This window comes from Oryzophilus luti (assembly GCF_059726245.1).
Genome location: NZ_AP040874.1, coordinates 3,344,196 through 3,401,315, shown reverse-complemented (window position 1 = coordinate 3,401,315; position 57,120 = coordinate 3,344,196). Strand labels below are relative to the sequence as shown.

The 57,120-nt window shown below is 63.1% G+C and carries 54 protein-coding genes and 1 pseudogene (2 of these 55 running past the window's edge); 23 read left to right on the top strand and 32 right to left on the bottom strand.

Features of this window, described 5'->3' with window-relative positions:
* Positions 1–701 carry the 5' portion of a hypothetical protein gene (locus AC6IZO_RS14515; protein WP_497805871.1) on the bottom strand. It extends 490 nt beyond the left edge of the window, so only the first 701 of its 1,191 coding nucleotides appear in the window; it begins with the start codon at positions 699–701; its stop codon lies off the left edge, out of view.
* A 37-nt stretch (positions 702–738) separates the two neighbouring features.
* On the opposite strand from AC6IZO_RS14515, the gene AC6IZO_RS14510 reads away from it, so the two are divergent.
* From AC6IZO_RS14510 to AC6IZO_RS14410, 21 genes and pseudogenes are all read left to right on the top strand, one after another.
* Entirely contained in the window at positions 739–2,013 is a 1,275-nt protein-coding gene (locus AC6IZO_RS14510) for a POTRA domain-containing protein (RefSeq protein ID WP_497805869.1), read from the top strand.
* Between the two features lie 2 nt (positions 2,014–2,015).
* Positions 2,016–2,405 carry a nuclear transport factor 2 family protein gene (locus tag AC6IZO_RS14505; protein ID WP_497805867.1) on the top strand — a complete coding sequence of 130 codons (390 nt, stop codon included), beginning with the start codon at positions 2,016–2,018 and terminating at the stop codon, positions 2,403–2,405.
* A 154-nt stretch (positions 2,406–2,559) separates the two neighbouring features.
* Complete coding sequence (gene gyrA / locus AC6IZO_RS14500; protein ID WP_497805865.1) at positions 2,560–5,220, top strand: DNA gyrase subunit A; 2,661 nt, start codon at positions 2,560–2,562, stop codon at positions 5,218–5,220.
* A 175-nt stretch (positions 5,221–5,395) separates the two neighbouring features.
* Entirely contained in the window at positions 5,396–5,782 is a 387-nt protein-coding gene (locus tag AC6IZO_RS14495; RefSeq protein ID WP_497805863.1) for a cupin domain-containing protein, read from the top strand.
* A gap of 93 nt (positions 5,783–5,875) precedes the next feature.
* Positions 5,876–6,451: a hypothetical protein gene (locus AC6IZO_RS14490; RefSeq protein WP_497805861.1), complete on the top strand. Its 576-nt coding sequence runs from the start codon at positions 5,876–5,878 to the stop codon at positions 6,449–6,451.
* Positions 6,452–6,555: 104 nt separating this feature from the next.
* Positions 6,556–7,050 (top strand): GNAT family N-acetyltransferase, encoded by a 495-nt coding sequence (locus AC6IZO_RS14485; RefSeq protein WP_497805859.1) that lies wholly within the window; start codon positions 6,556–6,558, stop codon positions 7,048–7,050.
* A gap of 59 nt (positions 7,051–7,109) precedes the next feature.
* Positions 7,110–7,886 (top strand): sulfite exporter TauE/SafE family protein, encoded by a 777-nt coding sequence (locus tag AC6IZO_RS14480; RefSeq protein ID WP_497805857.1) that lies wholly within the window; start codon positions 7,110–7,112, stop codon positions 7,884–7,886.
* 106 nt (positions 7,887–7,992) lie between these two features.
* Positions 7,993–8,448: a hypothetical protein gene (locus AC6IZO_RS14475; RefSeq protein ID WP_497805855.1), complete on the top strand. Its 456-nt coding sequence runs from the start codon at positions 7,993–7,995 to the stop codon at positions 8,446–8,448.
* Positions 8,449–8,637: 189 nt separating this feature from the next.
* Entirely contained in the window at positions 8,638–8,922 is a 285-nt protein-coding gene (locus AC6IZO_RS14470) for a SemiSWEET family sugar transporter (protein WP_497805853.1), read from the top strand.
* A 314-nt stretch (positions 8,923–9,236) separates the two neighbouring features.
* On the top strand, positions 9,237–9,671 hold the full coding sequence (gene rplU / locus AC6IZO_RS14465; RefSeq protein WP_497805851.1) for a 50S ribosomal protein L21: 435 nt from the start codon (positions 9,237–9,239) through the stop codon (positions 9,669–9,671).
* A 95-nt stretch (positions 9,672–9,766) separates the two neighbouring features.
* The gene (gene rpmA, locus AC6IZO_RS14460) at positions 9,767–10,027 is read left to right on the top strand and encodes a 50S ribosomal protein L27 (RefSeq protein WP_497805849.1); all 261 of its coding nucleotides are present in this window, start codon (positions 9,767–9,769) and stop codon (positions 10,025–10,027) included.
* A gap of 115 nt (positions 10,028–10,142) precedes the next feature.
* A pseudogene (gene obgE, locus AC6IZO_RS14455) lies at positions 10,143–11,162 on the top strand (GTPase ObgE); the annotation flags it as partial.
* Between the two features lie 485 nt (positions 11,163–11,647).
* Positions 11,648–12,418, top strand: coding sequence for a nicotinate-nucleotide adenylyltransferase (nadD, locus tag AC6IZO_RS14450; protein WP_497805847.1), 771 nt, complete (start codon positions 11,648–11,650; stop codon positions 12,416–12,418).
* A gap of 36 nt (positions 12,419–12,454) precedes the next feature.
* Positions 12,455–13,030 (top strand): ribosome silencing factor, encoded by a 576-nt coding sequence (gene rsfS / locus AC6IZO_RS14445; protein ID WP_497805845.1) that lies wholly within the window; start codon positions 12,455–12,457, stop codon positions 13,028–13,030.
* A gap of 72 nt (positions 13,031–13,102) precedes the next feature.
* Positions 13,103–13,543, top strand: coding sequence for a 23S rRNA (pseudouridine(1915)-N(3))-methyltransferase RlmH (locus AC6IZO_RS14440; protein ID WP_497805843.1), 441 nt, complete (start codon positions 13,103–13,105; stop codon positions 13,541–13,543).
* A gap of 173 nt (positions 13,544–13,716) precedes the next feature.
* Complete coding sequence (gene cobO / locus AC6IZO_RS14435; protein ID WP_497805841.1) at positions 13,717–14,253, top strand: cob(I)yrinic acid a,c-diamide adenosyltransferase; 537 nt, start codon at positions 13,717–13,719, stop codon at positions 14,251–14,253.
* Positions 14,254–14,360: 107 nt separating this feature from the next.
* A complete protein-coding gene (accD, locus tag AC6IZO_RS14430; RefSeq protein WP_497805839.1) occupies positions 14,361–15,215 on the top strand; it encodes an acetyl-CoA carboxylase, carboxyltransferase subunit beta in 855 nt (284 codons plus the stop codon).
* Positions 15,216–15,512: 297 nt separating this feature from the next.
* Positions 15,513–16,073, top strand: a complete 561-nt coding sequence (locus tag AC6IZO_RS14425; RefSeq protein WP_497805837.1) for a rubrerythrin family protein — start codon at positions 15,513–15,515, stop codon at positions 16,071–16,073.
* Between the two features lie 104 nt (positions 16,074–16,177).
* On the top strand, positions 16,178–17,530 hold the full coding sequence (locus AC6IZO_RS14420; protein ID WP_497805835.1) for a bifunctional folylpolyglutamate synthase/dihydrofolate synthase: 1,353 nt from the start codon (positions 16,178–16,180) through the stop codon (positions 17,528–17,530).
* A gap of 140 nt (positions 17,531–17,670) precedes the next feature.
* Positions 17,671–18,471 carry a lysophospholipid acyltransferase family protein gene (locus tag AC6IZO_RS14415; protein WP_497805833.1) on the top strand — a complete coding sequence of 267 codons (801 nt, stop codon included), beginning with the start codon at positions 17,671–17,673 and terminating at the stop codon, positions 18,469–18,471.
* Positions 18,472–18,515: 44 nt separating this feature from the next.
* On the top strand, positions 18,516–19,298 hold the full coding sequence (locus tag AC6IZO_RS14410; RefSeq protein WP_497805831.1) for a gamma-glutamyl-gamma-aminobutyrate hydrolase family protein: 783 nt from the start codon (positions 18,516–18,518) through the stop codon (positions 19,296–19,298).
* Between the two features lie 96 nt (positions 19,299–19,394).
* Here AC6IZO_RS14410 and AC6IZO_RS14405 read toward each other — a convergent pair whose 3' ends face one another.
* The 13 genes from AC6IZO_RS14405 to AC6IZO_RS14345 form a co-directional block, all read right to left on the bottom strand.
* Complete coding sequence (locus tag AC6IZO_RS14405) at positions 19,395–20,132, bottom strand: DsbA family protein (protein ID WP_497805829.1); 738 nt, start codon at positions 20,130–20,132, stop codon at positions 19,395–19,397.
* 79 nt (positions 20,133–20,211) lie between these two features.
* The gene (locus tag AC6IZO_RS14400) at positions 20,212–20,814 is read right to left on the bottom strand and encodes a DsbA family protein (protein ID WP_497805827.1); all 603 of its coding nucleotides are present in this window, start codon (positions 20,812–20,814) and stop codon (positions 20,212–20,214) included.
* An 87-nt stretch (positions 20,815–20,901) separates the two neighbouring features.
* Positions 20,902–21,420, bottom strand: coding sequence for a hypothetical protein (locus AC6IZO_RS14395; RefSeq protein WP_497805825.1), 519 nt, complete (start codon positions 21,418–21,420; stop codon positions 20,902–20,904).
* An 88-nt stretch (positions 21,421–21,508) separates the two neighbouring features.
* Positions 21,509–23,017, bottom strand: a complete 1,509-nt coding sequence (locus AC6IZO_RS14390; protein WP_497805823.1) for a glycosyltransferase family 39 protein — start codon at positions 23,015–23,017, stop codon at positions 21,509–21,511.
* A gap of 510 nt (positions 23,018–23,527) precedes the next feature.
* Positions 23,528–24,391 (bottom strand): hypothetical protein, encoded by an 864-nt coding sequence (locus AC6IZO_RS14385; RefSeq protein WP_497805821.1) that lies wholly within the window; start codon positions 24,389–24,391, stop codon positions 23,528–23,530.
* A gap of 164 nt (positions 24,392–24,555) precedes the next feature.
* A complete protein-coding gene (locus AC6IZO_RS14380; protein WP_497805819.1) occupies positions 24,556–24,876 on the bottom strand; it encodes a hypothetical protein in 321 nt (106 codons plus the stop codon).
* 67 nt (positions 24,877–24,943) lie between these two features.
* Positions 24,944–25,711 (bottom strand): SDR family NAD(P)-dependent oxidoreductase, encoded by a 768-nt coding sequence (locus tag AC6IZO_RS14375; protein WP_497805817.1) that lies wholly within the window; start codon positions 25,709–25,711, stop codon positions 24,944–24,946.
* 166 nt (positions 25,712–25,877) lie between these two features.
* Entirely contained in the window at positions 25,878–26,387 is a 510-nt protein-coding gene (locus tag AC6IZO_RS14370) for a redoxin domain-containing protein (RefSeq protein WP_497805815.1), read from the bottom strand.
* 150 nt (positions 26,388–26,537) lie between these two features.
* Positions 26,538–29,198, bottom strand: coding sequence for an aconitate hydratase AcnA (gene acnA, locus AC6IZO_RS14365; protein WP_497805813.1), 2,661 nt, complete (start codon positions 29,196–29,198; stop codon positions 26,538–26,540).
* Positions 29,199–29,401: 203 nt separating this feature from the next.
* Positions 29,402–30,040 carry a hypothetical protein gene (locus tag AC6IZO_RS14360; protein WP_497805811.1) on the bottom strand — a complete coding sequence of 213 codons (639 nt, stop codon included), beginning with the start codon at positions 30,038–30,040 and terminating at the stop codon, positions 29,402–29,404.
* A 69-nt stretch (positions 30,041–30,109) separates the two neighbouring features.
* Positions 30,110–31,069 (bottom strand): GNAT family N-acetyltransferase, encoded by a 960-nt coding sequence (locus tag AC6IZO_RS14355; protein ID WP_497805809.1) that lies wholly within the window; start codon positions 31,067–31,069, stop codon positions 30,110–30,112.
* 216 nt (positions 31,070–31,285) lie between these two features.
* A complete protein-coding gene (locus AC6IZO_RS14350; protein WP_497805807.1) occupies positions 31,286–32,179 on the bottom strand; it encodes a CAP domain-containing protein in 894 nt (297 codons plus the stop codon).
* A 274-nt stretch (positions 32,180–32,453) separates the two neighbouring features.
* Positions 32,454–34,013: an exosortase C-terminal domain/associated protein EpsI gene (locus AC6IZO_RS14345; RefSeq protein WP_497805805.1), complete on the bottom strand. Its 1,560-nt coding sequence runs from the start codon at positions 34,011–34,013 to the stop codon at positions 32,454–32,456.
* Positions 34,014–34,176: 163 nt separating this feature from the next.
* Between AC6IZO_RS14345 and AC6IZO_RS14340 the strand changes: the two genes are divergently transcribed.
* Together AC6IZO_RS14340 and AC6IZO_RS14335 are read left to right on the top strand one after the other, a co-directional pair.
* A complete protein-coding gene (locus tag AC6IZO_RS14340; RefSeq protein WP_497805803.1) occupies positions 34,177–36,462 on the top strand; it encodes an Ig domain-containing protein in 2,286 nt (761 codons plus the stop codon).
* Positions 36,449–37,399, top strand: coding sequence for a glycosyltransferase family 2 protein (locus AC6IZO_RS14335; RefSeq protein WP_497805801.1), 951 nt, complete (start codon positions 36,449–36,451; stop codon positions 37,397–37,399). The genes AC6IZO_RS14340 and AC6IZO_RS14335 overlap by 14 nt, the downstream gene beginning before the upstream one ends.
* A 66-nt stretch (positions 37,400–37,465) precedes the next feature.
* Here AC6IZO_RS14335 and AC6IZO_RS14330 read toward each other — a convergent pair whose 3' ends face one another.
* The 18 genes from AC6IZO_RS14330 to AC6IZO_RS14245 all read right to left on the bottom strand — a co-directional run.
* The gene (locus AC6IZO_RS14330; protein WP_497805799.1) at positions 37,466–39,010 is read right to left on the bottom strand and encodes a lipopolysaccharide biosynthesis protein; all 1,545 of its coding nucleotides are present in this window, start codon (positions 39,008–39,010) and stop codon (positions 37,466–37,468) included.
* Complete coding sequence (locus tag AC6IZO_RS14325) at positions 39,007–40,017, bottom strand: glycosyltransferase (protein ID WP_497805797.1); 1,011 nt, start codon at positions 40,015–40,017, stop codon at positions 39,007–39,009. The genes AC6IZO_RS14330 and AC6IZO_RS14325 overlap by 4 nt, the downstream gene beginning before the upstream one ends.
* A 102-nt stretch (positions 40,018–40,119) precedes the next feature.
* Positions 40,120–41,466 (bottom strand): O-antigen ligase family protein, encoded by a 1,347-nt coding sequence (locus AC6IZO_RS14320; RefSeq protein ID WP_497805795.1) that lies wholly within the window; start codon positions 41,464–41,466, stop codon positions 40,120–40,122.
* Positions 41,463–42,674 carry a glycosyltransferase family 4 protein gene (locus AC6IZO_RS14315; RefSeq protein WP_497805793.1) on the bottom strand — a complete coding sequence of 404 codons (1,212 nt, stop codon included), beginning with the start codon at positions 42,672–42,674 and terminating at the stop codon, positions 41,463–41,465. The genes AC6IZO_RS14320 and AC6IZO_RS14315 overlap by 4 nt, the downstream gene beginning before the upstream one ends.
* Before the next feature lie 37 nt (positions 42,675–42,711).
* Positions 42,712–43,695 (bottom strand): DUF362 domain-containing protein, encoded by a 984-nt coding sequence (locus AC6IZO_RS14310; RefSeq protein ID WP_497805791.1) that lies wholly within the window; start codon positions 43,693–43,695, stop codon positions 42,712–42,714.
* The gene (locus AC6IZO_RS14305) at positions 43,692–44,573 is read right to left on the bottom strand and encodes a class I SAM-dependent methyltransferase (protein WP_497805789.1); all 882 of its coding nucleotides are present in this window, start codon (positions 44,571–44,573) and stop codon (positions 43,692–43,694) included. Before AC6IZO_RS14305 ends, AC6IZO_RS14310 begins: the two co-directional genes overlap by 4 nt.
* Positions 44,570–45,706, bottom strand: a complete 1,137-nt coding sequence (locus AC6IZO_RS14300) for a hypothetical protein (RefSeq protein ID WP_497805787.1) — start codon at positions 45,704–45,706, stop codon at positions 44,570–44,572. The genes AC6IZO_RS14305 and AC6IZO_RS14300 overlap by 4 nt, the downstream gene beginning before the upstream one ends.
* The gene (locus AC6IZO_RS14295; RefSeq protein WP_497805785.1) at positions 45,703–46,884 is read right to left on the bottom strand and encodes a glycosyltransferase family 4 protein; all 1,182 of its coding nucleotides are present in this window, start codon (positions 46,882–46,884) and stop codon (positions 45,703–45,705) included. The genes AC6IZO_RS14300 and AC6IZO_RS14295 overlap by 4 nt, the downstream gene beginning before the upstream one ends.
* Complete coding sequence (locus tag AC6IZO_RS14290; protein ID WP_497805783.1) at positions 46,881–48,029, bottom strand: alkaline phosphatase family protein; 1,149 nt, start codon at positions 48,027–48,029, stop codon at positions 46,881–46,883. Before AC6IZO_RS14290 ends, AC6IZO_RS14295 begins: the two co-directional genes overlap by 4 nt.
* A complete protein-coding gene (locus tag AC6IZO_RS14285) occupies positions 48,026–48,802 on the bottom strand; it encodes a polysaccharide deacetylase family protein (protein ID WP_497805781.1) in 777 nt (258 codons plus the stop codon). The genes AC6IZO_RS14290 and AC6IZO_RS14285 overlap by 4 nt, the downstream gene beginning before the upstream one ends.
* A complete protein-coding gene (locus tag AC6IZO_RS14280) occupies positions 48,784–49,962 on the bottom strand; it encodes a glycosyltransferase family 2 protein (RefSeq protein WP_497805779.1) in 1,179 nt (392 codons plus the stop codon). The genes AC6IZO_RS14285 and AC6IZO_RS14280 overlap by 19 nt, the downstream gene beginning before the upstream one ends.
* The gene (locus tag AC6IZO_RS14275) at positions 49,962–51,266 is read right to left on the bottom strand and encodes a sugar transferase (protein WP_497805777.1); all 1,305 of its coding nucleotides are present in this window, start codon (positions 51,264–51,266) and stop codon (positions 49,962–49,964) included. Before AC6IZO_RS14275 ends, AC6IZO_RS14280 begins: the two co-directional genes overlap by 1 nt.
* A gap of 62 nt (positions 51,267–51,328) precedes the next feature.
* Positions 51,329–52,411, bottom strand: coding sequence for a CpsD/CapB family tyrosine-protein kinase (locus tag AC6IZO_RS14270; protein WP_497805775.1), 1,083 nt, complete (start codon positions 52,409–52,411; stop codon positions 51,329–51,331).
* Positions 52,408–53,391 carry an ExeA family protein gene (locus AC6IZO_RS14265; RefSeq protein ID WP_497805773.1) on the bottom strand — a complete coding sequence of 328 codons (984 nt, stop codon included), beginning with the start codon at positions 53,389–53,391 and terminating at the stop codon, positions 52,408–52,410. Before AC6IZO_RS14265 ends, AC6IZO_RS14270 begins: the two co-directional genes overlap by 4 nt.
* Positions 53,392–53,395: 4 nt before the next feature.
* Positions 53,396–54,922, bottom strand: a complete 1,527-nt coding sequence (locus AC6IZO_RS14260; protein WP_497805771.1) for a GNVR domain-containing protein — start codon at positions 54,920–54,922, stop codon at positions 53,396–53,398.
* A gap of 33 nt (positions 54,923–54,955) precedes the next feature.
* Entirely contained in the window at positions 54,956–56,302 is a 1,347-nt protein-coding gene (locus AC6IZO_RS14255; protein WP_497805769.1) for a hypothetical protein, read from the bottom strand.
* A 64-nt stretch (positions 56,303–56,366) separates the two neighbouring features.
* Positions 56,367–56,969 (bottom strand): polysaccharide biosynthesis/export family protein, encoded by a 603-nt coding sequence (locus tag AC6IZO_RS14250; protein WP_497805767.1) that lies wholly within the window; start codon positions 56,967–56,969, stop codon positions 56,367–56,369.
* Positions 56,969–57,120 carry the 3' portion of a sigma 54-interacting transcriptional regulator gene (locus AC6IZO_RS14245; protein WP_497805765.1) on the bottom strand. 886 nt of this gene lie beyond the right edge of the window, so only the last 152 of its 1,038 coding nucleotides appear in the window; the start codon falls outside the window, past its right edge; it ends in the stop codon at positions 56,969–56,971. The genes AC6IZO_RS14250 and AC6IZO_RS14245 overlap by 1 nt, the downstream gene beginning before the upstream one ends.

Here is a 57,120-nt window from a genome sequence, read left to right as displayed (position 1 = left end):
ACCGAAGCCGCCGCGCGGCGGTGCGGCACCGCCCACCACATAAAGAGCACGGCGGGCACCAGCAGCCACGCCAGCGACCACTGCGTGCCCACGGCGATTCCGATGGCCCCGCCGAGAAACAGGATGCGCTTCCAGTTCCACAAGATGACTTCGCGCGGCGCGTAGAGCGTGTGCGCCGTGGCAATGGCCGTGAAGATCAGCCCGAAGGCCGCCCATGCGCCGAAGATCTCCGGCCCGGCCATGGAGCTGCGCGCCACCAGCGCGGGGCTGAAGCAGTAAAGCCCCATCGCGCACAGGCCGCCAATCCATCCGTAGAGCTTGCGCGCCACGTAATAGAGCGAGACGCCGAGCAGCAACCCGGCCAGCAGGAACGGCGCGCGTACCAGCCAGCGCATGCGGTCGAGAAAGAACTGGTCAACCTCAGCCGGATGCTGCAACACGGCCGGAGCCACGCCCGCGACGCTCAGCAAGGCTGTCAGCGGCGAGTGCAACGCGTCGCCGCCATGCGTGCGTCCGCTCAGGATTGACGCACCTTCGGTAAGGTAGCGGCCCTCGAGGGCGGTCAGCGGCACGTGTGAAACAAAGTACGCGCACTGCGCGGCAAAGCACAGCAGCAAAAAGAGCGCGAACAGATGCGATGGACGGAAATGACGCGAGAGCTTCATGGGCACGGGTACCGCATTGGTTGTACCACATTGCATCGGCTTTCCGTGCCGCGGATGCGCTAAACTAGGCCGCATGCGCGTCCCGGCCTATCGCATCGCGGTCTCTCTCGTCGCACTCGTGTGCATCCTCGGCGGCCTCACGGCCACGGCCCAATCCAATGATCAGGCCAAGCTGACCGGCGTGCGCGTCACCGGCTCCAAGCTCTATACCGGGCAGGACGTGATGAACCTGACTGGGCTGAAGCTCGGCGTAAAGATGGGCAACCCGGAATTCCAGGCCGCAGCCAATCAGCTCAGTGACAGCGGCGCGTTCACCTCCGTGGCCTACAAGTACGAGTTCAAGAACGGCGGCTACGTGGTGGAGTTCGCGCTTGAGGATGCCGACCTTGTGCCCGTGAGCTTTGAGAATTTCGTCTGGTTCACCGACGACGAATTGAAGGCGGAACTGGCCAAGCGCGTGCCCATCTTCCGAGGCAAGGTTGCCCCCGGCGGGCAAATGCCGACGCTTGTGGCCGACGCACTCAACGGCGTGCTTGCGGCCCGGGGACTGCCCGGTCAGGTCTATTTCCGGCTGCATTCGCCCACCGAGAACGCCGCGCCCGATACTGTGCAGTTTCTCGTCAGCGGCGTCACCATGTCGGTGGCCGAGGTGCATTTCACTGGCGTGAAGGCGCTCTCGCAGAGCGACCTCGACGAGGCCATCAAGAACGTGGTGAACCAGAATTACGAGGCCTCGTTCAGCCACACGGTTCCGGCTGAGAGCGTTGTGCGCGCCTACGGACGGCTGGGCTACCTGCGCGCGCATGTGGAGGCGCCCGTGCGCAAGTTGATCGGTGAGAACGCGGCCTCGCCGGAGGTGGTGCTCACTTTCAACGTCACCGAGGGCGCGCCCTACCGCGTGACAGCCATCAGCTTCGCCGGCAACCTGCAGGTGCCTACGGTAGAGCTGGCGCCGACGTTGAAGCTCTCACCGGGGTCGCGCGCCGATCAGGACCTGTTGCAGGAATCTCTGCACGACGCCTACAAGGTCTGCACCAAATATGGCTTTCTGCAGGCGAGCCTTTCCGCCCGCACCAAATATGATGACAAGCAACATGCCGTGGACTACGTCATCGAGATCACCGAAGGGCCGCAATTCCACATGGGCGTCCTCAGCGTTCAGGGTGCCGACCGCGACCTGGAGAGCGTTCTACGCAAGGCCTGGACGATGAAGACCGGCGAGGTCTACAACGCCACCTACACCAGCGAGTTTCTGAAGGGCGTGCCCGGCCTGCGTCGCGGTCAGGTGGTGAAGGTGCACACACAGCTCGCTCCCGGCAACGTGGTGCACGTCACGCTGGAGTTCTGAACATGGAACTGGAAGCAACGCTGCTGGAACTTGAGACTCTTCTGCTTTCGCCCGAAGCTCGCCACGACGCCGCGACGCTGGAACGGCTGTTGTGCGCCGAGTTTCGCGAGTTCGGCAGCTCCGGCCGCAGCTATTCCCGTGAAGAGGTGATTGCTTCCCTGCTGGCCTCCCGCAGCAAGGAAAGCTGGATGATCGCGGAGTTCCAAATGCACCCCCTCGCACCAGACGTGGCGCTGGTGACTTACCGGGCCGCGCGGCAGGCGGGATGCTCCTCCGTAAGTTATTCACATGACACGAGTTATTCTCTCCGTAGTTCCATCTGGGTGCGACGCAAAGAAGGCTGGCAAATGCTCTTCCACCAAGGCACAGCCGCCCCGTCCTCCGTGCTATAATGTGAATTGCGATTCTGTCTCTAACGCCCTCTGATTGCAATGAGTTACATCGTGTTGCGCGGTTCGCCTCCAAGGTGGCTCCGCACAGGGACTTATGAGCAGAAGAAGCCGGCGCAACCGTGCCCCCAAGCAAGCGGCGCGCCCCTGAGAATTCATGGCAGACGAGACGAACAACCAAGGAAGCCTGCTGCCGCCCTCCAATTCGGGCGGCGGTACCAACGTGCAACCCATCAACATTGAAGAGGAGATGCGGCGCTCGTATCTCGACTATTCGATGTCGGTCATTATTGGCCGCGCGCTGCCCGACGTGCGCGACGGCCTGAAGCCTGTGCACCGGCGCATTCTCTACGCGATGCACGACATGGGTCTGCTGCACAACCGCAAGCACGTCAAGTGCGCCAAGGTGGTTGGTGAAGTGCTCGGCAAGTACCACCCGCACGGCGACAGCGCGGTGTATGACGCGTTGGTGCGTATGGCGCAGGACTTCTCGTTGCGCTATCCGCAGGTGGACGGTCAGGGCAACTTTGGTTCCGTCGACGGCGACCCGGCGGCCGCCTATCGTTACACCGAAGCGCGCATGACGGCCATCAGCGAAGAGATGCTGGAGGATATCGACAAGGACACCGTCGATTTCTCGCCGAACTTCGATGACACCACGGGCGAGCCCGTGGTGCTGCCCACGCGCATTCCGACCCTGCTGGTCAACGGCTCCAACGGCATCGCCGTGGGCATGGCCACCAACATTCCGCCGCACAACATGACCGAGATCATCAACGCGGCCATCTATCTGGCGAACAAGCCGAACACACGGCTCGAAGAGCTCGTGATCGGCAAGGGCGGCGAGCCGCCCATCGTGCAGGGCCCGGACTTCCCGACCGGCGGCTTCATCTACGGCAAGAACGGCATTCTGAGCGCCTACCAGAGCGGCCGCGGCCGCTTCATCATGCGCGCCAAGGCCGGCATTGAGCACATCACCAAGGAACGCGACGCCATCATCGTCACCGAGATTCCTTACCAGGTGAACAAGGCGCGCCTGATCGAGCGCATTGCCGAACTGGTGAATGAGAAGACGATCGACGACATCAGCGACATCCGCGACGAGAGCGACCGCGAAGGCATGCGCATCGTGATCGAGCTGAAGCGCGGCGCGCAGGCCGAGATTGTGCTGAACCAGCTCTACAAGCACACCCAGATGCAGGACAGCTTCAGCATGATCTTCCTGGCCGTGGTCAACGGACAGCCGAAGGAGCTGGGGCTGCTGGCCGCGCTCAACTGCTTCATCGACCACCGTATCGAAGTGGTGCGCCGCCGCACGGCCTTCCTGCTGCAGAAGGCGAAGGACCGCGAGCACATCCTCGAGGGCTACAAGATGGCCCTCGACCACCTCGACAACGTCATCGCCATCATCCGCAACAGCCAGAACCGTGCGGATGCGCGTGACAATTTGGTGGCTTACTTCGGCGGCCGCAAGATCACGATCAACCTGACGGGCAAGGCTCCCGAGGTGAACCCCGAGAAGCCGTTCACCACCAAGCAGGCGGACGCGATCCTCGAATTGCAGTTGCACCGCCTGACCCGCCTGTCGATCGACGAGATCATCAGCGAGTTGAACGCGATCCTGGAGCAGATTGCCGAGTACGAATCGATTCTGGCCGACGAGAAGAAGCTGCGCCGCGTGATCGTGAAGGAACTCGAGCAGGTGAAGAAGGACTACGGCGACGAGCGCAAGACGCAGATCCTCGATGAAGCCAAGGAAATTCAGATCGAGGACCTGATTGCCGACGAACAGGTGGCGGTGACCATTTCGCACACCGGCTACGTGAAGCGCACGCCGATTTCGACCTACCGCCAGCAGCGCCGTGGCGGCACCGGACGCAAGGGCATGAGCACCCGCGATGAGGATTTTGTGGAGCAGATGTTCATTGCCTCCACGCACGCCTACATCCTGGTGTTCACCAACACGGGCCGCGTCTACTGGCTCAAGGTGTATGAGATTCCCGACGTGGCCGCCGCCGGCAAGGGCAAGCACATTGGCAACCTGGTCTCATTGCAGCCGGGTGAGAGCGTGCGCGCCATGCTGCCAGTGCGCGACCTTGAGGAAGAGGGCAAGTTCATCTTCTTCGTCACGCGCCAGGGCACGGTGAAGAAGACGGCGCTGAAGGACTTCAGCAACGTGATGGCACGCGGCATCATCGCCATTGGCATTGAGAAGGAAGACGAACTGGTGGAGGCGCACTGCACCGACGGCAACCAGATCATCTTCCTCGCCTCGCACAACGGCATGGCCATCCGCTTTGACGAGCAGGAGGTCCGCGCCATGGGACGTCCGGCGTACGGCGTGCGCGGCATGAACCTGGCGGCGAAGGACTACATCGTCGGCATGGCGGTGACGGCCAAGCCGGTGGAGGGCGAAGCCAAGCCGAAGAGGAAGCGTAAGGATGAAACGGACGAGGAGAAGGCCATTCCGAACCTCATCCTGAGCGTGACCGAGAACGGCTACGGCAAGCGCACCCCGGTGGAGGATTACCGCCTGACCGGACGCGGCGCCAAGGGCGTCATCAACATTAAGACGACCGAGCGCAACGGCAAGGTGGTGGGCGTGCTGCTGGTGAGTGAAGTCTCCGAGGCCATGCTGATCTCGCAGTTCGGCAAGATCATCCGCATGGGCACCGACTCGATCCGCGAAGCCGGACGCGCCACGCAGGGCGTGCGCCTGCTCTCGCTCGAGGGTGGAGATAAGGTGGCCGCCGCCGTCGTCATCCCGGAGGACGAAACCAACGGGAATGGCAACGGAGAACAGCCGCTGTTGCAGTAGGCTGAAACATCGTTCAACGGCAAAGGCCCGGAACAATCCGGGCCTTTTGCTTTGCCTGAAAGTGATTCCAAACTTATTAGGCTTTGCACCGAACAAAAGGTGGTTCGACTTCGCCGCCGAAACGCGTTCGTCGGCTACGCTCACCATGACGGTTCGCGGGTATAGTGTGAGTGCGATGAGTGAGCCAACAACCATGACCACCGCCATTCTGCGCACGGAGGAGAGTGCAGAGTTCTGGACCGAGGAGCGCTGCTCCATCCTTGAGCTTTCAAACACCGCCGAGGATGAAGCGGTCTCCATTGCGCGGGCGCGCGTGAAACCCGGCGTGACCACGCGCTGGCACGTGGTGCGCGGCACCGCCGAGCGCTACGTCATGCTGAGCGGCACGGGGCGCGTTGAGGTTGGCGAGTTGCCGCCCACCGAGGTGCGCCCCGGCGACGTGGTGCGCATTCCGCCCGGTGTGCGCCAGCGCATCACCAACACCGGCACGGACGACCTGCTGTTCCTCGCCATCTGCACGCCGCGCTTCCAGCAGGAAAACTACGAGGACGTGGACGACTGACCACCGGCTCCGTGAGGAACGGCGTTGCTGAACTTCTGCGCGCTTGACGGATTGGGGCGGGGCGCACACAATCTTCGCCCTGGGAGGTGGAAGATGAAGAACGGATTCAACTTGAGAATGCGGGCATGGCTGGGGACGGCCGTGCTCCTGCTGGCCTGCGCGGGATGGGCGCAGCAGACGGAGATGAAAGACGCGAAGGCCGATGACCACGCCATGCGCCACGCGCCCGCGCCAAGTTCCGCCGAGTGGCAGCAACTGCGCTCGCTGGTGGGCAAGTGGCAGGGCAACATGGAAGAGGGCGGCAAGAAGTATGACACCGGGCTTGAGATCCGCATGACCGGCGACAACTCGGCGCTGATGCACTGGATGGACGAGGGCACCGATCACGAGATGGTGACGATGTTCCACCCGGACGGGCCGGGCAAGCTGCTGGCCACACACTACTGCGCCGCGCACAACCAGCCGCGCATGGAGATGGTGAAGTCCGCCGCGCCGAACCAGTTGGCTTTCCGCTTCAAGGACGGCACCAACATCGACCCCGGCGACGGGCACATGGTCGGGCTGGTCATCACCTTTATCGACGCCGACCACCACGATGAGGCGTGGAGCTACGAGGACAAGGGCAAAGAGTTGCCCGCAACAGTCTTCCACTACACGCGCAAGAACTGAAGCTGCACCGTGCAGCAGCGAGGGCGCGCCGCGTGCGCGCCCTTTCCATTGCAGGCGACAACGCGTTTTGCGCGAACGCCCCTGCGCCAACGTAGAATGAATGCATGCCTGCAAGCAGACAGCTTTCCGAGGTGCTCATTGAGCGCGGCGCGGAGGCCGATGTGTTGGCCGCCGTGCCGATGATCAACCGTGCCTTTGAGGTGGAGACCTTCTTCAACACTCCACGCACGGACGAGGCAGAGGTGCGCGAGATGCTCACGCGCGGCGAATTCCTGATCGCAAAAGATGGAGCGCACACGGTGGGCATCATCTACGTGGAGCCGCGCGGCGAGAGCGGGTATCTCGGCATGCTGGCCGTGGACGCTGCGTGCCAGGGACGCGGGCTTGGACGGCAACTGATTGCCGCCGCCGAACAGCGTTGCAGCCTTGCCGGATGCAGTCGCATCGATATTTGTGTATTGAGCCTGCGGCCCGAACTGCTGGCACGCTACGCAAGGCTTGGCTTCGTTGAAACCGGACGCGAGCCGCTGCTGGCCGTGCACAAGCTCAGGCCCGGCTTTGAAGCATATGTCATAAAGATGTCGAAGAACTTGTTGTAACGACGCCGCGCCCACACAGGCGCAGGCGCGGAGAGTTCTGCTCGCTGGAGAAACGCTTCTTGCTTCCGCATCATGCACTGATGCTGTTTGCCGCCGCGTTCGTGGGCGGCGCCATCAACTCCGTCGCCGGGGGCGGCAGCTTCCTTTGCTTTCCGGTGCTGCTGTTCACGGGCATGCCGCCCATCCAGGCGAACGCCACGAACACGATGGCCCTGTGGCCGGGAACGGTGGCCAGCGTGGGAGCCTACCGTCGCGAGTTGCGCGGAGAAAAACTTCGCCGCCTGATGCCGCTGATGACCTCGGCTCTCGTGGGTTCGGTGCTGGGCGCCACCGTACTGCTGCACACGCCGCAGGCAACGTTTCTGCGGCTGATTCCCTACCTGATGGGCTCGGCTACACTCATCTTCGCCTTCAGCGGACGCATTGTGCGCTTCCTGCGCGAGCGCTCCGAGCATCTGCAACGCAAGAGCCGCTGGACGTTTGTGGGCGCCACGCTGCTGGAAATCTTCATCGCCATCTACATCGGCTACTTCGGTGCCGGAGCCGGCATTCTGATGCTGGCGATGTTTGCGCTGCTGGGCGTGGAAAGCATACACACCATGAACGCCTACAAGACGGTGCTGGCCTCGGTGGCCAACGGCGTGGCCATCGCAATTTTTGTGTGGGCAGGCGCCATCCTGTGGCCGCAGGCTCTGGTGATGCTGGCGGGCGCCAGCGTGGGCGGATACGGCGGCGCCTACTACGCGCAGAAGATGCCGGCGAAGAGTGTGCGCGGGGTGGTGATCGCCATCGGCGCGGCACTGACCTTGTACTTCTTTGTGCGGCAGGGATTCTAGCTAAACACCGCGAAATCAACGGCTTTTAACCTCGCATTTTGTTCGCGCAACTTCCCGCCCCGGGCTGGGTTTGACCTGATGTATGCAGTTTGCCTGGAGGTGGACGATGACGAAGAGATGGATGTTAGGTGCGATGATGCTGATGATGATGGCCGTGATGGTTCCGGCGGCATCGGCACAGGTTCGCGTGGGTGTTGCCATTGGACCGATCGTGCATCGTCCTCCGGTGGTAGTGGTTCCTTCTTATGCGCCGCCGGTGTATTACGCGCCGGATTACTACTACGACCCGGGCTATTACACGGCGTATGACGACGGCTGGGTGTTTATCGACGGCCGCTGGTGCCAGCGCGACCACGGCTACTACCGCAGCTACTACCGCGGATATGATCGCGGGTACTACGGACGGGGCTACTACGGTGGCGGACCGCGCGGATATGTCTCCCGTGGTTATGTGGACCGTGGCTACGCCCGCGGTGGCGGATATGCCCGGGGCGGAGACTACGGACGCGGCGGCGGCTATGGACATGGTGGCGGCTACGGCGGTCGCGGTGGCCATCGCTAAATGAACGAATGAAGTTGCGTGTCGGGGGATGGAGCGAGGCGTCGCCACAAGGCGGCGCCTTTTCCTTTGCTCGATCCGTGAGCATGAGAGTGTTGCAAACAACTGTCCGAATGCGATGCACACAGTCTTTGCACAAGATTCATCAAACGCGGCAGCAAGGCGCGCCCGCTCACGATAGCCTGTTGCGGTATGTGGAACCTGCTCGAAGTTCTCGGCATGGCGGCCGGTGCGTTCACGACCTTCGCGTTTCTGCCGCAACTGGTGCAGACGTTTCGCACGCGGCAAGTGCGCGACCTGAACCTGGGCTCGTTGGTGGCGTTCGACATCGGCCTGGCGTTGTGGCTGGTTTACGGAATCTATAAGGATTCCTGGCCGATCATCTCCGCGAACGTTGTAACCTTGTTGTTGCAGCTCGGAATTCTGTTTCTGAAACTGCGCTACAACCACACCGGGGCCTCCACCGGGGAGGAATAGGTTACCTTCCGGGCACGGGCGGCGACGGTTTACCACGACCGGTTTGACGGTGCCTGTGCAAAACGGTTAAAATTTGATGGTTTGCCTGTACTGCCGCGCTCCGTTCTGGAGCCCCTGACGGCTTATGCGGTTAGGGAAGGTGCATGTCTGCGGCCAACCGGTTGAAACTGTGCGCGTTCTGCGCGCCGGGAAAACCATTGGGTTGGTGCACGGCGTCCCAGTTCCGCTCGCCGGGGAAGTGCAAGCGCACAAGTTTGAGATAGCGGTCTGCCGCAGCCATTGACGCACGGTTGGCCCAGCATCCTGGAGGCATTATGTACGCGGTGATCCGCGCTGGTGGAAAACAGTATCGCGTCGCACCCGGCGACGTGGTGAAGATTGAGAAGCTGGAGTCGGCGGGCTCTGACGTCGAATTCGACGTGGTTGCCGTGAGCGCCGAAGAAGGCAAGATCACCAAGGGCGATGGCGCCAAGGTGAAGGGCGAGCTGCTGGGAGCCACCAAGGGCGACAAGGTCCTGGTCTTCCACTTCAAGCGCAAGAAGCAGTACAAGAAGCTGCAGGGTCACCGCCAGGAGCTGGTCGAAGTCCGCATCAGCGAGATCACGGTGAACGGACAGACCTTCAGCGCGCCGGCCGTCGAGAAGAAGGCTCCCAAGGCCAAGAAGGCCGCCGAGCCGAAGGCTGAGAAGCCGGCAGCGAAGAAGCCCGCCGCAAAGAAGACTGCGGCCAAGAAGACGGCGAAGAAGTAACGCCGGAGAATTTAGAAACCCATGACTCGCGCGAAACGAGTCGGGATGGAAACGACACGTAAACAACGTTGCGTGTCATGGGAGAGAGTTTAGTTATGGCACACAAAAAAGGACAAGGCACATCTCGTAACGGCCGCGACAGCAACGCGCAGCGGCTGGGTGTGAAGGCGTTCGGCGGCCAGGTGGTCACCGGCGGCACCATCATCATTCGCCAGCGCGGCACGCGCATCAAGCCGGGCCTGAACGTGGGCCGTGGCAAGGACGATACGCTGTTCGCCAAGATTGACGGCCGCGTGAAGTTCATTGATCGCGGCACGATGGGTCGTTTCGTCTCCGTGGAGCCGGTGACGGCCTAAGACAGCGCCAGCCGCGGCACGGCGGCGGCGCAGGAACAGTTCGAAGAGGCCTCGTTCATTCGTGCGAGGCCTTTTCTATTGCGCGCAGTGCCGTGCGAGGGTAAGCATTAGATTCATGTTTGTCGATCAAGCATCCATTCGGGTCACTTCCGGCGCAGGCGGCAACGGCTGCATGGCCTTCCGCCGCGAAAAGTTCGTTCCCCGCGGAGGCCCCTCCGGCGGCGATGGCGGGCGCGGCGGCGACGTCATCATGGAATCCAGCGAACGCCACAACACGCTGGTTCACTTCCGCTTCAATCCGGAATACAAAGCGCAGCGCGGCCGCCACGGCGAAGGCAGCAACAAGACCGGCTCCGACGGCGAGAGCATCACGCTCAAGGTGCCGGTGGGCACCATGGTCTACGACGAAGAGACCGGCGCACTGGTGCATGACTTTGCCACCGCGAACGAGCACGTCATCATCGCGCGCGGCGGACGCGGCGGACGCGGCAATCAGAACTTTGCCACGCCGACGCATCAGGCGCCGACCGAGTGCGAGCCCGGACGTCCGGCGGAAGAGCGTCATCTGCGTCTGGAGTTGAAGCTGCTCGCCGATGTGGGATTGGTTGGTTATCCGAACGTCGGCAAGTCAACGTTGATCTCGCGCATCTCTGCGGCACGCCCGAAAATTGCGGACTATCCGTTCACCACGCTGCAGCCGAACCTCGGCGTTGTTGCGCTCGGCGATGATCCGCGCAATCCAATCAGCTTCGTTGTTGCAGATATTCCGGGCCTCATCGAAGGCGCGAGTGAAGGCGCCGGACTCGGCATGCGCTTTCTGAAACATGTGGAGCGCACGCGCTGTCTGGTGCATCTTGTGGATGTAAGCGATGCAAGCGGGCGTCCCGATCCGGTCGAAGACTTCAAGATCATCATGGGTGAGCTTGAGAAATTCGGTGCAGGAATCGACGAAAAGCCTATGATAGTGGTCGCGAGTAAGTGCGACGTCGCGAACCCTGATAAGCTCGAAGAGCTTCGCAAGTTTGTCGCACGCAAAAGGCTAGAGTTCTTTCCCATCTCCGCGGTGAGCGGTGAGGGAGTAAAGGATTTGGAGTGGGCGATGGCACGCTACGTACAGGAAGTGCGCCGGCGCATAGCGGCGGGCGAGACTGTAGTTGGCCCGCGGCTGTTTACTCCGCAGGATGAGGAGCCGATCGCCGCGACGGCTTCCAAGGGCCCCAGGACGGCACGACGTAAGCCGGCCAAAGCAGCGGCTAAAACCAAGAACAACGAAAGGGAGAAGACTATGGCAACGAAAAAGGCTGCAAAGGCTCCGGCGAAGAAGGCTGCTCCGAAGAAGGCTGCGAAGAAGCCCGCCGTGAAGAAGGTCGCCGCGAAGAAGGCTGTGAAGCCGGCGAAGAAGGCCGCGAAGAAGCCGGCCGCCAAGAAGACCGCGAAGAAGTAACTGGTTTTCACAAACCGAGGGGCGCAGTGCAACATGACTGCGCCCTCACTGTTTTCTGGCTCCGCCACAGGGTTTGCAATACACTTCCCCCGGAGCATCGGCTCCTTGCATCGCGGACCAACGCCTAAAACGCAATCAAAGTCTTCCGCTGAACTAGACAGGCAAGAACGCACTCGATGAACGTCACAATTTACGGCGGCACCTTCAACCCGGTACACAACGGACACCTGGCCGTGGCACGCGCCGCCGCCAAGCGCTTCCAACTCGACAAGGTGTATTTTGTTCCCGCCGATATTCCGCCGCACAAGCAGCGCATGCCGCTGGTGCCCTACTACCATCGCTACGCCATGCTGGCGCTGGCGCTGGCGGGCGAGAAGAGTTTTATTCCGTCGCTGCTGGAAGCGCCCGAAATCATTCAGGCGGAGCACAAGCTCGCCAGCTATTCGATCGACACCGTGCACCGGTTGCGCGCGCGGCTCGGCAACGGCGACAAGCTCTACTTTCTCATCGGCATTGACGCCTTCCGCGACATTGCGAAGTGGCGCAGCCCGGTGGAGCTGCTGACCGCGTGCGAGTTCATTGTGGCGAGCCGCCCGGGATTTTCGCTGGCCGATGTGGCCATGTCTCTGCCCGAAGAATTGCGACCGGCGCGCGAGATTGCCGAGCTTTACGCCGAGCGCGAGGACACCGGCACGCTTGTCTACGGAGACGCCGTGGTGCACCTGCTCGATGCGGTGCGCTCCACGGTGAGCGCCACGCAGGTTCGCGCGCTGGCCGAGGCCGGCAAGCCACTGGCGAAGATGGTGGGCGCGCGCGTGGCCGACTACATCCGCAAGGAAGCTCTGTACCAGGACGTGAAGGAGCCGGGAACGCCGCTGCTGCCCATTGCGCCGTGCGAAGGCGGACTGAAGATCATTACGCGCAACCAGAATCCGAAAAAGAAATAGCCCGCAGGTCCCCGAGACTGCACAATAGTGAGGACTATGAGCACTGCTGAAATTCGCAAACAAGTGGCCATCGCGCTGGAAGCGGTGGAGAGCAAGAAAGCCGAAGATGTGACCCTGCTGCAACTGCCGCAGGAAGCCAGCGCGCTGAGCGACTACTTCCTGATCTGCAGCGGCACCAACCCGCGCCAGGTGCAGGCCATTGCCGACGAAGTGGATGACCGCCTGTCAAAGATGGGCGTGGAGCCGCTGAACCGCGAGGGCTACCAGAACGCCGAGTGGATCCTGCTGGACTACGTGGACTTTGTGGTGCACATCTTCAGCTCGCAAGAGCGGCTGCACAACCTGGAGCGGCTGTGGCACCATGCCAGGCACCTGACGCTGACCGACCTGACGAAGCCCGCGAAGAAGGCTCCGGTGACCGCCGGCGTTGCCAGGAAGGGCGCGTCGAAGACTCCGGTTTCGCGCATGGGCGCACGCCCGGCGGCAAAGAAGGTCGCCAAGAAGGTTGCCGGAAAGGCCGCGAAGAAGGCGGCTCCGAAGACTGCCGGACGCGGCAAGGCGGCAAAACCGGCGGCCAAAAAGACCGCAAAGAAAGCAGCGAAGAAGAAGTAGCTGCGTTCCGGGCAGGCGTCAACAACGGGCGCGAACCTGGGGCACTCGAAGACCGGAAGCACAAGGACGGCGATGAAGCTGCGCGTGGCGTGGGTGGGCAAGACGAAGGAGGCGGCGATTGCCTCGCTTGCCTCGGAGTACCTGAAACGCACCGCGCGCTACAACCACGTCGAGGGCAACGAATACGCAACGGAAGAGGCGCTGGTGCGCAGCCTGGACAAGGCTGCCCGCACGGCGCCTGTTTTCGTTGCGCTCGACCCGCGCGGCAGGCAGCTCTCAAGCGAAGAACTGGCCGAGTTGCTGCGAACGCATCAGGAGCGCGGCACGCAGGAGCTGGTCTTCGCCATCGGCCCCGCCGACGGCTGGAGCGCCTCCGCGCTCGGCCGCGCGCAGGTGAAGCTCTCCCTCGGCAAGATGACGCTACCGCACGAGCTGGCGCGTGTGGTGCTGCTCGAACAGATCTACCGCGGCTTCACCATCCTCGCCGGGCACCCCTACCACGGGGGGCACTGAGGGATTGTCGAATTTGAGAATTGCAATATTTTCGAATTTCGTTACCGCTACCAGGCGATCAGGGATGGTCAATCCACAAATGTTGAAATTCGAAAATTCACAAATTGCCCATCCAAGAAGTTCCCTGCGCCGCAAGACTGCCTCCATTTCACGCGACCCAGTACAATAGAGCCATGCCGGACGTACGCAGAGGTCTGATCATCGTCAACACGGGGCCGGGCAAGGGCAAGACGACGGCCGCCATGGGCACCGCGCTACGCGCCGTGGGCAACGGCATGCGCGTGCTGATGCTGCAATTCCTGAAGGGCTCCTGGCACTATGGCGAACTGGACGCCGTGGAGGCCTTTGGCGACCGCTTTATGATGAAGCAGATGGGCCGCGGCTTTGTGAAGGTGGGCGGCGCAGAGACCGATCCCGAGGACGTGCGCATGGTGGAGGAGGCCTGGGCCGAGGCCGAGCAGGCGATCCTGAGCGGCGAGTGGGACCTGGTCATTCTCGACGAGATCAACTACGCCATCAGCTACAAGATGCTGGACCCGGAGAGGGTGGCCGAGGTGCTGCGCCGCAAGCCCGAGATGGTCCACGTCATCTTGACGGGCCGCAACGCGCATCCGACAATTGTGGAACTGGCCGATACAGTGACCGAGATGCGGGAAGTGAAACACGCATACCAGAAGGGCATCATGGCCCAGCGCGGCATCGAGTACTAGGCTCGCCTGCGCAACTGCCGCAATCCGTGCGGCACCCGGCTCACGACCGGTGGGGAATTTGCGAACAACACAGCCGCGCCGCGGGCGCGAGAGACGGACAAGATTCTATGGCATGGTTTAAGCGCGAATCGCAGGAACTGGATACCTCGGGCGAGCGCAAGGTAAAGACCGAGGGCTTGTGGGTGAAGTGTGACGGTTGCCGCCAGATCATCTGGAAGAAAGAGCTGGAGGAGAACCTGAACGTCTGCCCCAAGTGCGACCGCCACTTCCGGCTGGACGCGCGCGCACGGCTGGCGATGCTGTTTGACGACGGCCAGTACACCACCGAAGACGGCAACCTGGTTTCGCCCGACCCGTTGCAGTTTGTGGACCTGAAGCCCTACGCGGCGCGCCTGAAGCAGGCGCAGGCCAAGACCAAGCTGAATGACGCAATCATCACCGCACGAGGCCGCCTGAACGGCCGCATGGTCATCGTGAGTGCCATGGAGTACGGCTTCATCGGCGGCTCGATGGGCTCGGTGATGGGCGAAACACTGACGCGCGCGGCGGAGAAGGCCGCAGCCGAGCGTATGCCGCTTATTATTGTCTCCGCCTCGGGCGGCGCACGCATGATGGAAGGCACCATCAGCCTGATGTCGATGGCGAAGGTGTCTGCGGCGCTGGCGCGGCTGGACGACGCGAAGATTCCTTACATCAGCCTGCTGACCGACCCGACCACCGGCGGCGTTTCGGCCTCATTCGCCATGCTGGGTGACCTGAACATTGCCGAGCCGGGCGCGCTCATCGGCTTTGCCGGGCCGCGCGTCATCGAGCAGACCATCCGCCAGAAACTGCCTGAAGGCTTCCAGCGTTCGGAGTTTCTGCTGAAGCACGGCATGCTGGACGCCGTGGTGCACCGCCGCGAGCTGAAGGCCTACATTGCCCGCGCGCTGGAGTGGATGCAGCCGAGCACGGCGGCCTAAGATCGCGCCTTAACGATTGGAAACGCAAGCCCCACTGCAGAGTGGGGCTTTTGCTGTTTGGGAAGATTCCTGAGTTGGCCAATGCCATGCACGGATTTGGCATTGGAAATGTTTCACCAGCCCAGGTTAGCCGCGCTTCGCGCGACGAACCTGGGGCACCCACGTTTACGTGACATTGAAGGAAATCCGGCCCGATGTTTGCATTCCCGAAGATGCGCGATGAACATCGATGGTGGCCGTACGTCACATCCTCGCGGTTGGCGGCGGGCGTATTGTCTGCCGTCAGGAGGAGAGTTCATGAGCACGACAGTTCCTGCTGTCTCCCAGACATTGAAAAACCTTTTGGCCGCCTTTGAAGGCGAGCGCAACGCCACTGCGCGTTACCAGGCCTTTGCGCTGAAAGCCGAGGAGGAAGGCTACCTGCGCGTGGGCACGCTGTTCCGCGCCGCTGCCCGCGCCGAGCAGATCCACGCCGCCAACCACGCACAGATCATCAACAAGCTGGGCGGCACGCCCGAGAGCAAGATTGCGACGCCGAAGGTCGGCACCACCGCTGAGAACCTGAAGGCCGCCAAGGAAGGCGAGGAGTACGAGCGCGACATCATGTATCCGGGCTTCATCAAGGAAGCAGAGATGAGCCACCAGCCGGCGGCCGTGCGCACCTTCCGCAATGCCATGGAGGCCGAGGCCGTGCACGCCGAGCTTTACGGCGCGGCGCTGGCCACGCTGGAAAAGCAGAAGGTGGCCGCCACGTTCTACGTGTGCCCCTACTGCGGAAACGTGATGGAGGATCCGGCGCAGGAGCGTTGCAGCATTTGCCACGCGCCGCAGGAGAAGTTCGAGATCTTCAAGTCCTAACCAATGCACTTTGCGCGGCAGACGAGGCTGCGGCCGCCAGAGCCGCACTGCCGCGCGAACCGCTATAATGACGAAAGCCCCGGGGTTCCGGGGCTTTCGCTCGCATGAAGACATACGCTGAAGCCGTCCGCGAACTGTACGCGCTGGGACAGGAGCTGCACAAGCTGCCCTCGGCCAAGTTTGAGCTGTGGCAGGTGCGCGCGCTGGCCGCCGCGCTGGGTTCGCCCGAGCAGAAGTTCCCCTCCGTGCTGATTGCCGGCACCAACGGCAAGGGCTCCACGGCCGCAACGCTGGCCAGCATTCTGAAAGTCTCCGGCTACAAAACAGGGCTGTACACTTCGCCGCACCTTGTGCGGGTGAACGAGCGCATACGGCTCGATGGCGCGCCTGTCTCCGACGAGTTGTTTGCCTCGCTCTACGAGCGCACCCACGGAGCGGCTGCGCGGCTGGTGGCGGAAGGCAAGCTGCCGCATCATCCGAGTTTTTTTGAGACCGTGACGGCGATGGCCTTCCTCTGCTTCGCCGAGACAAACGTCGACATTGCCGTGCTTGAGGTCGGCATGGGCGGACGGCTCGATGCCACCAACATTGTGGAGCCGCTCGCGTCCATCATCACCGACATCGCGCTCGACCATCAGCAATTCCTCGGCAACACCATTGGGGCCATTGCCGGGGAGAAGGCGGGCATCCTGCGCGCGGGCCGCACGGCCATCACGCTGCCGCAGCACCCCGAGGCGAACGACGTGCTTGGCCGACGCATAGTGGAGCTTGGCGCGCACCCGGTGAGCGCCGCTCGCAACATGCCTCCGGTGAACCCCGGCAGCGAGGCACTGGTGCAGCAACATGAAGGGCGCACGCGCTTCCGCCATCAACTGCTGGGCGAGGAAGTGCTGATTGAGGCGCCTTTGGCCGGGCCTCACCAGTTGCGCAACCTGGCACTGGCGCTGACGGCTGCCGAAGAGCTGCACGCGCAGGGCTTCACGCGCATCACCCCCGAAAGCATCGCCGAGGGCGTCCGCAACACGCAGTGGGCGGGGCGCTTCCAGCGCATTGATGGCTCGGCGGGCCGGGCGCCCATGATTCTGGACGTGGCGCACAACCCGGCGGGAGCGTGGGCGTTGAAGGCCGCGCTGCGCCAACAGGTGGGCGAACGTCCGTGTGTCTTCGTCTTTGGCGCCATGCGCGACAAGGCCATTGCTGAGATGGTGCAGATTCTGTTCCCCGGTGCCGAGTGCGTTGTGGCCACCACGGCCGCCAATCCACGCTCGGCCACGCCGCAGGAGATTGCGGAGATGATTGCGGCAACCGGCACGCGCGTGGTCACCGCCGCAACGGTGGCCGAGGCGCTGCGCGTGGCGCAGACGGAAGCCGCCAAACTAGCGGACGCCGTGGTTGTCATCACCGGTTCCATCTATATCGTTGGTGCTGCCGCCGAAGCATTGTCCCTCGAAGCCTGAGCCTCGCATCGTTTATGCTGTTAGGGTGAGTTTCTGGCGAGCGTATCCTGCGTGATCTCCGCCGGGCATAAGCCCCGGCTCTTCATGGCGGGTACCTTCCACGAATTCGCAGTAGGCATCACGGTTGCAAGGCAGGCACATTGGCGCAGGGAGAAAAATTCGGTTTCGGCACCCGGCTGTTTTCCTATCTGGTGCGTAACAATCTCATCTACCTGTACACGGTTGTGTGCGGTACGCTGTCGCTGCTGTGCTCGTTTTTTGACGACGATGGCCACCTGCAGCACCGCATGGCGCGCACCTGGTCGTGGCTGATCCTGAAAACGGCCGGCACGCCGCTCACGGTCGAGGGGCTTGAGAACGTCGACCCGTCGAAGCCCTACATCTACGCCGCCAATCACCTCTCCTACCTGGACACGCCGGTGCTGTTCTACGGGCTGCCCATGCAGTTCCGCATCATGGCCAACCGCAACTTGTTCGACATTCCATTCATGGGCTGGCACCTTCGCCGCTCGGGACAGATTCCGATTGAGCGCGGCGACGCTCGCAGTTCACTGCGCAGCCTCATCGAGGCAAGCCACACGGTGAAGAACGGCATGCCGGTCGTGGTCTTCCCTGAGGGCGGACGCTCGTTCGACGGACACCTTCAGCCGTTTCTCGGTGGCGCATTTTACGTGGCCATCAAGGCCGGTGCGGAGATTGTGCCGACGGCCATTGTGGGCACGCATGAAGCGCTGCCCCGTGGACAGTGGCACCTGAACCCGCTGCCGCTGCGGCTGGTGATCGGCAAGCCGATCTCCTCCGAGGGCTACACGCCGCGCCAGATGGACGAGCTGGGAGAAAAGGTTCGCACGGCGCTGGCCGACTTGTACTATAGTCGCTCGGTGCTGAAGGACCCGCGCGTAGAGCAAGCCGCACAACCGGCGCCTGACACCGCGCACTAGCACCACACTGAAAGCGGCCGAACACTTTCCACCCGGAGCATCCGATGAAGCCGCGCATCGCCATTCCGCAGCCGAACTCCGACGCCAGCTACTCCGCGCGCGTGATGCCGCAATACGCCGGTGCCGTCGAGATGGCAGGCGGCGTCCCCGTGCAGATTCTGCTGAGTTCTTCCAACGAGGAAATTGCGCAGCTTGCCAAGAGTTGCCACGGAGTGCTGCTGCCCGGCTCGCATGCCGACGTGGACCCGCAGAAGTATGCGGCCACGCGCCACCCGAAGACCGCCGAAGCTGACCCGGCGCGCGACAATGCCGACGAACTGCTGCTGCAGGATGCATTCGTCATGCACAAGCCTGTCTTCGGTATCTGCTACGGGCTGCAAGCACTGAACGTGTGGCGCAACGGCTCGCTGGTGCAGCACATTGAAAGCCCGGTGAAGCATCGTCGCTTTGAGGGCGAGCCGCAGGAGACGGTGGTTGAGCACGCGGTTGAGGTTGAACCCGGCTCGCTGCTGGCGCAGACCGTAACGCCAGCGCTCGGGCCCGGAGCGGCGCTCACGCTCACCGCCAACTCTAGCCATCACCAGGCGGCAGCATGCGCCGGAGACGGCCTGCGCGTGGTGGCCCGCTCGCCGCAGGATGGCATCATCGAAGCCCTTGAAGGCACGCAGCCCGGCCACTGGGTGCTGGCCCTGCAATGGCACCCGGAGCGGACTTACAAGTCAGATGCCGTGTCGCGCGAACTGTTCCGCGCCTTTGTGCGAGCCGCCGCAGCCTGGCAGAAAAGAGCCTGCGAACACCACGAGGATTTCGAGTCGCTGCCCCGCTGAGTGGCGCCTGTCTTCAACCCTACGCCATCATCTTCCGCGCAATGCAAAAGGCACGGCCTAAACCGTGCCTTTGCTGTCTCATCCTGAGCTGAAATTCTACTTCTTGCCGTGCGGCGTGCCGATTGACTGCATGACCTGCTGCACCACCTTGGGCAAATCCTCGGGCTGGTCAAGCTCAACGTAACGCGGACCGGTGCTGGTGAAAGCCGCAACGTAGAGGGTCGGCGTCTGGTGGATGCCGATGGAACGCCCCAACTCGATGTCTGCGTTGATCTTGGCCTTCAGCGCGCCGCTTGGGTCGACGTACGTCGGAAGCTGCTGTCCGTGCTTGGCGGCAAAGCTGTCCGCCATTTCACGCAGGTTCAGCTTGGTGATGTTCGTCTGGTTCATAAAGATGTAGTGGCGGAACTCTTCGCCGAGCTGCGGCGAGACGGTGTCAAAGTAGCGCGCCATCAGGTGCGCATCGCCGCTCCAGGCATGATTTGGAATGACAAAATCATGCCGCACAACGGGGATGCGATAGGCCTGGGCGGTCTGCACAATCAGGTTCTCATTGCGGCCGCAGGACGGGCACTGCATGTCTTCAAAGACAATGATGGCGGCCTGTGCTCCCGCCGGGGGAACCAGTACACGCGCGGCGGCGGCCGGATCGAGTTGCACGGGAGGCAGCGCAGCGGCCTGTTGCGAAGCCCCGCCTGCAGCGCCAGCCGCAGCAGCTCCGCCAGCGGGCGGCTGGTTGCCAAACGCGCTCTCTTCCTTCTTTTTGCATCCGAACATGGCCAGCACAAGCATGGCCAACGCGGCCCACATCAGAGCCTTGCGAACACGAGTCATAAAGGTTGTTCTCCGCATGATTGCCTGTTTCTATGGTATCGCAAACGCCGCTCCGGCACCGCCGGCAGGCCGTTCCGTGCTATTTGGCGGCCACTTCCGCCTGGAGCTTTTCAATGATGTTGAACAGCGTTTCGCGGTCCACGCTCTCCACAAACGGCTGCGTAATCTTATCGGCGGTGATGACGTAGACCATCGGTGTGTGGTCTACGCCCGCGCGCTGCGCCACCCGGAAGTCCTCCATAAGAGACGCGGCAAACTTGCCATCGGGATCGACTTTTTCCGGCAATTGCAGATTGTGCTGGTCAGCAAAACGCTCAGCCATGCCGCGCAGGTTCGCCTTGGTGATGCTCGGCTGGTTGGCGTATACCCAGCGCCACCACTCCTCGTTCAGCTCCGGAGACTTCGACAGGAAGTAGCGCGCCAACACATGCGCGTCAAAGGCCCAGGCGTGCATGGCCAGCGGAAAATCTCGGCGCACGAGCGGGATGTTGTACTTGGCCACGGCCGCTTCCAGAATCGGCTCGGCATCGGCGCAGTCGGGACATTGCAGGTCCTCGAAGGCGATGATGGCGATCTTGGCGCCCTTGGGCAGCTTGAGCGTCGAGGTATCGATGGCGGCAGCCGATGCAGCGGCCATTGCCGCAAGAACGAGCAACACGAGTGAGGTGCGAAGTCGAGTCATGGGCGTCTCCGCGCGCGAACGCGCGTAGAGACATGGTACCTGAAGGCGGGTAACAAGAGTGGGTAGCGCCCGTTCTTTCACGCCTCGTCAACGCCGGTGATAGGTCATGGTGAACTCCGGCTTATCGGAGCCATCGTTGAAGACGGCGAAATCGTAGGCGTCTTCACCATTGCGCTTCACCGTCGAGTGCAGCTTCTCCACCCCCTTGGCGCTGGCGATGGTGAACTGCTGCGCCAGGTCACCATTGGTGACCACCGTGGAGCCTTCCGTGTACGCGCCGTCCGCCGAGGTGTAGAAGAAGCGCAGCTTCTGCTGCTGCGGGTCCCAGACGTAGATGCCGTGGTAGTGCGCCTCGCCGTTGAAGCGCGTAATGAAGCTAATGGCCGTGCCGGTCGGCGCCCAGCGGATCTCATTGTCGATGGTGAACAGCTTGCCTTCGCGCGTGGTGAACTCCGCGTGCCAGGTGCCGTGGGTCATCCAGTCGAGAGCCTCCAGGTGTGGCTCGTGCCTGGGCGCTGCGGCCTCCGGGGTGGGCTTGTTCTGCGCGGTGGCGTAGAGGGTGAGGGCGGCCAGCAGGGCGAGGACGAACAGGCTTCGCTTTAGCATCCGGCCATTCTGCGGGCGCGGTTGCGGAGTGTCAATTGCGAAGCAGTGGTGGAGTGCTGTTTCCCACGACGAGTGAATGAGCCGCCGCTCAGTGCCAGTGCTTCACCTTTGGCCACAAAGCCTGCATGGAGCCGAGCTTGAGTCCGCGGCACAGATAGACGGGGATTTCGCTCTCCAGCGCCCAGGGGTTGGGCGCGCTGACGGTCACCAATTCCACATGCTCGAACAGTGTCTCCAGCTTCTCGCGCGAGTCGTCGAGAACGATCATGCAGTTGCCTGAATACTGGCGCGGCCCCCACAGAAAGTAGGTGCGGTCTCCGCTGATGGCCTGCGGCAGCCCGTTGGCCCGGCCGAAGAAATCGATGGCGCCAGCCTGTCCGTAGTCCTGCGCGAAGATGGCACAATCGGCGCGTTCAGCCTCCGGCAGGCGACGCCACGCCACCGCCGTGGCATCGGCAATTTCCGGAAAGCCAAACTGATCGGCGTACCACTGCGGCAGCGCGGCGCGCGCATGTGCATGCTCATTGACCGGAAGCTTGAAGGGCAACTGCCGCGCGTAGGCAAGGAAGCCTTCCGGCGAAAAGAGCGGCACGGTGATGGGCAGGCAGTACACACCTGTCGCCAGCAGAAGCCCCGCGAATGACCAGCGCAGCCAGCGCCAACGGTATTCCACAAGCCAGCCTTCGAGCGCGACGCAACCCACAGCGATGAGCATGGGATAGATGGGCGCGAGGTAGTAGGCCTTGGCGTGCTGCGCGAACATTGCCGTGTAACAGAACAGGAAGCTCCCGCCAAGGAAGCGCAACTGGCGGAAGCCCGGCACGAACAGCAGCGCACAGATTCCGGCGAGCCAGATGAGACCGCCGAGGAAGCCGGTCTCCAAAAGCTGCGAGACAAAGAACGCCACCGGCCCGAGCACAACGTCGCGATGCTCGGCGCGGATGTTGCCGATCAGCTCAACGAATGGCCAGTGATTCTGCACGTTCCAGAGCAGGTTCGGCAGAAAGACGACGAACGCCGCCAACACGCCCAGCCACAGCCAGCGCGTGGCCAATGCGCGCCGCTCGGTGGTGAGCAGCAGCCCCGCGATGATGCCCACGCCCAGCAGCAGAATGGAATACTTGTTCTGCATGCCCAGGCCGAGCATGAGGCCCGCCCACACCCAGTACACCGGCCGCTCGCGCCGTATGGCCAGCATGGCAAACCAGGCAGTGGCCAGCCAGAAGGTCGGCTCCAGGCAGTTGGTGCCGAGCAGGCTGCCGTTGGAGCTGTACTGCGGGGCCAGCGCAACGGTCAGCGCCGCCAGCAGAATGGCCCACGCGCGTCCGCCGAGCTCACGCACAAAGGCCGCCGTTTGCACCACCAGCAACGAGCTAGCAATGGCGGGCATCAGGCGGATCGAACGCAGCGAGTCACCGAACAACTGCCGCGTGATGTGCACGAGGAATGGCACCATCGGCGGCTGATCCACGTAGCCCCATTGCAGACGGTCGCCGCAGGCCATGTAGCCCAGTTCGTCGCGGAAATAGCCGTAGGAGCGGTTGAAATACAGGTGCAGGAGAAAGACCGCGGCGGCCACGGCCCAGGCCGTCGCCATTCCGTCGTGCCACGCTCGTGTGCGGCTCTGCATCGCGGTTCCTGCTCGAAACTAGGCTTGCCGGTTCTGCGCGGCGCGCGCGTACCGGACTTGTTGCAGGAGATTCTAAGGGAGTGGAGCGCACGACGGGAGGGAAAAGAAAAACCGGCGCGTTTCTCCCCCGAGAATTGTGCGCCGGTTCTCAGTTCTCCAACGAACGGAGAACATGGCCGCTCATCTACCCCTTGCGGGGCGGCCTAAACTCAATGTGCTGCCGCAGCGGACGGAGCTGGTTATCTACGCATCCGCGCGACGAGCCGGGCTGTGCCCTACGGCATGTATCGGCACATTTGGCTCTGCTTCCAACTTGCCCTGAGACGCGTTGGATTACAACGGAAAAGCACGCGGAGCGGGATTACTTGGAAGGTACTCCGTAGAAAACCGCTGGAAAATGCAGATATCGAAGAGCCGCGTCTCGAAATTCCGGAACGCGGCTGCCTGTGGAATTCATGTGGAAGTTTCGGATGGCGGTTACTTCTTCTTCGGGTTGTAGACCTTCGGGTCGTAGGTGGTGTGCACCTCGAAGAGTTTTTCATCGACCGGCGTGTTGTACTGCACGTCGCTGATGAAGCGCTGGCTCACCATCCAGTCGTCCTTCTTCCGCACAATGCTGTAAGGCGTCATGATGCCGTCGATCTTCTTGAAGTTCGAGTACAACTCGCTGTCGAGCACCTTGTAGTTGTATTCGTCGCGGTAGGTGAAGCTGCGCGCCACCAGCAGGTGCGTGTTGGTGTCGATGGAGAAGGTCACCGATTCACCTGCGGCGTTGAGCAGCGTCACCTGCTCCACCATGTGCTGGTCCACGATGGCGCTGCCGGTGTAGAGCACCACGGTCTTCGGGTCCGGCCACCACGCGCGCAGCACCACCTCCGGTGAGTGCGCGCGGCGGCGCAGAAAGTCCGCGAGCGTCTTCGCGTCCTCGTCGGCCGTGCCCTTGTAGCTGACCTCGTAGCCCTTGTCGCCGGTGTGCACGTAGGCGATCCAACTCTTGTTGTGGATGTCTGTGCCGATGATGATGTTCCACGCCGAGTCCGAGGTGAGCGCCACCTGCACGCGGTCCTTGTCCGGATACTGCCAGACGCGCGCGAACAGCCACGACATGTCACGCGGTTGCCCCTGGTAGAAGCTCGACGTGCGGCCCTTCTGCGTCAGGCTGGAATAGCTGAGGAACTTCTCGCCGCCCATGGTGTCGATCATCTGCCGCATGAGCGCGCGGGCCTTGGCCACGCCGGGGTCGGCTTCTGGCGCGGGAGCGACCTGCGCCGCGAGCGATTGAGCGGTGAAGGCAAGCGCGAGGAGAAGCGCAAGGCGAGCAAAATGGCGGTTCATAGTCATCGGTGTGAGCATTCCGCTGGCTTCCAGCATATGCCAGCCGGGCACAGGCGGGCGAGCCGAAATGCGTCCGAAGGATGCAGGCACGCGCTCCGGAGGCGGATCGCCCGGTGAAACATTAGACGTGCGATGCGCCGGATGGATACATGCGCGGGTTTCTGCGCAAACTACGCTTGCCCGAGACGCTCCAGGAAGGTCTGCGCCTCGGCGGGCCAGGCGCCCATGCGGACCGGAAAGTCCCAGCTATCCCAGTGGCCAAAGTATTCGATGCAGGCAGCCAGCGCGAGGCGGATCAACTCTCTCTGCTCGCCATCAAGGGGCACGTCAAATTCGCGTGGCAGGTCCTCTTCCAGCCGCGGCGCAAGCTCGCCGCGCAGGCTTCGTATGGACTCCAGCCGCGAGGCAAGCTCTGGCGCATCAATGGCGCCGCTCACCACCTCGGTCAGTGAGTTCACCGCGAGTTTGAATTCCGTCTTCTTGAACCGCACAACAACTCCCCTGGCCCAAACAATGGTTGAAAACAGCCGCGCTTCTGCCCACGCGGCAACAGAACCGCTACCCCACCAGCACAGCACCGCCGTTGACGTTGAAGATCTCTCCGGTGATGAAGCCGGCGTGGCGCGTGCACAGAAAGACAACTGGCCCGGCAATCTCTTCGGGCTTGCCCACGCGGCGCAGCGGAATCACCTGCAGAATCTTCTCCTGCGTCTCGCGCAGCTTCAGCACCGGCGCGGACATTTCCGTCTCCACCCAACCGGGCGCGACGGCGTTCACGCGGATGCCCGCCGAGGCCAGCTCCGTCGAAAGCCCTTTGACCATGCTGATGATGGCGCCCTTGCTGGCGGCATAATCGCAATGGAAGGCCTCGCCCCGCTGACCTGCCGTGGAGCTGATCATCACAATGCTGCCGCCCTCACCCTGCGACTTCATCTGCGCCACCGCGTGCTTCACCAGAAGAAAAGCGGAATCCAGGTTGGTGGAGAGCGTGGTGCGCCACTGCTTCTCCGTCATGCTCTCGATTGGCTGATCGTGCGGAGGCCACACGCCGTGGTTCACCACCAGCGCGTCCAGCCCGCCAAAACGCTCCACGGCCGAGGCAATCAGCGTCTCTTCCTCGCCATGCCCGGTCAGCTCGGCCTGCACGGCGCAAACCCGGTTCTCCCCCAGCTCGCGCACCAGCTTTTCGGCCCGGTCAGCCGCCTTGTGATAGCTGAAGACCACGCTGGCGCCCGCGCCGGCAAACAACCGCACGCAGGCGGCGCCGATACCACGGGAGCCTCCCGTGACCAGCACAACCTTGCCGTTCATTTCCCCATCGAGCATAGCGGTAGATTCTCCGTATATTAGGCTGCGAACTTCCCGAAGGAAGCCACTGGCAACTGCATTGGGATTACGAAAGTTCCTACCAAAATTGAACACGAACGGGCCGCGATGCAGAAAGACCCGCCCATACGGCGGGTCCATCTCAAATCAAACTTCTGCGCTCGCGCTAAACTCCGGCACGCTCCTGCTGCGCCTCGTGCACATGGGCCAGTGCCTCAAACAACTCCTCATTCGGCGGCTGCTCGCCAATGTGGTAGAGCTTTGCCCAAGCGATGCGGCCTTCCTTGTCGATGATAAAGATGGCGCGCTCGCTCATGCCCGGAACCGGAGGTCCCTCGCGCAGAACGCCATAGCTGGCGGCAACTTCCCCGTGCGGGAAAAAGTCGCAGCCGAGCGGAAACTCGAGCAGGCCAATCTCTTGCTTGACCCAGGCCAGGTGGCAGTAGGGGGAATCCACGCTCATGCCCACGACCTGGGCATCGTAACGGGCAAAACGCTCGAGTTCAGCGTTGTAGCCCGGCATCTGAGCGGTTCACACCGGAGTCCAATCGAGCGGATAAAAGACGAGCACGACGTTCTTCTGGCCGCGATAATCGGCCAGCTTCACCCTCGTCCTCAAGTCGCCCAGCACCGCCGGAACATCAAATTCCGGGGCCAGTTCGCCTGCCTGCAACATGGTGCCTCCCTGATTCGCTCGTGATTTTACAGGGCTGGAGCGGCAAGAACAAGGCATGGATTCCCGTGCAAATTGCGCCATCCTCCGCGCAAAGGAAAAGGCGCGGCCAGCAAGCCGCGCCTCTCCGTCAAACACTTCTGCGACCTTGAATTACACCAACTGACGCACCACGTACTGCAGGATTCCACCATGTTGGTAGTAGAGAACTTCCTGCGGTGTGTCGATGCGCGCGGTGGCCGTGAACTCCTTGGTGGAGCCATCGGCGGCCGTCGCGCGAACCTTTACGGTCTTGCCCGGAGCGAAATTCGCCAGCAGCTCCGGCACGCCCAGCACCTCGTAGCTCTCCTCGCCGGTCAGCCCCAGCGTGTCCGGCTCTTCGCCGGGCAGGAATTGCAGCGGCAGAATGCCCATACCCACCAGGTTTGAGCGGTGTATGCGCTCAAAGCTCTCGGCAATGACGGCGCGCACGCCCAGCAGGCGCGGCCCCTTGGCGGCCCAGTCACGCGAACTGCCCGAGCCGTACTCCTTGCCCGCCAGGATGATGACCGGCACGCCCTCGGCCTTGTACTGCATGGCCGCGTCGTAGATGGTCAGCTCCTTGTTGCTCGGAACATGCCGCGTGTAGCCGCCCTCAATCTGCGGGACCAGCTTGTTGCGGATGCGTGTGTTGGCGAAGGTGCCGCGCATCATCACCTCGTGGTTGCCGCGGCGCGAGCCATAGCTGTTGAAGTCCGCCGGAGCCACGCCATGCTCGATGAGGTATTTTCCCGCCGGTGAATCCTTCTTGATGTTGCCGGCCGGGGAGATGTGGTCGGTGGTCACCGAGTGGCCCAACCGCGCCAGCACGCGCGCACCCTTGATCTCCGTGACCGTGCCCGGTTCACGCGTCATGCCCTCAAAGTACGGAGGGTTCTGAATGTAGGTCGACTTCGCGTCCCAGCCATAGGTGCTGCCACCGCCCGAGGGCAGCGCCTGCCAGCGCTGATCGCCCTTGAGCACGTCGGCATAGGTGGCGCGGAACATCTCGGCCGAGATGCTGGCGTTCATCGCCTCATTCACTTCCTTCTGCGTCGGCCAGATGTCGCGCAGGTAGACCGGGCCGTTCGAGCCCTGGCCCAGCGGCTCGCTGCTCATGTCAATCATCTTGCCGGCGAGCGCGTAGGCCACCACCAGTGGCGGCGACATGAGGTAGTTGGCGCGGACATCGCCATTGATGCGCCCCTCAAAGTTGCGGTTGCCGCTGAGCACGCTGCACACCACCAGATCGTTCTGGTTGACGGCGTCACTGACAGCCTGCGGCAGCGGGCCGCTGTTGCCGATACAGGTGGTACAGCCGTAACCGACAAGGTTGAACTTCAGCTTGTCGAGGTAAGGCGTGAGACCAGCCTTCGCCAGGTACTCGGTCACAACCTTTGAGCCCGGCGCGAGCGAAGTCTTCACCCACTCGGGCGTTGAGAGGCCCTTTTCCACGGCCTTCTTTGCCAGCAGTCCGGCGGCAATCAGCACGCTCGGGTTGCTGGTGTTGGTGCAGCTTGTGATGGCGGCGATGACGACGCTGCCATGCCCGAGATTGCCGTTCGGAGCGGCATCGGCGGCGGTCTTTGCGCCTGGCTTCAGCAGTCCGGGCAGCGCCTCGCGGAACGAGGCCTTCGCGTTGCTCAGCGGCACGCGGTCCTGCGGACGCTTCGGCCCGGCAATGCTCGGCTCAATCTGCGACAGATCGATGTGCAGCACGTCGCTATACTCTGGCTCCGGCGTGGAGTCGGTATGGAACAGGCCCTGCTCGCGGTAGTAGGCCTCGACGAGCGCAATCTGTTCCTCACTGCGGCCGGTGAGGCGCAGGTAGTTCAACGTCTCATTATCGACCGGGAAGAAGCCGCAGGTGGCGCCGTACTCGGGCGCCATGTTGGCGATGGTGGCGCGGTCGGCCAGCGGCAGCGTGTGCAGGCCGGGGCCGAAGTATTCCACAAACTTGCCGACCACGCCCTTCTTGCGCAGAGCTTCGGTCACGGTCAGCACCAGGTCGGTGGCGGTGGAGCCTTCGCGCAGCTTGCCGGTAAAGCGCACGCCCACCACTTGCGGAATCAGCATGGAAACCGATTGGCCCAGCATGGCAGCCTCGGCCTCAATGCCGCCAACGCCCCAGCCGAGTACGCCCAGCCCGTTGACCATTGTGGTATGCGAATCGGTGCCCACCAGCGTGTCCGGATACGCCTGCGCCTTGCCGTTGGTCTCCTTCACGAAGACGACGCGCGCCAGATATTCAATGTTGACCTGGTGGCAGATGCCGGTCTCGGGCGGCACAATGGCGAAGTTGCGGAAGGCGTCCTGCCCCCAGCGCAGGAAGGCGTAGCGCTCCTTATTGCGTTGGAATTCGAGCGCCGAATTCAGGTCGAAGGCGTTCGAGGTGCCGAACTCATCCACCTGCACCGAGTGGTCGATGACCAGCTCGGCCGGTTGCAGCGGATTGATCTTCGTCGGGTCGCCCTTGAGCGCGGTAATGGCATCGCGCATGGCCGCCAGATCGACCACGGCCGGCACGCCGGTAAAGTCCTGCATGAGCACGCGGCTGGGCATGAAGGCGATTTCGTCCGTGGGCTTGGCCTGCGGCGTCCAGGCGGCGAGCGCCTTTACCATGGCCGCGGTGACGGAGAGGCCGTCCTCGCGGCGCAGCAGATTTTCCGCCAGCACACGCAACGAGAAGGGCAGCTTCTCAGGCTTGGCGCCGAGTGCGGTCAGCGCGCTGATCTTGTAGATTGCGTATTCCTTGTTTCCGACGCGGAGAGTGGAGCGACTGCCAAAGCTGTTCATAGGCCGCCTTTAGCGAATTGAAAAATTGCTGTAAGAAGACTGTCCGCGGCACGGCGCGGCACCCCGCCGCGCGCTGCGCTGCTCCAGCCGGGCTGCATGCCTGGGGCGAGCGCCCGCCGGCAGCGCCACGGAGACACCACAGTATAAACGTGACAGGGCCATCTGTTCAGATGCTTTCTACGAGGCGGAAGATGAAGATTCCGCTATGGGGCCGGCTCATTGCGAGAACTCCGCCGTAGATAGAAGCAGGTGTCATCGCGGAAGGCCGCAGGATCCTGCGCCGCCAGGTGCAGCAGCGGTTGCAGCTCCTCCGTATGGCCCACAAGAATCGCTGCGTCGTCGGCCTTGTTTGCTTCTTCCGTCGCTGTGCCTGGCTTTACCGCGCCCAGGTGCAGGTGCTTGGCCTCAATCTGCTTCCGAATCCACTGGGAGCTGAGCGGACAAAACGAGATGACGCCATCGCGGGTGGTCACCGCGTACAACATATGGGTGTCCCCCTCCTGCGTGTGCATCATTATCTGGCCGTCGAATTCCGCCACCCAGAGGTGCAACGGCGTTTCCGAGGGCGGCTCGGCATCAGCGGGCTGTCCCGCCTTCCTTACCGTGGCCATCCACATGGAGCGCCCATCCGCATCGGCACGGACTTCCACCTGACTGCTGGACAGGGCATCGACGGCGTTCTCGTGCAGCGCCCATTGACCCAGTAGAAATTCCTCGACGCGGCAGTATTCAGGGTCGAAGAAAGGATGCTCAGCCGCCGCCGGGCAACCGCCGAGAAGCAGCAGGGCCGCGCCGGATAGAGCAAACACGAGTTGCCGGAAGATTCGCAGGAAAGATTGCATAGAACAGCCCGACGGCAGATAACGCCGGAACGATACTGCCGCCCGGTGCGAAAGGCAAGCGCCTTGCCGCTAGCGCACGAGGGCGCTCAACACCCGCCCCAGAGCAGGGCTTCGTCGCTCCAATCGCTTCAATTGCTCGTAGACAGCGCGTGCGCTCCGCGCCAGCGGCGAGTAGCACTTGTTCCAGCGATGCGTGGCCACCAGTCGGGCGCCGAAGGCGTTGTTGAAGCGTCCGTAGCCACTCATGTCATAGACCGCCAGCCCCATGTCGGCGGCCCGGCACATCAGCCCCCAGTGCAGCAGATCGTTCGGGTGCTGGCCGCGGCCCACCATCTCGCTGGAGCAATCCCACAAATAGACCGTTCCGTTGTCCCACGGAAACAGCCCGGCTGCGACGGTTTGCCCTTCGAGGTTGCGCACGCCCAAGGTAAACACGCGATCAATTGGCTTCAAATGCCGGACAATGGCCTCGGGAAACTCCTGCGTGAACGGGCAGGCAGCGCCTTTGCTGGCCAGCGAGCGCGAGAGCTGCTCGTAGACAAGGGTTCCGGCCTCCGGGCAGTCGAAGACTTCCAGCTCATGGCGTTCGGCGCGGCGGATACCGTACTTGCGCCCGTTCGACATGCGCGACATCATCTGGCGACGGTCGCGAGAGAGCGGCATGCGGTTCGTCCACGTCTGGTGGCAGTGAAACCCGGCGGCTTCGTAGGCGGCGTGCGTCATTGAGGGGTACTCAATCTCCAGCATCGCCAGCCGCTCTTCTTTGGCCAACTCGTCCAGCGCGTGTACAAACTCCGCGGCGCTCACACCCTCTTCCAGCACCGGCCCCAGATTGGTGGTGTGCCAGGTGCGCAGCGGACTCCCCAGAATGCGAAACGGGCCGCGCTCCATCAGACCGCCGCTGAAGTAGCCCACCGTGCGCCCGGAATCGGTGACCCGCCAGTACTTCCACGCGACGCCGTGGACCTGCTCGAGGCAGTGAAACCACGCCTGACGGTGGAAGACCGTCCGGTGCGGAAACTCTGCCACCAGCGAATCCCACTTCCCGATTTGTTCTGCACTGAGCGGTTCGAGCCGGAGCGACATGAGAGCTGAAAACTTCCGCTGCCGGTGATTGGCGCGTCAGCCTCTAACGTGGCGCGCACAGCCTGCCCCCGGCAGAAATTCACAGAAATTATGGACGATGAATCGGCATTTGCGGAAATGAAATGGCCGAAAAGTGGTCCGAAAGAGTGTCCGGAGTGGTTACCGGCGAGCCAGCGTGCGGCTGTCGTCGAACATTACAATGCTGACCCAGAACAGGCCTGTGGGGTAACGCGCGGTGCGGGCAAAACGCACACTCACCGCGTAGCTGGAAGCTCCGCGGAAGGCAGCCAGCCGCGCCACGGTGGCGGGAATCTCTTCCGGATTGACGGTAGCATAGGAGGCCGTCAGGCGGGCGCCGGGCAACGTTAGCGGCAGGTGGCTGTCAGGAGCTTCACGCTGCACCATCTGGTCCACCAGGGGATTCAACTGCGCATCGTCCACCAGCGGCAGGCTGGGCAGACCGGAGTCGCTCCGCAACTGGGCAAAGCGCTCAGCCACATGCTGCGCCGCCGACACATCGCTCAGGTCTTCCATGCGATGCGCAAAGTCTTCCACCACGTAAAGCACGCCGCCCTGATTGACGACCGCAATGCCCACGGCGTCGTAGGAGGCGTTCATCATGTTTTCGAGGTGACGGGCGGAGTTGGCAAAGGCTTCGTGCGCGCCCTCAGCGGTCACGTCATAGACCACGTTTTCACTGGCGGCGTCGAAGCGCGCCTCGCGGGTCTTCAGTCGTTCCACCAGATCGGGCTCGCCGGCAAACTGGTGCGAAAGGCGTCCCTCAACCGTCATGCGATCGGCATGATCGCGCGCCGCCTGTGCCAGCTTGGCGTCCCACTGCAAGGACTTCAACCCGGCCTTGGCGCGGTCGCGATTGATAAGGTCCAGCAAACGCTGCTGCGCGGGCTCGGCCGCAACCATCGTGTGAGGAATGCTCAAGGTTGCCGACACCGGTGCAACACGCACATCAAACTCCGGCATGGCGTCCGGAGCCCCGGGTTGCGGGTCCGCGCCAGCGAAGAGTCCGAAGATGAGTGCCAATGCCAGTAACACGACGTAACCTCTGTTCCACCTTGCTGTGGAAATCATCGGTCCACGCCATTTCGGCCACAAATTACCTAGGTAACGTGGCGACCAGAGCGAATTACTCAGGTAACTCAATAAATGGTTACATCGGGCCAATACACAAGCTAGCAATAGCCAAACTAAAGGAGTTGCAGAGCTTAGAGAGATTCGGAGATTGGAGAATGAGAGGCAGGAAGGTACTCAAACGCGAATCTGAGGTACTAGTCCACTAGGACAATGTCCTGAATTGTAAGAGAACGACTTACTGAGGAATAACCTCTCTCAGGCTGCTGTCCATGGTCTGCGCGAATGACAACGCGAATTCGGAGGCCTGAGCCTCGCTGCCAGCAACCGGAACGGTCACGCGCACCAGCGCCGAGTCGGTCCGGTTCAAGCGCATGGCGTCCAGCATGGTGTAGAGCTTGGCACGGTACTCGCTGGCCACAACGCGCCCGTGCGACTGGTACCAGTAGAGGACGATGAAGCGGCGCCCCTGATGCTCCACCACAAATTGATTCAGCTCCGCCGGCTGCCCGCCAAGCACAACCGGAATGCGACGCGAGCTGAGCGGCGTCCACCCGGCACCGGGCAGGCAGTTACGCGGAGAATGCACGGAGTCCCCCGCGCGCTGGCTGCCGTAGTAGCCAATGTAGAGCGAGACGTCGCCCGTTACGGGCTTGCTGTAGATGCGGTTCAGGTAGGCGTCGACGTGGGAGTAGGCCACGAGCCTCGGCGCAATCGGGATGTCGATGGAGTTCCACCCGGCAATTTCCGCAGGCAACCGGCTGAGTTGCGCGCGCGGGGCCGGAGCCTCACGCCGTGCGAAGCCATACTCAACGCCGACAGCGGCCACCAGCACCAGCAGCGCCACCAGCAAATGCGTTGACCGCAGCGTGAACTTGCCAATCAACGGGTGCGTCGGTTCGGCCGTTCCGCCAGAAGCGTTGACGTCCGCCGCAGGCCACACAGCAGTGATGGCGGCGTGCGCCAACACCAGCAGCAGCAGGGAGAACAGGAACAGAAGGATGCCGGAGAGTGTGTGCGCCCAGCCTTCCACGGAGCTGGCACCGGCCAGCTCGGCCGAGAGCGCGGCAAAGACCACGCGCGCCGCATTGCCGGCCACAGCAATCGGCACCACCAGCACGCAGAGCAGCCAGCGCACAGGATTGCGCTTCTCCGTTAGGTAAGCGTAGGCGGCGGCCAGCGTCAGCAGGGAGAGCAGTGAGCGTATGCCGCTGCACGCCTCCGCCACCTCGAGCGTCGCGGAGGGCAGCACCAGCAGGTTGCCCTGGCGCTCCACCGGAAACAGGTGCATCAGATGCAGTACGGCAGTAGCCAGTTGCGCCGCCAGAGTCTGGAGCGGGACCACGATCTGGTAGTAGATGACGCCGGGCAGCGGGATCATCAACAGCAGGAAGGCCAGCGGAAAGGCCGCCGCGCGCACCAGCCGCCAACCGAAGAACCACGCCAGCAGTCCGACTACGACGCCGATGAGCGAAATGCGTTGCAGAAACAACTCGGCACCAAAGTTGCCGACAAACAGCACGACCAGCGAAAGCACCAGCAGCAACGCGCCGGACAGCGACGGCCTGCCCGCCACCTCGCGCAGCTGGCTGCGGCGCTGCCACGCGACCCAGGCGCTGAAGACCGGCACTAGGAAGCCGTGCGAGTAGTCCAGCTCATTCCACCATTGCTGCGCCAGCGCAGTAAGCACCGGCGCATAGAGCACGGCCACGGCCAGCACCACGGCGGCGCACAGCCAGCGGCTCGCGGAGCAGGTGGCGCCCTCTGTTGCACGGCCCGGGATGAGTGGTTCGGCCATCGTTCGAGTGAGTTTTGCTGGCAGCACACAGTCTGCCAGATGCCGCGCACGGTGGCGAACAATTCGCCCGGTATGAACCGGGTACCTGCCAGGTACTCCGGCGGTTACCGATGAGGCGACCACACCAAATCAGCGGCGGTGAAATGCGCGCGGATGCTGGATAATGTTCGGTCGGGAACCGCTCATCATGATCGCCTCCCATACCGTGAAGGCTCGTGCGTCAAAACTCACCCTGTTGCTGGCGGTGGCGCTGCTCATGCTTGGCGGCTGCACGCGCTGGTTACCTGCCTCTGCGCGCGGCTGGTTCGCGCTGCGCATTGTGACCTCGGGCGCGCTGCCCGCAGGCAAACAGAACACTGCGTATTCTGCGCGGCTCAATGTGGAAGGCGGACAGGCGCCTTTCCATTGGGCGCTCACCGGAGGCTTCCTGCCCGCAGGGCTGACGATGGCCGGGGACGGCACCATCAGCGGCACACCGGAGGTTCCGGGCGAATACTGGCTGGACCTTGCGGTGCGTGACTCTTCGAGCACGCCGCGCACGGGCAGCACCTCGGTCGTGCTGCGCGTTTACTCCTCCGGGCTGGCCATCCTCACCTCAAGCTCCGAACTGCCTTGGGGACGTGTGGGTAGCGCATATTCCGCACGCCTGGTGGCCGGAGGCGCGGCCATTCCCTTCACTTGGAAAGATGCGGGCGGATTGCCCGCTGGCATGGCGATGAACGCGCGCGGCGTGCTCTCCGGCGCGCCCACCGAGGCTGGCGACTTTCACTTCACGGCCGAGGTGGTAAACCTGAGCGGAGCCCGCGCCCGCCGCACGTTCACCCTGCACGTAAGCCCCGCGCGGGTGGACCACTTTGGCGGCGTGATTGGCGCAATGAAAGCGCCGCCCACAGGGCATTGGACGAAAGCAAAGTTCGGCAACCGCTGGGTGCTGGTGACCCCGGAGGGCCATCCGTTCTTCATGCTCGGCGTGTGGTTTGTTGCCGGAGACAGCCACAAGGACGAGCGCGCTGCGAGCTATGACGACCGCAGCCGCGAAAAATATGGCCGCGAAGCCTTCCGCTGGCTGCAGGCCAACCGCCGCCTGCACGCATGGGGCTTCAACGCCATTGGCCCGTACAGCTACCGCATGATGCTACCCACGGATTCCGAACCCGAGTGGCAGGGCGCGGACCAGCCGGTGAAGATGCCGTTCGTCTGGATTGCACGCGACCCGTCGATCACCGGACGCAAGGAAGGTGTCTTCAAGAATCTCTACGCCGGCGTGGACGAAAGCAACCATGCGCTGCGCGATCAGGGCGGCGCAAACTTTCCGGACGTCTTTGATCCCGCGTGGGTGCGCAACACGCATGAGTTGTTTGCTAAAGACCGCGAGTTGATCGAGATGGCGAAGTCACCCTACCTCATCGGTGTCTTCTCCGACGACACAGACTACCTCTCCGGCTTTGGCCCCGGCCCCGAGTTCACCTCGCAGCCCGAAGGCAAGACGCACGTGCACCTTGGCTACCTGGCGCTGGTGACCGCGCCCACGCAGCAGACAAACAAGGACGGCAACGGACGCTACGCCGATACAACGGTCTATACCAAGCGGCGGCTGCGCGACTTCCTGCGCGAGAAGTACGGCAGCATCGACCGCCTGAACGCCGCATGGCAGGCAAACTACTCCACCTTTGACAGCGACGGCGGATGGCCGAAAGGCAGCGGGCTGCTCGATGAGAGCGGCCGCGCGGCGCATGCATGGCTTGGCTCGGGAGATCCGGCGCTGCCGCCTGCGGCACACGCAAACGCCAACCTCACGCGCGACCTCGACGAGTTTCTCTACCTGATTGCGAGGCAGTTCTTCTCCACGGAGAAGGATGCTTTCCGTGCTGTGGCACCGAACACGCTGTTCTTTGGCCCCACAACAGTGGGTGGTTGGTGGGCACCGGCACGCGCTCCCATCTACCGCGCCGCCGGGGAATCGCTTGACCTCATCAGCCTGAGCACAGACGCCAGCCAGCCGCAGGTGGACTACGTGTTGCACGCCGCTGGCGACGTGCCGCTGATGATCTGGGAGGGAACGGTGGGCAACGCCGACTCCAGCCGTTGGCGCACGCCCAAGGACAAGGACGGAGCTTCGCGCTGGTTCACGCAGACGCAGGCGGAGCGTGCCGCGCGTTACCGCGAAGATGTCACTCACCTGTATGAGGCTCAGGCGTCCAACGGGCAGCACCCCTTCGTCGGACACCTGTGGTGGGCCTGGGGAGACAGCATTCCGGAGGACCGCAACTGGGGACTGATCTCTCCCATGGATAATGCCTACGACGGTGTGGAGGCAGGCCGCACGCACGGCTTCGATCCGTGGGGCTTCCCCTTCGGCGGCGAAGAGCGCAACTACGGCAACTTCCTGGGGCCGGTACGGGCCATCAATTTCTCCATCAGCGAGCGACTGGCAAATGAACAGCACTGACGCGGCGGTGACCAACACAGCAAGGCCAACCCTGTCCGTGCTGATTCCAACGCTGAACCGCCCAGACGATCTCGAGGCCGCCATTCGCACGGTGCTGGAGCAGTCCGTGCTGCCGCAACAGTTGATCGTTATTGACCAGAGCCGCATGGATGAAAGTGAACGGCGCGTGCACGCGATGCTTGCGGCGCACCCCGAACAAGCCCGGACCATCGAGCTGCTCTACGTGCGCGACACAAAGATCACGGGGCTGGCGCAGGCCCGCAACGTCGGCCTGGCAAAGAATCGCTGCGAGGTCTTTCTGTTTCTGGATGACGACGTGGAGCTGGAGCCGGACTTCATCGAGCAACTGCTGCGCGGCTATGCGTGCCACCCGCAATTGACGGGGCTCTCCGGCATCATCACCAACTACAAAACCGGACGGCTGGTGGACCGGCTGTGGCACGGAACATTTATGCGCGGGCCATTCCGCGACGACCGCCAGTCGATTTATCACCGGGCCAACCAGTTGCGTGGCGATGGCATCATCGAGGTCAGCCGTCTTGGCGGCGGTTTGATGAGCTTCCGCACGGCTGCTGTCGGCGACGTGCTATTTGATGAGCATCTGCGTGGCAGCGCCGAGGGTGAGGACGTTGATTTCTGCCTGCAACTTCCTGCGGGCACGCAACTGGCAATTGATCCCAACGCCCGGCTGGTGCACAAGGCCAGCCCCGCTGCCCGCGCCGACGAGCACTGGATTGCCGCCGTGGTGCGTGGCAACAGCTTTCTCTATTACAAGAACTGGCGGCGTGGACCGGTCAGCCGCGCGGCCTTTGCGTGGCTGATGACCGGCTTCTCTCTGCTGGCGCTGCTCTCCTGTGCCAAGCGGCGTTCGCTTGCCCCTTGGCGAGCCATGCTGCGCGCGAAAGACTACGGCCGCGAAGTTGCCGGCGGTCGATAGGTTTCCCCGATTGTTCTTCTATTCGCGCCTGTGGTCGCGATACTCGAGGCGGGCCTCACGAAGACTTCAGCGGCGCGGCAGCACGCGATTGAGCAGCTGCGTGCGTTCTTCCGCGCGAAGCACAATCACCCAAGCCAGCAGCAGGAAGAGCGCCGACTGCCACGCCACACTCAGGGCCAGCCACCACACGCTGTAGGCATGCTGCCACGTGCGCGCTGCGGCGCAGACACACAGAACCACGGCCGCGACCAGTACGGGCCTCAGCAAAGCCTCCCGCAGGTAGTGGCCGACAGGCAGGCCGATGGTTCGCGTGGCGTACCACGGCTGCAATACAAGCTGCACGCAAATCATCGGAGCCGCGGTGCCGAGCGCAATGCCAACGAGTCCGTAACGCTGGCCCCAGTAAACGCTGAGCGCCAGATTGGCAGCGCCTTCTCCCAGGTTCCACCAGCCGCGCAGATGGTGCTTACCTTGCGCCAGCAGCAGGTCTACCGAGGGCTGCTGCGCCAGCATGAGCACATAACCGGCAAGCAGAATGAGCATGAGCTGATAAGAGCTCGCGAAGGCCGAGCCGACCCAGAGGCGAATGAGGCCGTCGCCGTTCAACAACAGAATGCAACCGACAAAGAGGCTCAGCAGGGCGCTCATGCGCGTGGCGTGCAGGAAGCGCGCAGTCAGCGCCGGCTGATCGTGGCGTCCGGCGGCTTCATTCATTGTTCCTGCCAGCGGGCTTGCCAGCGACATGCCAAGCTCGCGGTAAAGCACCATGATGCGTCCCGGAATGACGAATGGCGTGATGGCCGCAACGCCAAGCAGGCGGCCGATGACAACCGAATCCACAAAGAAGCGGAGCTGGTCTCCGAGTGTGGCAAGGAACGCGCCACCGCTGAAGTTCAGCAGTTCACGCACGCGCGCGCGGCTGAAGTTGTGCGTCGCCACGCGCAGGCCGGGGTCAGCCACCCACACCAGCCGCAGCGCCACCAGCAACGAGAGCACGGCGCAGGTCAGCGTGACTGCGCCGACCGCAAGCACCCCGCCGCCCAGCCGCAGCGCCACCACAATGAGCACCGCGCGCAGAACCCCGGCCGCAGCGTTGTTCAGGTTGTAGAAGTCGAAGCGACGGAAGGCGCACAGATACGTTCCGAGAAATTGTGCGAGGAACGCCGATGCCACCGCGCCGCCGCACAGCACCAGCAGAATGCGAAACGTTGCGCGTTCTTCGAGCGGCAGGCCGAAGAAGTGCGGCAGAACCGCCATGCCCGCCAGCGCCAGAAGCAGGATGCAACTGGCTGACGCACAGGCCAGCGCCATGCCGGAGACGAAGGTGCGGTCCAGCTCATCACGGTCGCCCGCGCCCAGTGAGCGCGAAATGAAACGGAACAGCGCCGTGCGCATGCCGAAGTCGAGCAGCCAGCAGGAATCCAGCACCGACGACACCAGCATGTAGAGGCCGAAATAGAGGTTGCCCAGCCCGTGAACGAGGATCGGCGTGAGCACCACCGAGAGCACGGCGTTGGTGCCAAGCCCGGCCCAGTTGGCGAAGACGCTGCGCATGGTCGAGGGCTTGGCCGCCGCCACGGGCCGCTGTGCGGTGCTCTGCGTCGCGCTCATCGCACGTGCTCCTGCGCGCGACGCGCAGCCACCGCGGCATCCACGCGCTGGAAGACTTCGCGGAAGAACTGCTCCGGGGCAAAGCGGCTGGCTTCGTTCGCGGCCGCCGCTCCAAGCCGGCTCGCCAGTTCGTGATCCTGCATCAGCCGTACGATTGCCGCGCGCAGCGCGTCGGCGTCACCGCCGGGCACCAGCAGGCCCGTGCGCCCGGCTTCGAGATAGGCCTTGTATTCCGCCGGGCCGGCGAGGATGACCGGCTTGCCGAGCGCCATAGCGTTGGCGGTCAGCGTGTGACCGGCCGGATGGATGTCGTCTTTGAAAACCGGTACTACCACCACGGCGGAGGCAGCCAGCAGACGGTAGAACTCTTCGTGCGCGACGGCCCGGATGCTCACCGTGGGCGGCACCGCGACACCGCGCAGGGCGTTTGCATCCTGCGTGCAGATCACAGCCTCATACGGCGTGCCGCGCAAAGCCTCGATCAGCGTGCGATAGTCGCGCGCCGTGTTGCCGCCGGAAAAGATGTAACTTCCCTCGCGAATTTCAGGACGCGGATCTTCCAGCGAGTGATGGAAGGGCACGAACTGGAAGAGCCCCGGGGGCACACGGAGCGCGTGCGCAAAGCGCTCGGCCTCCTCCGGGCTGGCATGGGCGAAGATTGCATTGAGCGCCGGCGCGGCCAGCCGCATTTCCAGCCGCTTCAACCACATTGTCACCCGCCCCGGACTTGCCGCCCATGGAAAATCGATCATCACATGCGGCCTGCGCTGCGAGGGGCGGCGCAACAGCGTTTGCAGCATGGCGAAGAAGATGCCGCAGTGCTCGGCGCCGGTCACCACCGCGTCATACTTCCGGCTGGCGCGGAACAGCCGCCACGCCCACACGATGCTGCGGAGATAGCTCAGATTGGCACGCTCGTAGGCTTCATACCAGCCAGGCAGCAGCGTCGTGCGCGCCGTCCATGCCGGGTGGAAGCGCTTGTGGTGCGTGGTGAGAATGGTGGGCATCGTCGCTGAAGCGCACGTCTGCGCGCGCGCTCCATCCTGTTCCCGAATTGTGCCCGTGTGCGCCATTCGCCTTCTTAAACTCTTGTTTCCTTGCTGCGTTGATCAATGCCGCGTAAGCCAGTTGCCCACGCGAATAGGAGCACGTTCACCCGCTTCTGCGGAAGGTGTATCTGCCGCAATCGTGCCGCCCTCCATCGCAGGCTCCAGCGCAGTAGCAGGAGAAGTAGCTTCGACCGCCACGGGTTGAGGTTCCTCCGCCGCGCGTGCCTGCTGCGCCAACTCCGCCAGCAGCGGCGGCAGGCATGCGGAGATGAAGACGGCAAACCAGAACAGCTTGTCATGCTTGGCGGAAAGAAACATTGCCGAAGCGACAAAACCAACGACGCCCGCGCTCATGGCGCGCGTCACCGTGTCCAGATACTCATTGCCCAACGCGCGCGCGATCTGTCCGGATTGCCGGAAGCTGTAAAGACTGAAGCCGATGACCGCAAGGAACGTCAGCAGACCGACGCCACCCAGTTCCACTGCGGCTTCCAGGTAGGTGTTGTGCGGCACCACAAAATCAAGCTCTACGTTCGGCGGCAGGTAGCTGTGCATGTACTTGGGAAAGTTGAACAACCCCACGCCGAAAACGGGATGATCGGCCATGATGCCGAACGACGCGCTCCACAGTTGCAGCCGGATGTTGCTTGATTCCTTGTCGCTCTCAGTCGGCTTCAGCAGGCGGTCCAGCGGCGAGCTTGGCATGGCGAGGCAGATGGCGACGATGGCCACCATCACGCCCACGGCCGCAATGCGTTGGCTCCAGCGGCGGAATAGCACCAGCATCATGCAGGCCAGCCCGATGAAGCCTCCGCGAGACGATGCCAGCACGAACGAGATGGCCGTCAACGCCAGGCAGCCGAGCACCATCGCGCGCTGCCATGTGCGCCCGGCAATCAGCTTCATGCTGATCATGAGCGGCAGCACCACCAGCGCCGAGGCGCAATACATGTTTGGATCGCCGGCCACCCACCCCGGACGGTAGCCCGGTCCGTAGACGCGCACCGCTCCCACCCATTCGCGGATGAGGAACAGAGAAACGATGCCCATCGAAGCCACCAGCGCCAGCATCACGTTCTTCAGCTTCTGCTCGTCGTCCACCAGGATCATCACGATCAGGAAGAACAGCAGTTGCGAGAAAAAGACGCCGATCACGTCCTTCAACACAAACGGATCGGCTGTGAATGCGTAGGAGAGGACGGCGATGACCACGTAGACGACAAATGCGATGGCCTGCGGAGTGGCAAACAGTGCGGGCAGGCTTCTCCGGCGCGGAAGGTAGGCGAGCGCGTATAGCAGGCACGCGGCGCCCAGCAGCTTCTCCAGTGACAGCCCGCCGACTTCTTTGCCCAGGAGCCCCCAGTCAACGAACGGCAGCGTCAGCACGAGGATGTAGAGAAGAATCATCGCGCGCGGCTCCCGCTTGCCGCCGTGGCTTCCTGCGGCTGTAGCCACTCGCGCAAGGTCACGCGCAATGCCGGAATGCTGTAGCGGGCCTCGACCGCAGCGCGTGCAGCTTTGCCCATTGCACGCGCCCGCTCCGGATCATTCAGCAGCAGCGCCACTGCCTCGGCGAATGCATGGGGCTCGTCGGCCAGCAGAATTTCACGGCCATGCTCCAGTTCAAGTCCCTCGGCGCCCAGCGTGGTGGAGACCACCGGCTTCGACATCGCCGCTGCCTCCAGAATCTTCAACCGCGTGCCGCTGCCGATGCGTAGTGGCACCACGCACACCGAGGCCTTGTCAAAGTAAGGCCGCAGGTCGACTACGCTGCCCGTAAAGCTGACGTCGGGAAACGGCGCGTAGCGCTGCATCATCTCCTGCGAAGGATTGCGTCCGGCGATGACCACGTGCGCGGTCGGCGCCAGTTGCCGCAACCGGGGCAGAATGTCACACACAAGGTATTCCGCGCCGTCCTGGTTGGGCAGCCAGTCCATGGCGCCCACAAAGAGCAGCATCTGGTCGTCGGGCATCGGACGCGCTGTGTACTTCTCCACGTCAATGACGTTCGGCACCACAACAGTACGCGCCTGCGGCGCCAGCTCGTGCACGAGTTCGCCGTCGCGCGTGCTGCACACGGCCACCGCCTGCGCTCGTTCGCACACCTCTGTTTCCAGCCGCTCAATCTTGCGCGCCTCCATTGCGGCGTAGAGCTTCTTGAGCGGATTGCGCTCGCTCCGTGCATACTGACGCACAATGCGGCAGGTGATGTCGTGCTTGTTCAGCAGCACGGGCACTTCGCACGGCACAGGCAGATTGCCCGCCATGTAAATGTCGTCGCAGATGACCGCGTCAAACTTGTGCACGGAGACTTCATGTTGCACGCGCGCGCTCATCTCCGTGGTGCTCAAGCGCAGCGCTCCGTACGGACGGGGGTTGAAGATGGCGCGCAGACGGGCAGTCGGCAAGTTCACCGGCTCGGGGACGTAGTAGCACTCGCGGCAGAGCTTGGCCATCGCCTCGTCAGGGGCAAGCATCTCGTCCTCGCTGGCGTAGGTCACCACGGTCACGTCGTGGCCTTCCAGCACGAGCGCCTGCAACAGGCTGCGATTGCGCACCCTGTGACCGGCTGTGGCCGGCAGCGGCGGAGACAGCAGCATCACCAGCAGCTTCATCGCCCGCCCTCGAATTCACGCATGCCCGCGTTCACCTCTAGCCGCCCTCCACCACGCCAATCCGCCGCAGCAACTGCACCAGCGCACGCACGGGATAGAAAATCGTGTCCTTCTCCAGCAGATGCTTCACAAACCAGCGGTAGCGCGTCATGTAGTTCATGGCGCCGATGGCGATGTCCTTGATGGCAGGCTCGAACTTCGTCTGGTGCGCCGCAAAATCGCCGTCGATGGTGATCTCCTCGGCCTTCCACCGGCCCAGACCGCGCTTACCGGTCTGGATCAGGTGACGGCAGCGCTCTACTTCCAGCCCCACCAGCCGCATCGCCGTCGCATCCAGCGCAACCGAGTCCTGACTGGCAAGAATCAGGTCCAGCCGCCGGGGCTTGCCGTTCGCCGGGCCACGGCCTTCCATGCCGATGATGCCATCCATGATGGAGATGCGCGGCTTGAAGATGCCATGCAGTTCGGCCAGCATGGGGTCGAGATACTGGTGCAGCAGGATGCGGTCGTATTGCGGCACGCAGCCCCATTGGTTCTTGATGGAGCCGGTGAAGTAGGTGAGTGCATGCGTCTTCAGCACCGGCAGCGTGATGAAGACGTCCGCGTCGAGCATGATCTTGGGCAGCTTCACGCGCGGGCAGCTGTCGAGCTTCATCTCCACCTGCTCGCCCTCGCTCATGTTCACCAAGGTCACGCCCAGCTTTTCCAGCGGACGGCAGCCGGAGACCTCGAAGGCCTCCCACGCCGTCTGGCGCAGCAGGTCGGACTCCACCACGTACACCTTGCCCGCGCGCTCCATCAGCAGCTCGCACACGGCGTGCGTAATGCGCGGGTCGGTGTTCGACATCGCCCACTTTTCCGGATCGGCCGCGCACAGGTTCGGCTTCACCACCACGGTCGCACCCGGCGCAACAATCGCCCGCCAGTCGCAGAACTCCATGCACTCGCGCACCGCCGTGCGCAGTGTGTCATCGTTCACCGCGCGCAGGATTACCTTGCTCTTCGCTTCTGTCTCACTCATTCGTGCGCGTCTCCTTTGCCTGGCACAGTGGCCACCAAGAACAAGTTCTTGCGGAAGATTTCTTCGCCGCATGGTTCGCGCCGGAAGATTGCTCCGCCCAGTTTCATCAGAAAAATCGTCCACATCCAGTACAGGTGTATGGGCAGCTTCAGCGCTTCCAGCCGTCCGCCATGCCGGTGCGCCCAGGTCTGGTCATACTGCTGCGGAGACTCCGGCCGCTGCTGCCTGCGGGCCTGCCGCGCGCGATACCAGCGCAGGGGAGCCTCATGCATGGTGACAAACAGACGCTGAGCCCACGGCGAAAGTCTCAATGAATAGATTTCCCACTGCGCGAAGCCGGCGGCGCGCAACTGGCCCTCAAGCTCCTCACGCGTGCGATAGAACGTGGGCCAGTCGCTGTCCTCATAGTTCGGAAACTGCAGATACAAGCTCCCGCCCGGCCGCAACGCCAGCGCCAGATTGCGAAAGGCTGTCGCGGGATCGCTGAGAAATTCGAAGACCTCAATGCAAATGACGTGGTCGAAGCGCGCGGCAAGCTGCTCTCCCAGCCCCGCGCGGCACAGGTCGTCGACCACAACTTCCACATTTGGTGTTTCACGGAAGTAGCGCCGCAGTCCTTCGGCGGAGCTGGCTGCAACCTCCAACAGCGTGAGGTGCCGCACCACGCGCGAAAGCAGGTACGAGAGGAATCCGCTCCCCGGACCGGCCTCCAGTAATTCCATTTCCGAGCTCAACGGCACGTACTGTCGCACCAGTTCATCGCGCACAGGCAGGTCGGTCAGCGGAGCGCGCCACAAGTCCACAACGTGCACAGGAACTTTCACCGCTTCCCGCGCGGGCACCAACAGCGCCGGTTTTGCGTTGTAGGCGATGCTCATGCGCGCGTCTCCGTGACAAATTCCTGATAATTCCAACCGAGCTGCGCGGCGGCGTCCAGCTCGCTCCGTACAACCGGGAGCAGACCGGCGACCTCCGTAAACCCGGTCGCCCGCTGGAACCGCCAGTTCGCAAGATAGACCGCGTAACGAGGCGTCAGACCTTGCACATACAATCCCGACCACTTCGGCCAGTAACGCACCGAGCGCAGCCACCCCACGCGACGTGCCGCAAACAGCCAGCCGCGCAGACGGCGTGCACTGCCATAGGCAACGCCCAGTGCACGCAACTCACGCTCGGGCGAATCCTCGTCAATGTGCGGCACCAGCGCACGCAACTCCCAGCGCCAAGCCTGCCACGCCAGGCGCTCAATCTGCTCCGTCATCGGCAAATCCAATTTGCACTGCGAGCCCGGCCGCAACTTAACCCGCGTGCACCAGCGCAGCGCCGGAAGCAACTGCTCCGATGCGATGGGCAGTGGGATGACGCTGCCCTGCTGCGCGAGCGTCTCCAGCTTTTCCAGCCGCGCGGCATAGCCTGCGACATACTCGCCGGTGAACACCAGCAGCGACGTCGCAAGATCGAGGCAAAGTTTGACCAGGCGGTAAGGCCGCTCCTCGCTCGCGAATACGGCGCGCAGTTCAACCAATCGGTTGCTCAGCAAACGCCACGCGTCTTCGTGCGAAAGCTCCGTCGGCCGATAGTGGGGGATCAACTCCAGCACATCGGCATCGCCGCAGAGCACTTTGCCGCAGGCCCGCAGTTCAAAGCTGTAGATGGCGGGCGGCAGCGCGCGAAGGTACTGCGCGTGCACCACGCTCAGGCCAACATGCGTCAACAGCCGCGGCGCAAGCGTCTGCTCTGCGGTACGGGCCAAACGGTCAATGCTCTCGCGCGCAGGCAATGGCGTCGCATCGTGCAACACCACGACGGCTTCCACGTCACTGAGCAGGCGCACCTGCTCGCCCTCCATCCGCGCCGTCACCTCGTGGCGTGCCGCACTGCCTGTCAGGATCAGGGCACGCAACGCATCGCCGAACTGCTCACAGCAGGCGGCGACCAGAGTCTCTGCAATCAGGCGGCTCAGGGCTGCCTGGTCAGGCATTTGTCCGGAGAAGGGAACGATTGCATTCATCGCAGCGTCACTTCCTCCGCCGGATGCTCTGCGTCACTTGCAGCCACGCAGCCCGTCTTTTGCCGCCAGAGCTGCTCATAGAGATCTTCGGTCTCGCGCACCTGGCGCTCCAGCGTGAAGCGTTCTCGCACCCACTCCGCGCCACGCGCGCCAAGGACCGCGGCCAGTTCCGGTTTGCGCAACAGCCGCGCAATCGCCTGCGCCAATGCCTCGGCATCTCCGGCAGGAACCGTCAGCCCCGTCTGCCCGTCCACCACAACTTCCGGCGTGCCATCCACAGCAGTTGCCACCATCGGCCGTCCCAGGGCAAGGCATTCAATCGCCACCAGCGGCAGACCTTCGGCAAACGAAGGCAACACGCAGAGGTCGGCGGTCGCCATCCAGTCGCGCACCTGCCGCGAGTGGCCCGGCATGGCCACAGAGTCTTCCAAGCCGAGTGCGCGCACCTGCGCCTTCAGCTCCGCGCGCAGGCTGCCTTCTCCCAGCGCCAGCAGCCGCAGACGCGGCCACTCGCTCTTCAGTTGCGCAACGGCCCGCAGCAGAATGGCGTGGCCTTTCTGCGGCTCCAGCCGCCCGACGATGAGCAGCAATGGATCGTCAGCGGCAAAGCCGAGTTGCTGCTTCAACTCCAAACGCGGATGCACAGCCATAGCATCCGGCAGCTCACAGCCATTCAGAATGGTTGTCACCTTCTCACCGGGCAGGCCTTTGTCGCGCACCAGGTACTCGCGGTTGGCCTCGGAGACCGCAATGTAGTGGTCCACCCAGCGGCTGGCGAAACGGTCGACCGCGTAGTTCGCCTTCAGACCTTTGCGCCAGTATTCGCGGATGTGCGTGGTCTCGATGGTGACCGGCACACCTGCCCACCGCCCGACAGGCGAAGCCACCAGACTCGGGCGGAATCCGTGCGAGTGGAGCACCTGCACGTTCTGCGCGCGCAGGAACTGCCGAAGCTGCTTCATCGAATCAAACTGCAAGTGAGAATGAAGCGCCAGCGGCAGGGTTTCCACGTCCCGCGGCAGATCCGCGCGCAGCAACCGCAGTAGCTCCGGCGGGCACACCAGCAGCGGACGGAAGCGCGCACGGTCGAGCCGCTTCAGCAGGCAGAGCATGTGCTCTTCGGCGCCGCCGCGCACGCGCTCATTGTCAAACATGCACACCGCAAGGGGCTGGCTCATTGCGCCGCCTCCTGCATGATGGCGAAGATGCCGCGCACGGTCTCCAGCAGATCGCGCGGCGGGGCGCTCGCCAGGTACACGGCGGTCGCGTTCGGGTCTTCCTGCGGGTGATAGCCGTGCATGCCCGCGGGCTTCCAGCCGTGTCCGTTGAAGCCGCTCTCGGCGATGATGCAACCGGGGGTGAGCAGCAGAATCTGCTCGCCATAGCGGCCGTCAGGGAACCACACACCCAGCGCCCGCAGTTCGTCCTCACTCAGCAGGCGCGCATAGTCCAGCGAGTTCAGCTTGGCCGTGATTGCCGCGCGCGTTGACTTCGTGTGGTACCAGAAGCGCGCCATCGTCGAGTCATAGACCACGAGATAGTCCTGAGGCGACTGGAATCCGCAACTGCGCACTTCGGCGGCAAGATCGCAGTGGCGCTCCACGGGCGTCATGCCGTGATCGCTGAAGACATGGAACTGCGCGGCCGCATCACGTTCACGCGCCGCACCGAAGACCTTCGCCAATCCTTGCTCGTACCACGTCAGCTTCTGCTCCACCAGCGCCGCATCCTTGCGATGCGTGTGCAGGAACATGTCCAGCTCGCTCAGGTAGAGGAAGTAGAAGCGCGCGTTGCTGGTGCGCAGGTCGTGCTCAGCGCGCGAGAGTATCTCCGCGTCGGTGGCTCCGTCCTTATAGCTGTAAACATGGTGCGGAACCTTGCGCTCCACGAGCAGGTCGAAGATCGATTTCTGCCCCTTCACGCCCTCGGGCGCATAGATGTTGCGGCCTTCCACCCAGTTGAAATATGGCAGCGTCTCCAGCGGCACGCTGACGTCAAAGTTGGCGCCCACGCCGAGCACGCGACGGCCCAGCTCGGTCAGCAGGCGCCGCGTGTAGCGGTTATCAAGTACACGTGGCAGTCCAGTGCCGAGCCCACACATCCAACGGAAGGGCGAGTGATCCGGATCGTGGTACACCAGGTTCCACATGCCGCTCTCCGCCGGCGTCAGCCCCGTGAGGATCGACGGGATGATTCCCGAGCTGAAGCCGAGCAGGCTCTGTACCGGCTGACGATGCGGCAGAAACTCCGGCGCGAACCTGCGCTCACGCAGCAGTTCCCAGCCCAGCGCGTCCACCAGCACAAAGACCTGCGGAGCACTCACTCATGCACCTCCTGCACGTCCACCGTGAAGTGCCTGGGGCTGAGGTGCAGCTTCAACTGCTTGGGCAGGTGCAGCGCTGCGTGGCGCGCCATCCTCACCAGCAGTGGCCCGCGCGCAGCGCTGGCCAGCACCGCAAACTTCTGGAGATCGGTCGTGTTGTAGACGGCAATGCGCGGAATGATCTGCGAGTGGCTCATTGCCACCCACGGCTTCGACGAGCAAACCTCTGTGAAGCGCGCCTCGCGCGCCGCCGTCGCCACCTCGCTGTTCACAAAACCAAAGGGTGCAGAGAACGCCGTTGCCGGCCTGCCCGTGGTGTCTTCAATCACCTCGCGCGAGCGCCGCAGATGTTCGCGCACCGGGCCGTGCTCCAGCAGAGTATGTGCAATATGGTGGTGCCCGTGTGAGCCGATGACCATGCCCGCCTCGCTCATCGTGCGCAGCTGTGGACGCGTCAGGTAGCCCGCTCGCCCCAGCAGTGACGTGGTGACAAAGAAGACCGCACGCAGCCCGTGCTCCACCAGCAGCGGAAGAACAAGTTCGTAGTGCGGGGCCAGCCCGTCATCAAAGCTGAGCACCACCTGCGCCGCCGCCGGATGCGCGCTCACCGCGCGCAGGGCCACGGTGGCGATGTTACGCTCGCGTAACAGTCCAAGGTGCGCGCGTAGTTGTGCCTCACTCACCGCCCAGCGAGAATCGGCGGTCCCGCGGCACACGTCGTGATACATCAGCACTGGCGTGCCCGAATGCGTTGCTAATTCGTGCGTTGCCATGCGGCCTCCCGATTACCAGAAAGGCTCCGGACCATCCCCAGCAGAAACGCCAGGTTCATTGCGAATAGAAAATATCCGAGCAGCGAGAAGCGCACGCGGCTAAGAGACTCGCGGAAGAGGAAGCCGAGCGCCGCCCACAACAGCATTGCCAACTGCACGCCCAGCGTGACCCGGTAGAGCGGCGACGCGAGCAGCAGCAGGTTGCTGGCAAACATCAGGATGAGCACCACGGGCAGGAACCAGCGCAGCAATTTGTGACTGAAGAATGCAAACTTGGTGAAGCCGCTCTTGCGCACCTTCAACAGCGCAGGCAGCGCGCGGAAGCTGCCGGTGGAGATGCGCACGCGCCGACGGAATTCACCCGCCACGCTCGATGCCGGATAGTCGACGGCCTTCGCTTCCGGGTCATACACCACGCGGTAGCCTGCGTCGCGCACGCGCATCAACGTCACAATGTCATCCACAAGCACATCAGGCGTGGGTGCCGTGTAAGCCTCGCCGCGCACGGCATAGATGGCGCCACTCGGCGTCAACGTCGCGCCCAGCCGCGCCTCCATCAGCCGCAGAATCGTCTCGTACTTCCAGTAGATGCCCTCGGTCTGACCGCCCTCGGCGTTGTAGGCAAAGGTCAGCGAACCGCAGACGGCGCCCACCTGCTCATCGTCAAAGTGGCGCACCAGTTTGCGCAACGCGTCGGCGGCAAACATCGTGCTCGAATCCGAGAGCACGAAAATCCCGTGCCGTGCCTTTTCCACGGCCACAGCCAGCGCGGCGCACTTGCCCGCGCGCTGCTCGCGAATGATGACGTCGAAGCGCGCGTCGTTTACGCAGCGCAGAATCTCATTGGTCTTATCCGAGCTACCGTCGCTGACGATGACCACCTGCAGCTTTTCCGCCGGGTAGTCCAGCTCGCGGATGTTGCGAATCTTTTCCTCGAGATGATCTTCTTCGTTGTAGGCGGCAAACAACATGGTCACCGGCGGAAGATCGCCGTCTGCCAAGTCCAGCCTTCGACGCTCGCGGCGCGTCTGCAGGTACTGCCAGTCGCGCGTCACCTGCACAATGCCGTAGCAGACGAACAACACAACCGGGTACCCCAGGTAGGTGTAAACCCCCAGGCCAAACATGATCCAGAAGACCGCCTGGGCTGCGGCGAACATCACCGGCCTCCCCGCCCCAGCAGCACGATCTTGGCCGTCTTGAACAGCACTAGCAGGTCCAGCCCGAGCGAGAAATGTTTGATGTAGAAAAGATCGCAGGCCAGCTTGTCGGCGTTGTCCTCCAGCGTGGAGCAATAGCCGCGGCTCACCTGTGCCCATCCGGTCGCGCCCGGCGGCACGCTCCAACGCAGTTTGTAGAACGGCAGCTGGTCGCGCAGGTACTGTTCCTGCTCGGGCACAAACGGGCGCGGCCCCACCAGGTGCATGTCTCCGCGCAGGATGTTCCAGAACTGCGGCAGCTCGTCGAGCCGCATGGAGCGCAGCCAGCGGCCCACGCGGGTCAGGCGGTCATCGTGTTCCTCCGCCGGCCGCACGCCGTCGGCGCCTTCGCGCATGGAGCGGAACTTGTAAAGCGTGAACAGCTTGCCGTGCAGGCCCACGCGCTTCTGCCGGAAGATCACCGGGCCGCGCGAATCCAGCTTGATGGCCGCAGCGATCACAAACATCAGCGGAGCCAGCAGCACCAGCATGACGGCGCTCACCAGCAGCGACAACAACCGCTGCGCCAGCATGGAGAATGCCGAGATTTCAAAGGCGTGCGAGAACAGCAGATTGCTTGGCCGCAGCGAATCAAGATAGACCTTGCCGGTCAGCGTCTCGTAAAAGTCGCTGCCATCCTGCACGATCACGCCACGCTCTTTCAGGGAGAGCAGACTGTTGACCGGCAGTTTGCCGCGGCGCTCGCCCATGGTCACCACCACGCGGCGCACGTGATGAAACTCCACCAGTTGTTGCAGCTCGCTCTCCTCGTCGTGGTTGTCCAAGGGCGAATCGAGCACGTGCGAGGGCCGCGAAACCACGCGGTAACCCATTTCCGGACGTTCGTTCACGAAGCCTGTCAGTTCATGTCCAAGCTGTCCGTCACCAAGGATGAGAATGCGCTCCTGAAAAGCGGGCCAGTGCGTGGCGTAGTGGAACAGCTGGCGCCAGCCAACGGCCAGCGCCGCCGCCGTGCCTGTGCCCCACATCACTACATCCTGCTGCAGCCGCAGCGCGGGAAACAGGAGGTAAATCACTGCCAGCAGCGCGAACAGCACGATGAAGCACTTGGTGATCTTGATGATGACGCCCAGCGTGTTGCGCAGCACCGTCGGGTTGTATAGATCAAAGTAATACATGCACAGCACAAACAACCCGGAGACCAGCGCCATGCGCAGGTTCGCCGCGCCGTCGCCGAGTTCGGCACGCGCGTTCAACGGCCCCAGGGTTGCCACCATGGCGACCGCAAGCGTAAACGTTGCCATAAGGGCTTCAAACAGCCCAAGGATCGCCGCACGTACTGGCACATAAAAATTGATTCGTCGGGTCACCGTGGTACGACCTTTCCCTCTGCCCCAGAACTTCCGCCTGCCACTGTTGAGTACTGCGAGTAGTAATTCACGCGGTCATAGTCGTTCGAGTCATTCAACACCACGCCGACCAGCCTGGGATTGTCCATGCTCTCGACCGCTTTTTTCAGCGCCGCGCGTGTTACGGCGCCCTTGCGAATCACCAGCAGCGTGCCATCGCTGACACGCGACCACAAATTGGAATCCGCCATCGGCAGCAACGGCGGCGTATCGATGATGATCCAGTCGAACGTCTTGCCCAGCTCCTGCATCAGTTCCGCCGTGCGCGACGATTGCAGCACCGAAGTCGGCTGTGGCGCGTGTCCGGCGGGCAGCACGCACAGCGTCGTCTCGCCAATGCGCAACAGGTAATCCGCCACATTGCTCTGCTCGTTCGCCCACCACTCGCCAAGGCCCGGACGGTTCTCCTGCCCCAGCATGGGACACACCGCCGGCTTGCGCATGTCGCCTTCAATCAGCAGCACCTTCTGCGCAAAGCGCTTGGCCAGCGTCAGCGCCAGGTTCACCGAAGTCAGTGTCTTGCCCTCGGCCACCACGCTGCTTGTCACCTGCAGCACGCGCAAGGGCTTGCCCATGCGGATGTTGGTCAGCCTCGCGCCCAGCACGCGAAACTTCTCCGCACCCAGCTCGCGCTCGCGGTTCAAGGCCACCACCAGCGGAGACTCAATCGACTCCACCGGGATGCGCTCCAAGCGCTCCAGTTCGATGCCGCGCTTCGGGGCAACTTCTGGCGTACGCACCGGCACGATGTCTTCTGCTTCGTCTTCCGGATTCTCCACGGGCAGCATCGCGCCCGAGCGCATCGCTTCGAGGATCGGCGCAATCACTTCCTGCGGCGTGCGCGCATCGGGCGGCGCAGCAGGCACCTCCGCCTGCACGCTGTTCATCGCGCCCTGCGCTTCTTCCAACGCGGCGGCATCGATCTCGTCGGTCGCAGGCGGAACCGGCAGTTGCTCGCCCGGAGCCGGTATCTGCCACTGCTCCGAACCCTGCAGCTTGTCCTTCTCGGATTGTCGCAACGCATCGAAAATCCGGCTCATCCCGCCACTCCCCGGTTCTTCCTCATCTCTTCGTCCAGCTCCGGCTCAAGCAGTCGAGCCAGCCGCAGCAACGTGCGCACCACCATCTTGCGGTTCACTTCTTCGCTTCTGCTTCCCTCGGCCATCGTCAGCGGCGACCCCGTTGCCTTTTCCGCCGACTTCTCCAGGTTCAGCCGCAGGTCGGCCGCCACTTCATCAATCAGCGCCGGCGGTACGCTCTGCAACTGACGCCCGTAGGCGCTCACCAGCGCGCTGTCGCAAAGGGTGTTCACCAGTCGCGGAATGCCGTGTGCGTAGTGCAGAATGCGTGCCAGCGTCGGCGGTGGAAAGATTTGCAGCAGCCTGCCACCGGCGCCAGCTACTTCGAGCCGCCGCGCAATATAGCCGCGCACTTCCATGTCATTCAGCGATTCCAATGTGTAGCGCAGTGAGACCCGCTGCTTGAGCTGGCGCAGCTCCACCGAATCCAGCGTTTCGTCCAGTTCCGGCTGGCCCACCAGAACAATCTGCAGCAGCTTGTTGCGCGAGGTCTCAATGTTCGTCATCAGCCGGATTTCTTCCAGCAGAATCGGCGAGAGCAGGTGCGCCTCGTCGATGACCAGCGCCGTAATGCCGCCCTGCCGGTAGACGTCGATCAGGTACTCATTGAACTGCTGCAACATCTCGGCCTTGGAGCGCTTCACGTCGCGGACGCCGAAATCGGTGAGAATCATGCGCAGCAGGTCTTCCGCCGAAACCAGCGGATTAAAGATGTAGGCATGCGCCACGCGCGACTTATGCAGCGTCTCCAGCAGGCAGCGCACCAGCAGGCTCTTGCCGGTGCCCACCTCGCCGGTCAGCACAATAAAGCCCTTCTGCATGAGCACGCCGTAGGTCAAATTGGCCAGCGCCTCATTGTGCCGCGTGGTGGCGTAGTAGAACGCCGGGTCGGGGCTCATACGAAACGGATTTTGGGTCAGTCCGAAAAACTTCTCGTACATGGCACTATCCTCGAATCAGCGTGAAGACGTTCCCGGCCACTACCAGCGCCAGGATCAGCGTTGCGCAGCTCCACTCCAGCACGCGGCGCGTGCGCAGCTTGCGGTCTTCCTCGTCAGTCGTCAGGTGCGGCACTCCGGCCAGAATTCTCACCTTGACGATCTCCGTGATCTCTTCTTCCTTGCGAACATGGTCGTCGAGCATCTCCGACAGAATAGCCAGGCCCGCGCCCACCGCCAGTCCGGCCAGAATGCCCAGCAGGCTCAGCTTGAAGCGGTCCGGCGCAATCGGCTTCCCCGGCAGGCTGGCCGGGTCGATGATGCGGAACTGCTCGCCCTCCTGCCGCTTTTGCAGGTTGGTGGCAAGCTGCGATTGCATCTGCTTCTTCAACAGCGAATCGTAATTCGACTTCGACTGGTCGTAGTCGCGCGTCAGGTCAGCCAACTGCTGCTCGGTGATCGGCGTCTGGTTCAGCCGCGCCTGATAGGAGGCAATCTGCCCCTGCACCGACAGCAACTCGCGCTTGTCGTTCTCGATCTCCTGCTGGTTGGCCTTCAACTGGCCTTCCACCTGCGCCAGCGGAGAGTTTGCCTTGGCGGAGACATCCGTCTTCCCCGAGGCCTGCCGCGCTTTGGCATCGTCAATCTGGTGCTGCGTGCGTGCAATCAACCGCTGCAACCGCACAATGTCCGGATGCTGTGGCGTGTACTTCGTCTGGTCGTCGGTCAGCTCCTGCTTGTACTTTGCCAACTGCTCCTGCAGCGACTCCGCCGAGCCTGGCCCCGGGCCGGTCTCCTTGCTCGCCGCGCGCTGCTGCGTCGCCAGTGACTCCAGGTACAAGCGCTGCTCCTGTGCGCGGTCCAGCGACTGGCTCAGGTTGTGCTGGCGCTCCAGCAAGCCGGAGAGAATCCGAGCGTTGCTGTCCACTTGGCTGGGCAGCCGTCCAAGGTTGCCCATCTTGAATTGCTTCACCTTGGCTTCCTGCTGTGCCAGTTGCTGGCGCGCATCTTCCAGTTGCGCGCTCAGGAACTCCGTGGTGTTCTCCGAACGCTCTGCCTGCTCCTGCCGGTTCTGCTGAATGAACAGCGAAGTCAGTTCGGCATTGACCTTCTGAGCCAACCCCGCTGAAGGCGCTTTGTAGCTGATCTTGAAGGCCGAGAGCTGTCCGCGGCGGCCCGGTGCCTCCACCGCCTCGGTCTTAATGTCCTTGCGCATTTGTTCGATGCTCTCGTCCGGGTTCTTCTTGTTGCCGCCGCCGTAGAGGTGGTACTGGTCGATAATGCTCTGCAACCGTGTGCGGCTCAGGATCTGCTGCCGCATCGCCTCCAGCCGCTGCTGGAGATCGGTGGTCACATTGGCCGCCACCAGTTCCTCGGAGACCTTTTGCTGCTCCACCAGGATCGTGCTCTCTGACAAATACACGGAGGGCAGCAGCCAGCTTCCAGCCCAAATCAGCAGCCAGGTGGCGAAGACGCCACCGCCAATCAGCCAGCGCCGGCGCACCACGATCTCCCATGCGTCGTGGAACGTCATTGGCGTTTTGTTCTGTTCCGGCAACATAACCAGTTAGTCCCCAAGCTTCTTGTGGAAGCGGTAATCGAGCGAAATCTGTGCCAGCAGGTGGTTGCCCGCGCCGGTCGCAATGTTCCGTGAGGTCTGGTGGATGTAGGCCACCTCGGCGCGCACGGCGAACGAGCGGTTCAACTCATACGTCGGACCGCCGCCCACCCACGTGCTGCGGAACTTTGCGTTGTTGCTCAAGGCGCCCACGCCCGCCTGGTCGGTGAAGTCAACGCGCACCGTGCCCAGCAGCTTATGGGTCAGACGTGCGCGATAGCCGGCTGTGGCGTGCGTCTGCTTCACCGCGTCCAGCAAACCGCCGCCGTTGGCAATGCGGCGGCTCGCCTCAATCTCCACCGCGTGGCGGCCGTTGCTCCACACCGCCGTGCCGCCCAGGTTCGGCTCCACCGTGTGCTGGTACACCACCGAACTGCTGGAGACCACATCACGCGTGCGCGCATACTGCGGGCCGCCGTAGAAGCTGAAGTTCAGGTGCGGATTCACCGTGTAGCGCACAAAGGCCATCACCGTCGGCGCCTGCGTGCGGGAGATCTGCGACCCCGTGCTGTAAACGTCCACCCACGCCGCCTGCAAACCGGCCGTCACGTGCTCATTCAACTGCTGCGAGTAGAACGCCGATCCGTTGTAGATACGCGAATTCACGAAGGCGTAGTAAATCGTTCCGTTCAGCTTCAGCGGGTCGTAATCAAAGCTCTGGTAGCCGCCCGTAAAGCCCAGGGCCGAGTGCTCCGACAAGCGGAACGAGAGGTCCGCGTTCGAGACAACGGTCGTGCGCTTGGTCTGCGGCAGCACGCCTTCGTAATTCGGCCCGAAGGCGCCGCCCAATCCGGGCAGCAGGTCGACGCGTCCCACCGTCTCAAACGGATTGTCGGTCACGCTGAAGTCCTGGCGCCCGTGCAGTTGCACACGCGGACTCAACATGATGGTGCCGTCGCCGGCCAGGTTGTGCGTGTACTGCGTGTCGTTGGTGTTGTGCTGGTCGATGCTCAGGCCCGGCGTGTAGCTCAGCGTCCAATCGCCGCGGCTGAAGCGGCGCTGAATGGCGATGCTGGGCTGCACAAAGAAGCGCGTGTCGCTGGTGTAGCGGGCGGGCGTGGTGCCCGAGTGATACAGGCCGCGATCGTCATAGGCGGCGCCCACCGTAGCGCCGATGGCCAGCATGTTCCCCATCTCCGGGTCAGTCGCCAGCGTCGCACCAGCGGCCTCGCTGCCCAGGTGCGCGGGCACCTTCTCTTCCACCAGCGCCGGCTCCGGAGCCTTCTCCGGCTCCTGCGCAGAGGCTACTGCCGCCAGGGTCAACATGAGTGCACAGATCGTCAGGCGTAGCTTCATGATGAATGTCTCTCCCTCTATCAACTGCGTATTACTGCGGAGCCCGCACTGCCTCACCGCATCACTACGGCACAACGATCATGTCGTGCGCTTCCAGTACGAAATTCTGTTTCAGATCGCCGTCAACGGCCTTCTTGTAATCGAACGGCAGGCGTTCCACCTTGCCGTCACGGTGCGTGCGCACCACGTAGATCTTTGAGCTTTTGGCGAAGTCCTTGAAGCCGCCGCCCATGGCGATGGCGTCCAGCACCGTCAGCCGCTGCCCGAGCGAATACGAGCCCGGCTTTACCACTTTGCCCACCAGGGTGAAGAACTGGCTGCGCGGGTCCTGCACAATGACCGTCACCTCCGGCTCCTCGAGTACGCGCTTGAGCTTTTCGGCGATCACGTCCTTCAACTGGTCCACGGTCAGCCCGGCGGCTTGCACTTCTCCCACCAGCGGCATGGTGATCTTGCCGTCGGTGCGCACCGGCACCTGGCGCGTCAGGTCCGGCTCATGCCACACGGAGATGGAGAGAATGTCGCTTTCTCCGATCAAGTAGGTGCCGTCGCTGACTGCCTCGCCCTTGGGCACCGCCTGCGTGGGGGCAGCCTCCTGCGCGTAGCACGCGGCCGCGAACACCAGAAGCAGAACAGCTCCGAGGATGGCTTTCGACTTACTTATCATCAGAAGTTCCTTGAGAATTGCGGTTGCGGGCCCATGCTCCCCATTCCATAACGGTCGTCGATGCCAGCTTTCTTGAGTCTCGCGAGAAACGCCCGCTGGCTCATTTGCAATGCCTCGGCCGTGCGGTGGTAGTCCCACTGGTTCCGGCGCA

Bases quoted from the DNA above. Each gene is read 5' to 3' on its own strand.
- AC6IZO_RS14510 (WP_497805869.1), top strand. From the start codon at position 739: ATGCGCGTCCCGGCCTATCGCATCGCGGTCTCTCTCGTCGCACTCGTG.
- AC6IZO_RS14505 (WP_497805867.1), top strand. From the start codon at position 2,016: ATGGAACTGGAAGCAACGCTGCTGGAACTTGAGACTCTTCTGCTTTCG.
- gyrA (WP_497805865.1), top strand. From the start codon at position 2,560: ATGGCAGACGAGACGAACAACCAAGGAAGCCTGCTGCCGCCCTCCAAT.
- AC6IZO_RS14495 (WP_497805863.1), top strand. From the start codon at position 5,396: ATGAGTGAGCCAACAACCATGACCACCGCCATTCTGCGCACGGAGGAG.
- AC6IZO_RS14490 (WP_497805861.1), top strand. From the start codon at position 5,876: ATGAAGAACGGATTCAACTTGAGAATGCGGGCATGGCTGGGGACGGCC.
- AC6IZO_RS14485 (WP_497805859.1), top strand. From the start codon at position 6,556: ATGCCTGCAAGCAGACAGCTTTCCGAGGTGCTCATTGAGCGCGGCGCG.
- AC6IZO_RS14475 (WP_497805855.1), top strand. From the start codon at position 7,993: ATGACGAAGAGATGGATGTTAGGTGCGATGATGCTGATGATGATGGCC.
- AC6IZO_RS14470 (WP_497805853.1), top strand. From the start codon at position 8,638: ATGTGGAACCTGCTCGAAGTTCTCGGCATGGCGGCCGGTGCGTTCACG.
- rplU (WP_497805851.1), top strand. From the start codon at position 9,237: ATGTACGCGGTGATCCGCGCTGGTGGAAAACAGTATCGCGTCGCACCC.
- rpmA (WP_497805849.1), top strand. From the start codon at position 9,767: ATGGCACACAAAAAAGGACAAGGCACATCTCGTAACGGCCGCGACAGC.
- nadD (WP_497805847.1), top strand. From the start codon at position 11,648: ATGAACGTCACAATTTACGGCGGCACCTTCAACCCGGTACACAACGGA.
- rsfS (WP_497805845.1), top strand. From the start codon at position 12,455: ATGAGCACTGCTGAAATTCGCAAACAAGTGGCCATCGCGCTGGAAGCG.
- AC6IZO_RS14440 (WP_497805843.1), top strand. From the start codon at position 13,103: ATGAAGCTGCGCGTGGCGTGGGTGGGCAAGACGAAGGAGGCGGCGATT.
- cobO (WP_497805841.1), top strand. From the start codon at position 13,717: ATGCCGGACGTACGCAGAGGTCTGATCATCGTCAACACGGGGCCGGGC.
- accD (WP_497805839.1), top strand. From the start codon at position 14,361: ATGGCATGGTTTAAGCGCGAATCGCAGGAACTGGATACCTCGGGCGAG.
- AC6IZO_RS14425 (WP_497805837.1), top strand. From the start codon at position 15,513: ATGAGCACGACAGTTCCTGCTGTCTCCCAGACATTGAAAAACCTTTTG.
- AC6IZO_RS14420 (WP_497805835.1), top strand. From the start codon at position 16,178: ATGAAGACATACGCTGAAGCCGTCCGCGAACTGTACGCGCTGGGACAG.
- AC6IZO_RS14410 (WP_497805831.1), top strand. From the start codon at position 18,516: ATGAAGCCGCGCATCGCCATTCCGCAGCCGAACTCCGACGCCAGCTAC.
- AC6IZO_RS14405 (WP_497805829.1), bottom strand. From the start codon at position 20,132: ATGACTCGTGTTCGCAAGGCTCTGATGTGGGCCGCGTTGGCCATGCTT.
- AC6IZO_RS14400 (WP_497805827.1), bottom strand. From the start codon at position 20,814: ATGACTCGACTTCGCACCTCACTCGTGTTGCTCGTTCTTGCGGCAATG.
- AC6IZO_RS14395 (WP_497805825.1), bottom strand. From the start codon at position 21,420: ATGCTAAAGCGAAGCCTGTTCGTCCTCGCCCTGCTGGCCGCCCTCACC.
- AC6IZO_RS14390 (WP_497805823.1), bottom strand. From the start codon at position 23,017: ATGGCGACGGCCTGGGCCGTGGCCGCCGCGGTCTTTCTCCTGCACCTG.
- AC6IZO_RS14385 (WP_497805821.1), bottom strand. From the start codon at position 24,391: ATGACTATGAACCGCCATTTTGCTCGCCTTGCGCTTCTCCTCGCGCTT.
- AC6IZO_RS14375 (WP_497805817.1), bottom strand. From the start codon at position 25,711: ATGCTCGATGGGGAAATGAACGGCAAGGTTGTGCTGGTCACGGGAGGC.
- acnA (WP_497805813.1), bottom strand. From the start codon at position 29,198: ATGAACAGCTTTGGCAGTCGCTCCACTCTCCGCGTCGGAAACAAGGAA.
- AC6IZO_RS14360 (WP_497805811.1), bottom strand. From the start codon at position 30,040: ATGCAATCTTTCCTGCGAATCTTCCGGCAACTCGTGTTTGCTCTATCC.
- AC6IZO_RS14345 (WP_497805805.1), bottom strand. From the start codon at position 34,013: ATGGCCGAACCACTCATCCCGGGCCGTGCAACAGAGGGCGCCACCTGC.
- AC6IZO_RS14340 (WP_497805803.1), top strand. From the start codon at position 34,177: ATGTTCGGTCGGGAACCGCTCATCATGATCGCCTCCCATACCGTGAAG.
- AC6IZO_RS14335 (WP_497805801.1), top strand. From the start codon at position 36,449: ATGAACAGCACTGACGCGGCGGTGACCAACACAGCAAGGCCAACCCTG.
- AC6IZO_RS14330 (WP_497805799.1), bottom strand. From the start codon at position 39,010: ATGAGCGCGACGCAGAGCACCGCACAGCGGCCCGTGGCGGCGGCCAAG.
- AC6IZO_RS14325 (WP_497805797.1), bottom strand. From the start codon at position 40,017: ATGCCCACCATTCTCACCACGCACCACAAGCGCTTCCACCCGGCATGG.
- AC6IZO_RS14320 (WP_497805795.1), bottom strand. From the start codon at position 41,466: ATGATTCTTCTCTACATCCTCGTGCTGACGCTGCCGTTCGTTGACTGG.
- AC6IZO_RS14315 (WP_497805793.1), bottom strand. From the start codon at position 42,674: ATGAAGCTGCTGGTGATGCTGCTGTCTCCGCCGCTGCCGGCCACAGCC.
- AC6IZO_RS14310 (WP_497805791.1), bottom strand. From the start codon at position 43,695: ATGAGTGAGACAGAAGCGAAGAGCAAGGTAATCCTGCGCGCGGTGAAC.
- AC6IZO_RS14305 (WP_497805789.1), bottom strand. From the start codon at position 44,573: ATGAGCATCGCCTACAACGCAAAACCGGCGCTGTTGGTGCCCGCGCGG.
- AC6IZO_RS14300 (WP_497805787.1), bottom strand. From the start codon at position 45,706: ATGAATGCAATCGTTCCCTTCTCCGGACAAATGCCTGACCAGGCAGCC.
- AC6IZO_RS14295 (WP_497805785.1), bottom strand. From the start codon at position 46,884: ATGAGCCAGCCCCTTGCGGTGTGCATGTTTGACAATGAGCGCGTGCGC.
- AC6IZO_RS14285 (WP_497805781.1), bottom strand. From the start codon at position 48,802: ATGGCAACGCACGAATTAGCAACGCATTCGGGCACGCCAGTGCTGATG.
- AC6IZO_RS14280 (WP_497805779.1), bottom strand. From the start codon at position 49,962: ATGTTCGCCGCAGCCCAGGCGGTCTTCTGGATCATGTTTGGCCTGGGG.
- AC6IZO_RS14275 (WP_497805777.1), bottom strand. From the start codon at position 51,266: ATGGCAACGTTTACGCTTGCGGTCGCCATGGTGGCAACCCTGGGGCCG.
- AC6IZO_RS14270 (WP_497805775.1), bottom strand. From the start codon at position 52,411: ATGAGCCGGATTTTCGATGCGTTGCGACAATCCGAGAAGGACAAGCTG.
- AC6IZO_RS14265 (WP_497805773.1), bottom strand. From the start codon at position 53,391: ATGTACGAGAAGTTTTTCGGACTGACCCAAAATCCGTTTCGTATGAGC.
- AC6IZO_RS14260 (WP_497805771.1), bottom strand. From the start codon at position 54,922: ATGACGTTCCACGACGCATGGGAGATCGTGGTGCGCCGGCGCTGGCTG.
- AC6IZO_RS14255 (WP_497805769.1), bottom strand. From the start codon at position 56,302: ATGAAGCTACGCCTGACGATCTGTGCACTCATGTTGACCCTGGCGGCA.
- AC6IZO_RS14250 (WP_497805767.1), bottom strand. From the start codon at position 56,969: ATGATAAGTAAGTCGAAAGCCATCCTCGGAGCTGTTCTGCTTCTGGTG.